35 protein-coding genes (1 of these 35 running past the window's edge) are annotated in these 42,072 nt (G+C 60.7%); 15 read left to right on the forward strand and 20 right to left on the reverse strand.

What is annotated here, in order from left to right; translation table 11 throughout:
* The 4 genes in view from ACIPIZ_RS16495 to ACIPIZ_RS16510 are tightly spaced (at most 11 nt apart) and all read left to right on the forward strand, a layout consistent with a single transcriptional unit that may run on beyond the window.
* Positions 1 to 487, forward strand: the 3' portion of a protein-coding gene (locus ACIPIZ_RS16495) for a metal ABC transporter permease (protein ID WP_064389643.1). Its footprint begins 380 nt before the window's first position; the window shows 487 of its 867 coding nt (coding positions 381–867); its start codon lies off the left edge, out of view; it ends in the stop codon at positions 485 to 487.
* Between the two features lie 11 nt (positions 488 to 498).
* Positions 499 to 1,374, forward strand: coding sequence for a metal ABC transporter substrate-binding protein (locus tag ACIPIZ_RS16500; RefSeq protein WP_064389644.1), 876 nt, complete (start codon positions 499 to 501; stop codon positions 1,372 to 1,374).
* Positions 1,371 to 1,931 (forward strand): DapH/DapD/GlmU-related protein, encoded by a 561-nt coding sequence (locus ACIPIZ_RS16505; RefSeq protein ID WP_105704718.1) that lies wholly within the window; start codon positions 1,371 to 1,373, stop codon positions 1,929 to 1,931. Before ACIPIZ_RS16500 ends, ACIPIZ_RS16505 begins: the two co-directional genes overlap by 4 nt.
* Before the next feature lie 3 nt (positions 1,932 to 1,934).
* A complete protein-coding gene (locus ACIPIZ_RS16510) occupies positions 1,935 to 3,266 on the forward strand; it encodes a dihydroorotase (protein WP_401166113.1) in 1,332 nt (443 codons plus the stop codon).
* 112 nt (positions 3,267 to 3,378) lie between these two features.
* On the opposite strand, the gene ACIPIZ_RS16515 is transcribed toward ACIPIZ_RS16510, so the two are convergent.
* Positions 3,379 to 3,897, reverse strand: a complete 519-nt coding sequence (locus tag ACIPIZ_RS16515; protein ID WP_034152149.1) for a DUF3617 domain-containing protein — start codon at positions 3,895 to 3,897, stop codon at positions 3,379 to 3,381.
* 132 nt (positions 3,898 to 4,029) lie between these two features.
* Here ACIPIZ_RS16515 and cls point away from each other — a divergent pair, with 132 nt between their 5' ends.
* Positions 4,030 to 5,469, forward strand: coding sequence for a cardiolipin synthase (gene cls / locus ACIPIZ_RS16520; RefSeq protein WP_401166115.1), 1,440 nt, complete (start codon positions 4,030 to 4,032; stop codon positions 5,467 to 5,469).
* A 31-nt stretch (positions 5,470 to 5,500) separates the two neighbouring features.
* On the opposite strand, the gene cfaB is transcribed toward cls, so the two are convergent.
* The 5 genes from cfaB to hflK (ACIPIZ_RS16545) form a co-directional block, all read right to left on the reverse strand.
* Positions 5,501 to 6,688, reverse strand: coding sequence for a C17 cyclopropane fatty acid synthase CfaB (gene cfaB / locus ACIPIZ_RS16525; protein WP_253481255.1), 1,188 nt, complete (start codon positions 6,686 to 6,688; stop codon positions 5,501 to 5,503).
* 224 nt (positions 6,689 to 6,912) lie between these two features.
* Positions 6,913 to 8,823 (reverse strand): heavy metal translocating P-type ATPase, encoded by a 1,911-nt coding sequence (locus ACIPIZ_RS16530; protein WP_401166118.1) that lies wholly within the window; start codon positions 8,821 to 8,823, stop codon positions 6,913 to 6,915.
* Complete coding sequence (gene hflK / locus ACIPIZ_RS16535; RefSeq protein ID WP_122855340.1) at positions 8,820 to 9,869, reverse strand: protease modulator HflK; 1,050 nt, start codon at positions 9,867 to 9,869, stop codon at positions 8,820 to 8,822. Before hflK (ACIPIZ_RS16535) ends, ACIPIZ_RS16530 begins: the two co-directional genes overlap by 4 nt.
* The gene (gene hflC, locus ACIPIZ_RS16540) at positions 9,866 to 10,906 is read right to left on the reverse strand and encodes a protease modulator HflC (RefSeq protein WP_122660294.1); all 1,041 of its coding nucleotides are present in this window, start codon (positions 10,904 to 10,906) and stop codon (positions 9,866 to 9,868) included. Before hflC ends, hflK (ACIPIZ_RS16535) begins: the two co-directional genes overlap by 4 nt.
* The gene (gene hflK, locus ACIPIZ_RS16545; RefSeq protein WP_122855341.1) at positions 10,903 to 12,864 is read right to left on the reverse strand and encodes a protease modulator HflK; all 1,962 of its coding nucleotides are present in this window, start codon (positions 12,862 to 12,864) and stop codon (positions 10,903 to 10,905) included. The genes hflC and hflK (ACIPIZ_RS16545) overlap by 4 nt, the downstream gene beginning before the upstream one ends.
* A 211-nt stretch (positions 12,865 to 13,075) precedes the next feature.
* On the opposite strand from hflK (ACIPIZ_RS16545), the gene lpdA reads away from it, so the two are divergent.
* The gene (gene lpdA, locus ACIPIZ_RS16550; protein ID WP_401166121.1) at positions 13,076 to 14,476 is read left to right on the forward strand and encodes a dihydrolipoyl dehydrogenase; all 1,401 of its coding nucleotides are present in this window, start codon (positions 13,076 to 13,078) and stop codon (positions 14,474 to 14,476) included.
* An 85-nt stretch (positions 14,477 to 14,561) separates the two neighbouring features.
* On the opposite strand, the gene ACIPIZ_RS16555 is transcribed toward lpdA, so the two are convergent.
* The gene (locus ACIPIZ_RS16555) at positions 14,562 to 15,035 is read right to left on the reverse strand and encodes an Lrp/AsnC family transcriptional regulator (RefSeq protein WP_053125245.1); all 474 of its coding nucleotides are present in this window, start codon (positions 15,033 to 15,035) and stop codon (positions 14,562 to 14,564) included.
* Between the two features lie 143 nt (positions 15,036 to 15,178).
* On the opposite strand from ACIPIZ_RS16555, the gene ACIPIZ_RS16560 reads away from it, so the two are divergent.
* Positions 15,179 to 15,808, forward strand: a complete 630-nt coding sequence (locus tag ACIPIZ_RS16560) for a LysE family translocator (RefSeq protein ID WP_401166123.1) — start codon at positions 15,179 to 15,181, stop codon at positions 15,806 to 15,808.
* Here ACIPIZ_RS16560 and ACIPIZ_RS16565 read toward each other — a convergent pair.
* The 6 genes from ACIPIZ_RS16565 to ACIPIZ_RS16590 form a co-directional block, all read right to left on the reverse strand.
* Positions 15,805 to 17,943 (reverse strand): hypothetical protein, encoded by a 2,139-nt coding sequence (locus ACIPIZ_RS16565; RefSeq protein WP_401166125.1) that lies wholly within the window; start codon positions 17,941 to 17,943, stop codon positions 15,805 to 15,807. The two genes, ACIPIZ_RS16560 and ACIPIZ_RS16565, sit on opposite strands and share 4 nt — an antisense overlap.
* The gene (locus ACIPIZ_RS16570; protein ID WP_122660298.1) at positions 17,930 to 19,114 is read right to left on the reverse strand and encodes a DUF3142 domain-containing protein; all 1,185 of its coding nucleotides are present in this window, start codon (positions 19,112 to 19,114) and stop codon (positions 17,930 to 17,932) included. The genes ACIPIZ_RS16565 and ACIPIZ_RS16570 overlap by 14 nt, the downstream gene beginning before the upstream one ends.
* 135 nt (positions 19,115 to 19,249) lie before the next feature.
* On the reverse strand, positions 19,250 to 20,086 hold the full coding sequence (locus ACIPIZ_RS16575; protein WP_253481236.1) for a class I SAM-dependent methyltransferase: 837 nt from the start codon (positions 20,084 to 20,086) through the stop codon (positions 19,250 to 19,252).
* Positions 20,080 to 21,234, reverse strand: a complete 1,155-nt coding sequence (locus ACIPIZ_RS16580; protein WP_401166127.1) for an acyltransferase family protein — start codon at positions 21,232 to 21,234, stop codon at positions 20,080 to 20,082. The genes ACIPIZ_RS16575 and ACIPIZ_RS16580 overlap by 7 nt, the downstream gene beginning before the upstream one ends.
* Positions 21,231 to 22,532, reverse strand: coding sequence for a glycosyltransferase (locus ACIPIZ_RS16585; RefSeq protein WP_401166129.1), 1,302 nt, complete (start codon positions 22,530 to 22,532; stop codon positions 21,231 to 21,233). The genes ACIPIZ_RS16580 and ACIPIZ_RS16585 overlap by 4 nt, the downstream gene beginning before the upstream one ends.
* Positions 22,526 to 24,103: a glycosyltransferase gene (locus ACIPIZ_RS16590; RefSeq protein ID WP_401166131.1), complete on the reverse strand. Its 1,578-nt coding sequence runs from the start codon at positions 24,101 to 24,103 to the stop codon at positions 22,526 to 22,528. Before ACIPIZ_RS16590 ends, ACIPIZ_RS16585 begins: the two co-directional genes overlap by 7 nt.
* Before the next feature lie 426 nt (positions 24,104 to 24,529).
* Here ACIPIZ_RS16590 and ACIPIZ_RS16595 point away from each other — a divergent pair, with 426 nt between their 5' ends.
* From ACIPIZ_RS16595 to ACIPIZ_RS16630, 8 genes are read left to right on the forward strand one after another with little or no spacing between them, the layout of a single operon-like run.
* The gene (locus ACIPIZ_RS16595; RefSeq protein WP_064389660.1) at positions 24,530 to 25,444 is read left to right on the forward strand and encodes a GDP-mannose 4,6-dehydratase; all 915 of its coding nucleotides are present in this window, start codon (positions 24,530 to 24,532) and stop codon (positions 25,442 to 25,444) included.
* Complete coding sequence (gene gmd, locus ACIPIZ_RS16600; RefSeq protein ID WP_105704732.1) at positions 25,441 to 26,412, forward strand: GDP-mannose 4,6-dehydratase; 972 nt, start codon at positions 25,441 to 25,443, stop codon at positions 26,410 to 26,412. Before ACIPIZ_RS16595 ends, gmd begins: the two co-directional genes overlap by 4 nt.
* A gap of 3 nt (positions 26,413 to 26,415) precedes the next feature.
* Entirely contained in the window at positions 26,416 to 27,858 is a 1,443-nt protein-coding gene (locus ACIPIZ_RS16605; protein ID WP_064389662.1) for a mannose-1-phosphate guanylyltransferase/mannose-6-phosphate isomerase, read from the forward strand.
* Positions 27,859 to 28,656 (forward strand): ABC transporter permease, encoded by a 798-nt coding sequence (locus tag ACIPIZ_RS16610; protein ID WP_401166133.1) that lies wholly within the window; start codon positions 27,859 to 27,861, stop codon positions 28,654 to 28,656. It abuts the gene before it with no gap.
* Positions 28,656 to 29,909, forward strand: a complete 1,254-nt coding sequence (locus ACIPIZ_RS16615; RefSeq protein ID WP_401166135.1) for an ABC transporter ATP-binding protein — start codon at positions 28,656 to 28,658, stop codon at positions 29,907 to 29,909. Before ACIPIZ_RS16610 ends, ACIPIZ_RS16615 begins: the two co-directional genes overlap by 1 nt.
* Positions 29,906 to 31,273, forward strand: coding sequence for a glycosyltransferase family 1 protein (locus tag ACIPIZ_RS16620; RefSeq protein WP_105704735.1), 1,368 nt, complete (start codon positions 29,906 to 29,908; stop codon positions 31,271 to 31,273). The genes ACIPIZ_RS16615 and ACIPIZ_RS16620 overlap by 4 nt, the downstream gene beginning before the upstream one ends.
* Complete coding sequence (locus ACIPIZ_RS16625; RefSeq protein WP_122660304.1) at positions 31,257 to 32,387, forward strand: glycosyltransferase family 1 protein; 1,131 nt, start codon at positions 31,257 to 31,259, stop codon at positions 32,385 to 32,387. Before ACIPIZ_RS16620 ends, ACIPIZ_RS16625 begins: the two co-directional genes overlap by 17 nt.
* Positions 32,388 to 33,518 carry a glycosyltransferase family 4 protein gene (locus tag ACIPIZ_RS16630; protein ID WP_064389667.1) on the forward strand — a complete coding sequence of 377 codons (1,131 nt, stop codon included), beginning with the start codon at positions 32,388 to 32,390 and terminating at the stop codon, positions 33,516 to 33,518.
* 126 nt (positions 33,519 to 33,644) lie between these two features.
* On the opposite strand, the gene ACIPIZ_RS16635 is transcribed toward ACIPIZ_RS16630, so the two are convergent.
* The 7 genes from ACIPIZ_RS16635 to ACIPIZ_RS16665 all read right to left on the reverse strand — a co-directional run.
* Positions 33,645 to 35,675, reverse strand: coding sequence for a pyridoxamine 5'-phosphate oxidase family protein (locus tag ACIPIZ_RS16635; RefSeq protein ID WP_401166138.1), 2,031 nt, complete (start codon positions 35,673 to 35,675; stop codon positions 33,645 to 33,647).
* Positions 35,676 to 35,720: 45 nt separating this feature from the next.
* Entirely contained in the window at positions 35,721 to 36,347 is a 627-nt protein-coding gene (locus tag ACIPIZ_RS16640; protein ID WP_401166139.1) for a glutathione S-transferase family protein, read from the reverse strand.
* A 105-nt stretch (positions 36,348 to 36,452) separates the two neighbouring features.
* Entirely contained in the window at positions 36,453 to 37,379 is a 927-nt protein-coding gene (locus ACIPIZ_RS16645; RefSeq protein WP_401166141.1) for a LysR family transcriptional regulator, read from the reverse strand.
* Positions 37,380 to 37,506: 127 nt separating this feature from the next.
* Positions 37,507 to 39,339: a glutamine--fructose-6-phosphate transaminase (isomerizing) gene (gene glmS, locus ACIPIZ_RS16650; protein ID WP_150647483.1), complete on the reverse strand. Its 1,833-nt coding sequence runs from the start codon at positions 39,337 to 39,339 to the stop codon at positions 37,507 to 37,509.
* A 2-nt stretch (positions 39,340 to 39,341) separates the two neighbouring features.
* Positions 39,342 to 40,118: a DeoR/GlpR family DNA-binding transcription regulator gene (locus ACIPIZ_RS16655; RefSeq protein ID WP_064389672.1), complete on the reverse strand. Its 777-nt coding sequence runs from the start codon at positions 40,116 to 40,118 to the stop codon at positions 39,342 to 39,344.
* 228 nt (positions 40,119 to 40,346) lie between these two features.
* On the reverse strand, positions 40,347 to 41,714 hold the full coding sequence (glmU, locus tag ACIPIZ_RS16660) for a bifunctional UDP-N-acetylglucosamine diphosphorylase/glucosamine-1-phosphate N-acetyltransferase GlmU (RefSeq protein WP_122660308.1): 1,368 nt from the start codon (positions 41,712 to 41,714) through the stop codon (positions 40,347 to 40,349).
* A gap of 118 nt (positions 41,715 to 41,832) precedes the next feature.
* Positions 41,833 to 42,072 (reverse strand): ATP synthase delta/epsilon chain alpha-helix domain-containing protein (locus ACIPIZ_RS16665; protein WP_401166144.1); only part of this gene is annotated, 240 nt, incomplete at its 5' end.

Below are 42,072 nucleotides of genomic sequence, written 5' to 3' on the forward strand. Positions count from 1 at the left end.
CCATCTGCTATTTGGCTCGGCATTGGCCGTCGACGGCCCGACGCTCACCGGCATGTTGTGGGTTTCGGGATTCAGTCTGATCGCCATGACGCTGATCTACAAACCACTGTTACTGGACACTCTCGACCCGCTGTTCCTGCGAACCGTCAGCCGCCTCGGCCCAATTGCCCACGGCGTATTCCTGACTTTGGTGGTGCTCAATCTGGTGATCGGTTTCCAGGCCATCGGCGCGCTGATGGTAGTTGGACTGATGATGCTCCCCGCTGCCGCTTCGCGATTCTGGAGCCGTCGTCTGCCGATGCTGATCGCTATTTCCACGGTCATCGGTTCTCTCTCGGTCTGGTTCGGCTTGCTGCTGTCGTTCTATTACTCGCTGCCAAGCGGTCCGGCCATCGTGCTGGTCGCGGGCGTGGGTTATCTGCTGTCGGTGGTGTTCGGGCCGGTTCACGGTTTGTTACGCCGCCCGCCTTTGCTCACATCCCAATGAGGTGTTTCCCGATGCGCGCTCTACTCGTGTTGTTCAGCTTGATGCTGTCGATGTCATTGTCGGCGGCGGAAAAATTACCGGTGGTGACCAGCTTCAGCATCCTCGCCGACATGGTGCATCAAGTCGGCGGTGAGCATATTCAGATCACCAACATGGTCGGCCCGGACGCTGACGCTCACACCTACGAGCCGACACCGGACGATGCCAAAGCGTTGCTTGGCGCAAAATTGATCATCAAGAACGGTCTCGGTTTCGAGCCCTGGCTGGATCGACTGGTGACCAGCACCGAGACCAAAGCCACCGTCATCAGTGCCAGCCATGGCGTGATTCCCCGATCACTGGATGAGGACGGCGAAACCGTTCCCGACCCGCACGCCTGGCACAACCTGGCGAATGCCGAGTTGTACGTCGCCAACATCACCAAGGCACTGACCGCTGCCGACCCGGCGAACAAGGCCGACTACGAACGTAACAGCAAAGCCTATCTGAAGCAGATCTACGCCTTGCTCGCCGAAGCCAAAACCAAACTCGGTTCGTTGCCACCGGGCAACCGCAAGATCGTCACCAGCCATGATGCGTTTGGTTACCTCGGTCAGGCCTATGGCATTGACTTCATGGCGCCCCAAGGTTTGTCCACCGAGCGCGAACCCTCGGCCGCCGAAGTCGCTGCGCTGATCACGCAGATTCGCCAGGCCAAGGTCAAAGCGGTGTTCATGGAAAACATCAAGGATGCGCGTCTGCTCAAACAGATTGCCGATGAAAGCGGAGCACACATCGGCGGTACGCTGTACTCGGATGCCCTCGCCACGAATGGTCCGGCCAGTACTTTCACTGGCCTGTTCGAATACAACCTCGACACCCTATACGACGCGCTGAGCCGACCATGATCCGCAAGAATCCTTCAGGCGATTTACCGCAAATTGCCGAGTCGGCCTACGTCGATAAAACCGCAATCATCTGCGGCAAAGTGGTGATTGGCGAGAACGTCTTCGTCGGCCCCTACGCAGTCATTCGCGCAGACGAAGTGGACGCCACGGGTGAAATGGAGCCGATCACCATTGGCGCCAATTCGAACATCCAGGACGGCGTGGTGATTCACTCCAAATCCGGCGCGGCAGTCACCATCGGCGAATTCACATCCATCGCGCACCGCTCGATCGTGCATGGCCCGTGCGTGGTCGGCGATCGCGTGTTCATCGGTTTCAACAGCGTGTTGTTCAACTGCGTGGTCGGTGACGGCTGTGTAGTGCGGCACAACTCGGTGGTCGACGGCCGGGATTTGCCCGACGCGTTTTACGTGCCCTCCACCACCCGCATCGGCCCGAACACCGACCTCTCGCAATTCCCGCCAGTGAGCGTCAGCGCCTCGGAGTTTTCCGAAGACGTGGCGCGCACCAATGTCGATCTGGTGCGTGGCTACAAAGCCTTGCAGAACGAGTTCTGAACCATGAGCAGCGTACTGATTCGCAACGCCAGGCTGATCAACGAAGGGTGCGAATTCGACGCTGATCTATTGGTCAGCAACGGGCGCGTCGTCAAGATCGCGCGCAGTATCGAAGGCGAAAACGCCACGGTGGAAATCGACGCGAAAGGCCAATGGCTGCTGCCGGGGATGATTGATGACCAGGTGCATTTTCGTGAGCCGGGTGCCCCGGCCAAGGGCAGCATTCACACCGAGTCGCGCGCGGCAGTTGCCGGCGGCATTACCAGTTTCATGGACATGCCCAACACCAACCCGGCCACTCTCACCCTCGAAGCATTGGCCGATAAAAAGCGCCGGGCGGCGATCAACTCAGTGGCCAATTACGGCTTTCACTTTGGCGTAAGTCGAGACAACCTCGACACGGTAGCCGCACTCAATCCGTGCGAAGTGGCCGGCGTGAAAGTGTTCATGGGCGCCTCGACCGGCAACATGCTGGTAGATGATCCGCAGATCCTTGAGCGACTGTTTGCCGGGGTGCCGACCATTCTGTTGGCTCACTGCGAACACACACCGAGCATCGACGCCAACGCCGCCAATCTGCGCGAGCTGTTCGGTGAGCGTATCCCGCCCGCCGCTCACCCGATGATCCGCAATGCCGAGGCGTGTTATCGCTCCTCTTCATTGGCGGTGGAACTCGCCAAACGTCACGGCACGCGCCTGCATGTATTGCACCTCACCACCGAGCGCGAATTGGCATTGTTCGAGGACAAACCGTTGGCGCAAAAACGCATTACCGCTGAAGTCTGCCTGCACCATTTGCTGTTCGATGATCGTGACTATCCAAGCCTCGGCAACCTGATCAAATGCAATCCGGCGATCAAGAGCCAAGCTGATCGCGATGCCCTGCGTGAAGCATTGAACAGCAACCGGCTGGATGTCATCGGCAGCGATCACGCGCCGCATACCCGGGAAGAAAAGCAGCGCCCTTATTCGCAGGCGCCTTCTGGGTTGCCACTGGTGCAGCATGCTTTGCCGGCATTAATGGAGCTGGTCGCAGACGGTGTTCTGCCAATCACGACGCTGGTGGCAAAGACCAGCCATCGCGTCGCGGATCTGTTTGCAATTCCGGATCGGGGTTATTTGCGCGAAGGGTATTGGGCGGATCTGGTGTTGGTCGAGCCGCAGACAATGAAAGTTGATCGGCAACCGATTCTGTCGCAGTGCGGATGGACGCCGTTTGCCGGGCGCAGCTTTCGGCATCGGGTGAGTGTGACAATTGTGTCGGGGCAGATTGCCTGGCGGGAGGGTCGGGTGAACGAGGGGTGTCGCGGGCTGGCGCTAAGATTTATGCGCTGATTCAAAAACCCTGTAGGAGCTGACGAGTGCAACGAGGCTGCGATCTTTTGATCTTGTTTTTACCATCAAGATCAAAGGATCGCAGCGTGCCGCAGCTCCTACAGGGGATGTTTTAGGCGCGGGGTTTAACGGCGCCGCAATCCTGGCCCAGCCAGACAGCACGGGTTTCCAGGCTGCCCTTCTGATTGATCCCGATCGCGTTGAACGTGCCGTTGGCCACGGTGGTGAACTCGCGATCACTGAGGAACGTCGCCACCCCGGTGCCCTGCGCTTTCGGGCAACTGAAGCGGAATTTCCACTGGTTGCCGGTGCGGTCGGTGATCTGCTGTTTGCAGCCCGATTGCGGATCGGCCAGCGGGATATCGTTGGTCGCCACCTGTTCAGGCGTCAGGCAGGCACGGATGCCCTTACCGCCGATATTGATCCCGTTCTTCTCCAGCGCTGCGCGCTGTTGCGGGGTCATCTGCCCTTGCAACTGACCGAGGATCGATTGCACATCCATCGGCTGGTCATCGACCTTGACGTTGCTCGATGTCATTTCCCACAGCCCCGGCTGCAGCATCTGCGCCTGCGCAACCACCGGTAATGCCAAACCCAGGCCCAGCGCCAAACCCAGCAGACGAACGTTCATCGAAAAAACTCCTGATCAGTAGTGGCCGTTAGACGTCGGCCGGTTGCTTCGGTTCATGCACCAATTAAATAGCGACATTCGCGACAGAACATGGTCTGTTAAGCATTGAATCTTCCGGAGCAAGGCTGCCCCATGGATTATTTTGGACCGCACATTTTCGGTTATCTGATCGCCCTGATACACACCCTCGGCTTGATCGCCGCCGTTCATGCGGTGCTCACCGTGCGCACAGCTCAAGGCTCGATCGCCTGGGCATTGTCGCTGATCTTCATTCCCTACCTCACGCTAATTCCGTACCTGGTGTTCGGTCGCAGCACCTTCGATGGCTACATCAAGGCACGGCGCCAGGCCAACGAACAAATGCGTCAGGCGATCTCAGAACTGAACTGGCGCCCATGGGTGGAAGAAGCCCTCACCGCGCGCGCCTCCAGTGCCTACGCCTCGTTACGCGCAATGCCCAAACTGGGGCGTATGCCGTGCCTGGCCAACAATGAAGTGCAGCTATTGGTGAACGGCACCGCCACGTTCGATGCGATTTTTCAGGCGATCGATCAGTCGAAAGAAGCCGTGCTGATCCAGTTTTTCATCATCCACGACGATCGACTTGGCCAACGCCTGCGCGATTTGCTGCTGAAGAAGGCCGCCGCAGGCGTCTCGATTCACTTGCTCTACGACGGCATCGGCAGCCACGCCCTGCCCCATAGTTATGTGCAGACACTGCGCGATGGCGGCGTCGAAGTGAAAGCCTTCGCTACACGCAGCGGCTGGCTCAATCGCTTTCAGGTCAATTTCCGTAATCACCGCAAAATCGTCGTGGTCGATGGCGTGGTGGGATTTGTCGGCGGGCATAACGTCGGCGACGAATACCTGGGCGAGAAACCACCGCTGGCACCGTGGCGCGATACCCACGTCAAAGTCCGTGGCCCGGTGGTGGCGTGCATGCAGGAGTCGTTCGCCGAAGACTGGTTCTGGGCCGCACGCACCCTGCCGCCGCTGATCCTGCCTGATGAATACCCTGACGACGGCGTGCTCTGCCAACTGCTTGCCAGCGGCCCGGCAGACGCCTACGAAACCTGCTCGCTGTTCTTCGTCGAGGCGATCCATGCGGCGACCGAACGGGTGTGGATCACCAGCCCGTATTTCATCCCCGATGAAGCGGTGTTCGCCGCGCTGAGACTGGCGGTACTGCGCGGCGTCGATGTGCGGTTGCTGCTGCCGTCGCGCCCCGATCACCGCATCGTTTATGCCGCCTCCAGCCTTTATGCCTTTGAAGCGGTGCGTGCAGGCGTGCGCGTGTTCCGCTATGAACCCGGGTTCCTGCATCAGAAAGTGGTGTTGATCGACAGCGAAATCAGCGCCATCGGCAGTGCCAATCTGGACAACCGCTCGTTCCGCCTGAACTTCGAAGTGATGCTGCTGACGGTCGACAGCGACTTCGCTGCCAGCGTGGAACAGATGCTCAATCAGGATTTCGAGCAAGCCTATGAAGTCGCCAAAGAAGAAAGCCGGGAGATCCACCGCCTGCAACAACTCGGCATGCGGATCGCCCGGCTGATTTCACCGATTCTCTGAACCCCCTCTCCCACACGGAGAGGGAAGCCGCTTATGGGTTATAGATGTCGTCCCGCGTCCATGGCAGTTCATGGCTGCCATCCGCGTGCGCCTTCACCGCGAGGATCTGGTGCAGATTGATCCAGCCGCGCGCAAACGCGTAGGCGCAACCAGCCAGGTACAAACGCCAGATGCGCAGGGCCTGATCCGGCACCAGTTTGCCCGCGGCTTCAAGGTTGTCCTCCAGCCGCTCGCTCCAGTGATCCAGCGTGCGCGCGTAGTGCACGCGCAGACTTTCGACGTCGACAATCTCCAGCCCCGCTTCGCTGATCTCCGCTGAAATCATCGACAGGTGCGGCAACTCGCCGTTGGGGAACACATACTTCTCGATGAATTCCCCGGCACCGCGTCCCACCGGACGGCCATCGGTGTGCTTGGCGGTGATGCCGTGGTTCATCACCAGCCCGCCCTCCTTCACCGCGCCGAACAGGGTCTTGCAGTACTCGGCCAGATTGGCGTGACCGACGTGTTCGAACATGCCGACGCTAACCACCTTGTCGAAGCGCCCGTCTTGGGGCAGATCACGATAGTCGAGCAGTTGCAGTTCGATCTGGTCTTCCAGGCCCTCGGCTTTGACTCGCTCGCGCGCCAGTTCCAGTTGTTCCTTGCTCAGGGTGATGCCGAAGACTTTCGCCCCGAACTCTCGCGCGGCATACCGCGCCAGCCCGCCCCAACCGCAACCGACATCCAACAGGTATTCGCCCGGCTGCAAACGCAGCTTGCGGCATAAATGGCGGAATTTGGCTTGTTGCGCCTGCTCGAGGGATTCGCTGCCCGTTTCGAAATACGCGCAGGAATACGCCATGTCGCTGTCCAGCCAGAGCTGGTAGAACGCGTTGGACAGGTCGTAGTGGTAGGAAATGGCTTTGGCGTCGGTTTCCTTGTCGTGCAAGGCCCGTACCGGCTGATTGTCGTCATCGTCGCCGAGCAACGCATTACTCAATTCGTCGCAGACCCGGATGACTTCGCTGATCGAGCCCTCCAGTTCAAGCTTGCCTTCGACGAATGCCGCTCCCAGCGCATCAAGGCTTGGGTGGGTGAACTGGGTGACCATCTGCGGGTCCTTGACCACGATGGTGACGCTGGGCGTCGGCCCCAGATTGAACTCATGGCCGTCCCAGAGTCGCAGGCGAAGCGGCAGCTGCAGATTCTGTAAGGCCGGTGGAAGTTGCGCGAGCATGGAAAATCCCCCTTGTTTCAGACCGTCAGATCTGAGGGTAGACCATCCTGGAAAAATAGCAGGCTATCGATTTGATTAGCCAAAACTATCGTTGCAGACGCTCCAGCAAGCCTTCCTGAAACTACTGTTTCAACCCGCTAACAGCTTGCAGCGGCGCGCCCTCACCCTAAATGACTGCTAACGCGGCGCACAGTTCAGCCAATGCAGCGTGGGGGTCGAAGAGTTCAAACGATTTCCTCCTTGAGCTTGAGCACCGGCTCCTGAAAACGCAGCAATCGCCCGGCGTTGCCGAGTACCAGCAACGTACTGAGGTTATGCAACAACGCAGCGATCATCGCCCCGGCAGCACCGAGCCAGCCAAATGCCGCAAACACGACGATCACCAGCGTCCAGCCCAGACCGATGATGACGTTGACCTGCAGCGTCCTCCGGCATTGACGGCTGAGGCGTACGCAGGTGCCGAGGCGGCGCAGGTCGCTGCCGATCAGCACAATGTCCGCCGAGGCCAGTGCGATGTCCGCCCCGCCCGCGCCCATTGCCACGCCGACCACGCCTGCCTTTAACGCCAGCGAGTCATTGATGCCGTCACCGACCACCATCGGCCGGAAGCCGTTGTCGATTTCCTTGAGCACCCGATTGAGTTTGTCTTCCGGCAAGGCTTGCGCTTCGACCTCGTGCAAACCGACGTCCCGTGCCAGCGACTGAGCCACGCTGTGCCGATCCCCCGTCAGCAACAGTTGTCGACCCAGCCCCAGTTCACGCAACTCAGCAAGGGCAAAGCGGGCTTCCGGTTTGACGCTATCGGCCAGCAGCAGCCAGGCCAGAAACTCACCGTTCAGGGCCAGTCCGGCAATCGGCCCGTCGTGTTCGGGCACCGTTGTGGTGGTGACGCCAAGTTGCGCGAACAGTTCCGGTCGCCCGAGCGCCGCTTCGCCCTGCCCGGTCATGGCAACGACACCGAGGCCCTGGCGCTCGTGAATGTCGGCTAAAGGCACACAGTGCTCCGGGCTGACCAACCCGACCAATGCGCGACTGACCGGATGACTGCTGGCCGCGCCGAGGCTGGCGGCCAGCGCCATCACGGTAGCGTTGTCCGCTTGAGCACTGTTGATCGATTGCAGGCGCAAAGTGCCGTAAGTCAGCGTGCCAGTCTTGTCGACCACCAGCGACGTGAGGTCAGCCAGTTCCTCAAGAAACGCCGAGCTGCGGATCAGAATCCCATGCCGCGCCGCGACCGCCACACCGGCAATCGCCGTGGCCGGTGCCGACAACACCAGCGCACACGGGCACGCCGCGACCAACACCGCGAGCATCGCTTGTGCGTCGTTGGTGACGAACCAGGTCACCGCAGCGAGCAGCAACACCAGCACCATGTAGCTACCGGCATAACGTTCGAGCAAACGGGTGATCGGCGGTTTCGAGCGTTCGGCGTTTTGCATCAGCGCGATGACTTTGCCCAGGGTCGATTCATCACCCGTGCGGGTCACTTCGATGCGCAGCAGGCCATCAAGGTTGATCGCACCGCCGAACACCGTCATGCCGACGCTCGCCTCGACGGGCACTGATTCGCCGGTAATCGAAGCCGTGTCGAGACTCGCCTGACCGGACAACACCCGCCCATCTGCCGGCACCCGATCACCTGCGCGCACCTCGACGCAATCGCCGGACTTCAGTGTGCCGTTGTCTACTTCGATGATCGAACCATCCGCCTGAACTCTGCGCGCGTGGCTGCGCGTCAGTTGGCCGAGCGCATGAATCGCCTCCTGCGAACCGATGACGCTGCGCTCTTCCAGCACGTGGCCGAAGATCATGATGATCGGCAACAGCGCCGCCGTCAGCAGATCGCCGGTCGCCCAGGCACCAAGCATGGCCAAAGCGATCAGTTGATCGGTGATGCCGTGCAGACTTGGATAGCGCAGGCTGTACCACGCCGAGCGCATTACCGGCACGGCGACTAATAAAGAAGCAAAACCCAGCAGCAATTGGCTGACACCGGTTTGCTCCGGCACCAGCCAACGCCAGATCAAACCCAGACCCAACAGGCCCAACGCAAGCATGGCGAGTGTCAGTTGCCGAGCGGCGCGGCGTTGTTCAGCCGAGGACAACAGGCTCGGTGCGGCGGTGGTCGCAGTCATTGACTGGCTCCCTGAATGATCAAACGGGAATCGTCTTTCGGATCGACCGTGGTCACAGATCCGGCCTGGCCGAGAATCTTCGGCATGCGCTCGCGATAAAGGCGCAGGAGCATTTGCGCATCGGTGCTGCTGGCCAGACTCGACACCGTGGCCGTATCAGCCGAGGCTTTGGCCAAGCGTTCACCGGCTTGCGCGTGAGCCACCTGCAGCGTGCGGTCGGCTTGTTCATTCGCCGCCTGAGTGAGTTTCTCGGCGTCGGTGCGCGCGTTGGCCACGGCTTTGTCGGCTTGCTGGCTGGCGGTCAACACTGCGTTGAACGCGCTTACGGCAGGGTCAGGCAGACTCGATTGCACATCGACCCGCGCCACTTCGATGCCGATGCCCTGCCCGCTCGCCTTCAACTCGGCGAGGCGTTTGTTGATGCCTTGCACCAGATCACCGCGCAACCTTTCACGGCGTTCCGCCGCTTGATTATCTGCGCCGATCAATTCCGGGCGAGCGACCAGAATGGTGTCCAGATCCCGTGCCGCCGTCAGTGCCACGGCGCTGCGGGTGACCAATCGATCCAGTGCTGGCAGCACATGATCGGCCTGCAGGACGAAGTCGTAAGGGTCGGTGACTTTGTAAAAGACCCGCACATCCAGTTGCACCACGCCGGCATCACCGGTCAATAAATAACCAGATCCGGCCAGCGCATCGCTCAACGGTGTGGCGAACGAAGCGACGCGATCAGCCTTCAGCGCCTCATCGCTGCGCAACAGGTTTTCCACTCGGCGTTCTATCACTCGATCCGCTGCTGGGAGCAAAACCACCTGTTCAAAGGGCTGCGGCCACGCCAACAGCAGACCGGCGTTTTGTACGCGATCGAGCGCGCCAAAATGCAAAACCACGGCGCGATTTTGCGGGTCGATTTGCCGCACATTAGAGAACGCCCAAGCCAGCGCGGCCAACACCGTTACTGCGTACAGGGCAAAAAATGCCAAACGACCAGCCTGAATCCAAGGGCGGTTCAGCGAATGTGTTCCACGTGGAACTTCTTCACTCATGGCTGCGATCCGGGTTTGCTGTCGAGTGTCGGCGGGCCGTCGACCAGCACGCGGAATGGCGCGGCGTCGGTGCGCAGAATTAGTTTGGTGTCTGGCGTGACAATGGTGCCGAGGGTGTCCAGCGAGCGCAGCAAGTTGTACAGCTGCGGAGAACTGGCGTAGGCACGGCCGTAAATCTGCGCGGCTTCAACGCGAGATTGCGCTTCGATTTCGGCAGCTTTCACCGTGGCATCGGCTTGCACAATTCGCGCATCGCGTTCGGCAGCGGAACGGATTTGTGCCGCCTCACGTTTGCCGATCGCCGTGCGTTCGGTGGCGATGGTTTCACGCTCGGCGCGCATGCGATCGACCGTGGCTGTGAGCGTCACTGACGGCAAGGTCAACCGTTCGATACCGACTTGCACAACACGTACGCCATAGGTCGCGAGCAATTGCTGATCGATCTGTTGGCGCAACTGCGCTTCGAAATCAGCGATGCGCACCTGGCTGGCATCGGTATTGACCAGGTTCGCCAAATCGAAACTGCTCGCCGTGGTTTCCAGTGCCGAGCCGACAAAGGTGCGAATCTGCCGTGCCGCTTCGTCAGGCTGGTTCTGCACCGCGCGCATAAAACGCTGCACGTTGTCCGGATCCCCCTGCACCTGCCACGCCACGTAAGCTTGAACGATGATGCGCAAACCGTCGCGGGTGCCGACATCCTGCAAGCCGCTGGACGTCGTACGCAGACGCAAATCGACCGGGATCGCCGCCTCGAACGGCGCCGGCCAGCGCCAGCTCAAACCCGGATCAAGCAGTACCCGCGACGGATTACCGAAGCGGGTAATGACCGTGGCCTCGCCGGAACGCACTTGCACCAGGCTCGCCGCTGCGATGGCGAACGCCACCAGCAACACCGCCCAGCCCATGCGCCGCCACGGGAAAGGCCCCGCCTCTTCCGGCGCGCCGTGGTGATGGTGCCCATGATGGTGATGATGTCCGCCGTGGCCATGATCGTGGCCGCTGTGATCATGCGATTCGTGTGTATGCGACTGGCTCAATGGGCGACTCCTGGTTGAGCGGTGGTGCGCGCGGGCGTCGGGTCAGCCGGCAGCGTGAAGGTCCGCAGGTCGATGGTTGGCGCATTGCTGCTGCCGCCGAGACGATGATCGAGTACCAGCAATTTGGCTTTGCTCAGGCCTTGGCTGAGCTGACCGAGGTATTGCTCCAGCACGAAGGCCTGACCGGCACTGGCGTAGGCTTTTTGTTCGGCGCTGAATTTCAGATCCGCCGCCTGCGCCGTGGCACTGGTTTCGCGGGCATTGGCGCTGGCCTGATCGCGAGCGAGGCTGGCCTGCAATTGCGCCTGATTACTGGCTTCGGCCGCTGCGCCACGCTCGCGGGAGATCAACGCCTGCGCGCCGATCTGCGCCGCCTGCACCGCGTGATAAGCATTGGCGGCACCGGCCGGCGGGTGAATGGCTTCGACGACCGTGGCGAGAATTTCCACGCCACTGTTGAGTTGCTGCAGATCACGTTGCACCGCACGACCAATCTCCTCGCCCAACCCTACCCGGTCTTCACCGAGCAAACCGTCGAGCGTGCGCGAAGCAAAGTCGTGCACCAGAATCCGGCTGGCGGTGCTGCGGATTAGTGTTGGTACATCGGCACTGTTGTAGGTTGCGGCCAGCGCCGCCTGATCAGTCAGGCCGATGCGATAGACGAAGCGCACGTCCATGTTGACGATCTGAAAGCTCTGCTGATCGCCACGGCTGCTGGCGATGACTTGCGACTTGTCATTGACGTGGCTGGCATCCCACAAGCGATTAGCGGTGAACGGCGCCGGGCCTTCAGCAGGATCGACTTGTGGCGGTACCGGATTTTCGCCGACGCTGGTTGCCAGTTCATGCACCACGCCGTTTTCGACGATCAACACGCGGCCCAGCGGCCACGGCAAACCCGTGTGCAACCCGGGGCCGAACACCTGCACCGGTTTGCCGAATCGCTCATAAATGCCGCGACCCTGCAGGGGGATTTCATGGATGCCGGTGAGCAACCAGCCCACTGCTGCGACAAACGCCAGTACCGGCAAAAATGCTCGGCGCATGTAACTGAACGCCCAGATCTGCCGCAAATCGATGCCAAAGCGGTTGTGCAATTCATGCTGCAACGCGAGCAAAGGTTGTGGCGGCCAGCGCAGCATATCGGCAACAAAACTGCGCGCCAGCAGGGTCGGTTCAAGCTGTTCGCGGCGCGGACTGAAGATAGAAAGAACGGCGCGCAATAGCAGCTCGATCGCTACCAGTCCCGGCAAGATACCCATCAAAACAGCGACACGAACCGGCCACACGGCGTTCTCACCGGCGAACAACAAACACAACGCACCGAGCACCAGACTGATGATCGCAACGCGCGTCAGTTGCGCCAATGCACCCGCTTCCGGCCATTGCGCAGGATTTTCCTGAGCGAGTTGGCGCTCCAGCACCAGCAAGCCGAACGCCAGCAGTAATGCCAGCGCCGCCCCCACCGTGGCGGACAATCCAACCGCAGCGGCAGGCAATGACAGGTTCCACACCTGTTCAATACTCAGCGACACCAGTACGGCCCAACCGCCCAACCACAGCGTCGCAGCACCGATCTGGCCGAGCACGTGCAAACTGCGCTGACTGAGACGATCCAAGAGCCGCTCGTACCAACCTTCAGGCGCAGACTGTTGATCTTCGCCAATCGGTGTCAGCCCGACAGGATTTATCACCCGCGCACGCCACTGCGTCACCCACCACGCCGATTGCAGCCCGGCGACCAGCACCAGCACCGCCGCGCTCTGATTGACCAACAGCGGCAGCCACAATGATTGCGGCGCAAACAACCCGACAAAAAACGCCAACATCCAGCCCGCCCCGGCCAATCCGCCAAGGGCAAACGCCCAGCGCCGCAGTCGTCTGCCCTGCGTGGCCGCCTGCTGAAAGCGCGGCAGTCCGGTCACTTGCGTGCCTTCTACCTCCAGATCAACTTGCATATCACCCCAATGTCTTTAGCTCGCTGTGCATAGCGTTACGATATAACGAAAAGCGTGAAATATTCGTACACAATTACGCGTATTCAAAGACGCTCAACCTGTCGCTTGCCTGAAGCCTTGACCGAAATGTCCGGGAGCGCACATATTACGTTCGTAATTTTTATCGACAGCTACTTTTAGCGATCCGCATCCATCAATCAGGAGCAAGCGCATGAGCAACTATGACGTAGTGATTCTGGGCGGCGGTCCCGGTGGTTATAACGCGGCGATTCGCGCCGGCCAGTTGGGCCTCAAGGCCGCCTGCGTGGAAGGCCGGGCGACCCTCGGCGGCACCTGCCTGAACGTCGGTTGCATGCCGTCCAAAGCCCTGTTGCATGCGTCAGAGCTGTACGACGCGGCCATGGGTGCAGAGTTCGCCAACCTCGGCATCGAGGTCAAACCGACGCTGAACCTCGCGCAAATGATGAAACAGAAAGACGAGAGCGTGAGCGGCCTGACCAAAGGCATCGAGTTTCTCTTTCGCAAGAACAAGGTCGACTGGATCAAGGGCTGGGGCCACATCGATGGGCCGGGCAAAGTCACGGTCACTGACGCTCAAGGCAGCAAAGTCGAGCTGACCGCCAAAGACATCATCATCGCCACTGGCTCCGAGCCCACTCCTCTGCCCGGCGTCGAGATCGACAACCAACGCATCCTCGACTCCACCGGCGCGCTGTCGCTGAGTGAGGTGCCCAAGCATCTGGTGGTGATCGGTGCCGGCGTGATCGGCCTGGAGTTGGGTTCGGTATGGCGCCGCCTCGGCGCGCAGGTGACCGTGGTCGAATACCTTGACCGCATCTGCCCCGGCGTCGATGGCGAGGCAGGCAAAACCCTGCAACGCTCGCTGAGCAAACAGGGCATCGCCTTCAGGTTGAGTTCGAAAGTCACCAGCGCAACAGCTTCGGCCAACGGCGTGCAGCTCAGCGTCGAGCCCGCAGCAGGCGGAACGGCTGAACTGATCGAAGCGGATTACGTGCTGGTGGCCATCGGTCGTCGCCCGTACACCCAAGGCTTGGGCCTGGAGAACGTCGGCTTGAGCACCGACAAGCGCGGGATGCTTGCCAACAAACAGCATCGCACCGAAACCGCTGGCGTCTGGGTGATCGGCGATGTGACGTCCGGGCCAATGCTTGCGCACAAGGCGGAAGATGAAGCGATGGCCTGCGTCGAGCAGATCCACGGCAAGGCCGGCGAGGTCAACTACGACCTGATCCCCAACGTCATCTATACCAAACCGGAGTTGGCCAGCGTCGGTAAAACCGAAGAGCAGCTCAAGGCCGAGGGCCGCGCGTATAAGGTCGGCAAGTTTCCGTTCACCGCCAACAGCCGGGCGAAGATCAACCATGAAACCGAGGGCTTTGCCAAAGTCCTCGCCGACGAGCGCACGGATGAAGTACTCGGCGTGCATCTTGTGGGACCGAGCGTGAGTGAAATGATTGGCGAATATTGTGTGGCGATGGAGTTCAGTGCGTCGGCGGAGGACATTGCGCTGACGTGCCACCCGCATCCGACACGCTCGGAAGCGTTGCGCCAGGCGGCGATGAATGTCGAGGGGATGGCGACGCAGATGTAGAAAATCAAAAGATTGCAGCCTTCGGCGGCTCCTACATGAAATGCGCCCCCCTGTAGGAGCTGCCGAAGGCTGCGATCTTTGCTTGTCAGGCCGGAAGATGTCCGAGCGGCAACGCCCCCGGCGTCTTCACCGTATGAATCGCAAAGTTGCTGCGAATGTCGCTCACCCCCGGCAACTTCAACAGGCAGCCACTGAGAAAGCGGTCATACGCGCGCAAATCCGGCACCACCACTTGCAGCAGAAAATCCGATTCACCCGACACCAGAAACGCTGAAATCACCTCCGGCAATGCCGTCACCGCTGCGTAAAAAGCCTCGGCCTGTTCATCGTTGTGGCGCTCGACCTTGACCCCGACAAACACCGTCAGCCCCAAACCGACTTCGTCACGATCCAGATTGGCCTGATAGCCGCGAATCACCCCCGCCTCTTCCAGCATCCGCACCCGGCGCAAACACGGTGAAGCCGACAAGCCGATTTCATCCGCCAGTTCGACGTTGCTCAGGCGCCCGTCCCGTTGCAGGGCGGCGAGGATTTTGCGGTCGAAGGCGTCCAGTTTCATGGTTGGCAGATCTCGATAGTATCGTGCGGAAAACCAGCAGGTTATGCCAAATCCAACGGCTTTTGAAGCCGACTACGCAAGCACCTGCCCTACCCTTCAGCCCTAGACTGGCCCTACCGAATCGACAACGAAAGGACTGAACCATGGCGAGTCTCTGGCTGTTTTTCCTGGCATTGGCGGTGGTTTTTCTGCTGCCCGGCCCAGACATGATCCTGCTCCTGCAAACCGGCGCGCGTCAGGGGCGCGGTGCGGCATTGGCCACCGCGATAGGGCTGGCGGTTGCCCGGGGCTGTCATGTGGCGTTAGCGGCGTTGGGGTTGGCGGCGTTGTTCAAAGCAGCGCCGTGGACGTTCGAAGTGGTGCGGCTGGCGGGGGCGGCGTATCTACTGTGGGTCGGCATTCAATGCCTGCGCAGCACACTGCTGCCGAACCTGACCACAGCCGATGTCGCCGATACCCATGACCAATGGCGCGAAGCGATCCGTCGCGGTTTGCTGACCAACCTTCTCAACCCCAAAGCCCTGCTGTTCTGCTCGGTGCTGCTGCCGCAGTTCATCGTCGCCAACGGCGCACCGGTGCTGAGCCAGTTTGCCCTGCTCGGCGCACTGCTGGTCGGCATCGGTCTGTTGTTCGATTGCGCTTACGCCTTGACCGGTGCCGCGCTGGGCCGTTGGCTGCAACACAGTCCAACGGCGCAACGGGTTCAACAATGGCTGTTCGGCAGCCTGTTGATCGGCTTTGCGGTGCGCCTGACCTTCGTCCAGCAGGCTTAGCCTTTACGGGCCTTGCGCTGGCGACGCGTGATCAATAGCAACGTAGCAGCGCTGACCAACACCATCGCGCCGATCTGCACTGGCCACTTGTACGGCCGTAGCGAGGAGCGCGCGGCATCGGTGACCTGGGTGACGTAGCGCTTATCGGCGTTTTCGAAATCCGGATACGGGCATTGATTACCGAAATCCACCGCCCACGGCACGAACGGGCCTTCCTTGACGTAACGCTGATACAGCGCACTTTGATCTTCCAGGCTGCTGTTCCAGCCCGCTGCGTTGCACAGCACGGCGGCAAACGCCTGACTGGTGTGCGGCAGGTTGTCGGCGGCGCGACTGGCGAGTTCGGTGGCGACAAAACGATAGTGATAACGCTGATCCGGTTTCGCTTCGCTGGCCTGCTGACGTTTTACTTCGGACTCAGAAACCAGCGGACCGACTTTCAGCTCGGCGCCTTCCAGTGAATAGTTGCCACCAAACGTGGCGTAGTCCGGCGCCATCTCGTAACCGAGAATGTCCATGCCCCACTCCCGCGCCGTCCACGCCGCGTTATACAGCGCACCGGCGCGTTTGGTCGGCCACCACGCCGAGTCGGCTTTCAAGCGTTGCTGACCGTAAAGCCGAGCCTTGTTTTGCAGGTCTGGATTATCGAAATAGCCGACCGCATCGGCGTAATGCCCTTCGCGCAGCAAGCGCCGACCGAGCAAATTGCGCAAGCTGGCAGCGACGGGCAACGGCACGTAGTTATCGCGCTCCTGCTGAGTCAGCGCAGGTGGCGCCGGCACGTTATCGTCGACGTATTTTTTCAGCTCATCGACGGTCAACACGCGCTCGGCCACCGTCGCTGCATCGAACCAGTAAGTGCTGTTGCTGCGATACAGCTGCACGAACGCTTGCAGGTATTCGCCGCGCTGCAGGGCGAGAATCGCGCTTTCACCTTCGACCCGGCATTTCGGCTGCAGGCTCTCGTAGGCCCAGTCCGGAGTGCGGCGATAACCCCAATCTTCTTTCTGCGGGAAAGCTTGCGCGGCTTTCGAGTAGGCAGCAGCAGCGCCATTTTTATCGCCGTCACGCACCGCCAGTTTCGCTCGCAGCCACCACGCGAGTCCGCCGTCGCCGGCGTTTTCGAGGAAGGCCTTGGCGCCCACGTAATCGCCCTGTTGATAACTCATCGCCGCCAGACGATCAGCATTTTCCAGGCTGCCACGGGTGCTGTTTTGCAGCAGCTTCACCAGTTTCTTTTCGTTCGGCGGTTCGTCGCCAAACGACCAGCCTTGGCGACTGACCAAGGACGCCGTGACCAGTTGCTGCACCGATTTGTGCTGAAGCAATTCGGCCAGTTCGGCCTCGGGCAATTCCGCCAGTTCATTCATCAATTGCTTGAGCGAGGTGTAACCCACGGCGGAACCGTGCAGATTCTGCGCTTCATACAATTCGATGGCGCCGTTCCAGTCGCCCGCAGCGCGCACCACCCGCGCTTCTTCGCCGAGACTGGCGACGCCCAATTCCAGCGGATCGCTGAAACCGTCGATGCTCAGTTGCCGGGCCTGACGGAACGCATCACGCGATCGCTCCAGCGCAACCACCTTATCTCCGGCCTCGCTGCTCATGGCGAACAACGTACGCCCGAGAGAATACGCAGCCCAAGTGCTGCGCAACGGACGCTGATCAGCAGGCAGCGCCAGCAGCTTGTTGAAATATTCGACGGCGAGTTGATGATTGCCCGTGGCAAACGCGACTGCGCCGGCCACGTACAAACGGACTTCCGCCGGCAGGCTCGCGCCCTGCACCTCGACCTGATGCGCATCGGTCAGCCCGCGCAGTTGCTTGACCAGCACTTGCTGCTCGGTGCTCAAACCCAGCTGTTCAGCTTTCTCCCGCGCCTCGGCAGCTTCGTTTTCTTCGCCGTACATATCGTTGGGATTGTGCGTCGCAGCCGTAACGTTCTTCAGCCCGGCAATGGCTTTGCCGAGGCGACTGAGTTCGAAATTGAAGTTGCCCTCCGGCAGATCGGCCAGGGTTTGCCCGCGATTGTCGAGCAGGCGCATCGGGAAGTCGGGGCCGCAGGCCAGCGCCGACCCCAGCGGCACGCAGAGGCTCAGACAGAGCAGATGGCGGGGCCAGTTACGGGTCAACATGCGAACCTCCTTGATCAATATGTGCACAGCGCGCCCAACCGATGGCGCGTTGCCCGCCCGCCGGCAAGCGGCCGTCGCGCAGGCGGGTGAAGGTAAGCAGATCCGGGCCTTGTTGCAATGCATAACCGGCGAGCGCATCGGCGCCTTCACAGCTTTTCGCCTTCAACGTTATTTTCGCCGGCCAGGCACTGTCGAGGTTACCGGGGTTGTCGAGTTTGATGTCGTAGAGACCGTTGTGTTCGCTGAATGTCACGCCGAGCCGGCTGACCAATTGTTCGCCCCGTGCCACGGCGCGCAACGTGGTCAGGCTCCAGGCGCGACGATCATTGGCCAGCGGCAGGCGAAACCAGATCAACCCGGCCAGATGCGCTGGCGGCTCGTTTCGCAAGGTCTTGCCCAGTTGCCGCAATTGCAGGGGATCGGCGAGCAGCTCCCGACGCTCGCCACCGCGCTCGAGCTGCACTTCGCTTTCCACCAGCGGCGCCCCCCCGTCATCCGGCAACAGCGCCACACCGTAGGCCGGCAGCGCGAGATAAAACGGTTTATCGGTGATTCGCGCCCAGGCCTTGGCCCACTTCAACGCCTGATCAGGATCAAACAGGCCCCGGCGCGGATCGCTGACGGCGTGGACTTGCAGCACGCTGCTGTCGACGGTTTGCAGAAGTGCAGGCAGTTGCGCACTGTCGAGCCAGGCCGGCAGTGCAGTGATGCTCAGTGGCAGGGTCGTCGGCAATGCCGAGCGCAGATGTTTGAGGAATTCGGCGTAATCCGGCAAACGGGCGTTACCGGCATCGTGATCGATTTCGACGCCACTCAGCGTCAGACCCTGGGCCTGCCAATCGGCGAGCAGTTGAAGGATGTGCGTGGTGAGTTGATCCTGATCCAGCGACTTGAGCTGGCCGTCGAGACGGATCACCGCAATCAGCGGACGGCCATCGGCTTTCAATAGCGGTGCGTCTATCAGCGCCCTGCTCCATCCGGCATTCGGGAAGGCTTGCAGCGCGAGCACGCGCAGTGTCGAGAAGTCAGCATGGCTGTCGCGCAATGCGGCCTCATGGGCCGGCATCCATTGGCGTTGCCAGATGTAGAGTTGTTGGTCGAGGGGTGGCGCGTCGTGCTGCTCGCAACCCGAAAGCAACAATCCCAAAAGCAGCCCGACAATAAAGCGCATACCTTCCAAACCCCTGACACCACCAGGCTGCAAGGTTACACAAAAACCCCGTAGGAGCTGTTGAGTGAAACGAGGCTGCGATCGTTTGATCTTGTTTATAGAATCAAGCCAAAAGATCGCAGCGTGCCGCAGCTCCTACAGAGCTGTCGCAGGTTTACGCGCGATGATCACCTGGCTTTTCGCAACCACCGCATCCAGCGCCTGCTTGATCTGCGCGCCACGCGGCGAGTTCAGCACCGCTTGCCAGGTGTCGGCCCAGTGATTGAGCAAAGGATGATCCGGGTTGCTGAAATCGACCTTGGCTTCCCAGAACAGCAACATCCACATCGACCAGTAAAAACCGTATTGGCTGTGGCTGATGATCTCCAGCCCCGCCTCGCTGACCATCGCCTTGAACTGCTCTTCGCTGATGATGCGAATGTGGTTGGGTTTCTGGAAATACTCGGCGGCGGCGATGTCTTTCTGCAGGTCTTCGGAACTTGGGTGCGGCACGCTCAGTAAATACAGCGCGCCGGGTTTGCCCACGCGCACCAGCTCCGCGAGAAACTGCGCCGGATCGTCGACGTGCTCGATGACCTCGGTGGAGACCACACGCGTGGCTGTGGCATCGGCAATCGGCAGCGGATTACAGTCGGTGACATGGCATTCGACATCCCGCGCCGGCGTGTCACTGAGCCGCTGGCGGGTCGCTTCGACCTTGGCTTCATCGATGTCAGCGATGATGATCTTCGCCCCGCGCATGCCGCAGAAATGCACGTTGCCGCCGTCGCCACAGCCGACGTCGAGCAGCGTGTCATCGGCAGTCACCGGGAAGCCTTTGAACAGCTCGCCGGTTTCCTGATTGAACCAGCCGCTGAGCATCGCATCGTGCAGGCCGAGCATGTACGGATCGGTCTTCTCGGCAGTCGCGACAGGCTGCGCGGGGGCCGGTGCAGGCGTGCCCGCCGTGAGTTTCTTCAAAAGGCTCAGCATGAGGTGGCTCCAGAGGATGGGACGGCGGTTCGCGAAGTACCGAGGCGTTTGACCAGCGCGGCGCCGCGATTGCGCATGGGCATTTCGATGAAGCGGTAATTCAGTTCACTGAGCAGCACGATCAGACCGAACGCCAGCAACAGCGTGATGATCGGGTGCCCGGCCGGGCTCGGCAGACCGGCGGTTTGCAGGCGGAAGATCAGTTCGCGTACCAGTTGATAGGCCGGAATATGGATCAGGTAGATGCCGTAGGAACGGCTGCCAATCCAGGCCAGTACACGCTGAACGCCAGCGACGGGCATCAGATAATCGCGGTTGTATGACGCGATCCATACCAACAGCGCGCTGAGGACAGCGATCGAACCGATGCGGTAGTTAGCGAAGGTGAAACGGTCAGTGGCCATGAAGCTCAACAACGCTGCGATCACGATCAACGCCGAAATCCCGGCCCACGGTCGACGCAAGAACGTCGGTTGCCAGCGCTGATAGCTCGGCTGTGCGCTCCACATGGCAAGCAAGACGCCAAGCGCCAGTGCATCGGTGCGCACCACCATCAACAGCGGCGTGCGCACGGTGAACAACTGCACCGCGACCAGCGCCAGCAACGCCCAGACCAGATGCTTGCGGCACAGCACGATCAGCAGCGGGAACAGCAGGTAAAACTGCTCCTCCAGCGACAGACTCCAATAGACGAAACTGCTGCCATATTCGTAGCGAAAGAAGCTGTCGGCAAAGCGGAAGTTGGCGTACTGAAAGACCCCCGCCAGTGTCGCTTGCAGGTTGGCGGACAGCGTACCGAACGCCTCGGAACGATTGACGAACAGGCACGCCAGCAACATCAGCGCCAGCCATAACCAGGCGGACGGCAACAGACGAAAGGCCCGGCGCAGCCAGAAATTGCGCGTCTGTTGCCAATACTCCTGGCGCGTAGTGCAACCTTGCAGCGCCGGAATCAGGCTGCGGGCAATGACAAACCCGGAGATGGCGAAAAACAGATCGACGCCCCACCACGGCTGCGCCCAGCCGTGGATTTTTTCCAGCAAGGGCACCGGATCGGTGAACAGGCTGCCCTGCAGGTGATGGAACAGCACGCCCAGCACCGCAATGGCGCGCAGGACTTCGATGTCCATGATCCGCTTGCTGTTCATGCTCGCGGGGTTTCCACGAGGGTCGCGTTGAGTTCGAACATCTGCGCGAAGAACGCCTGCAAACGCTGCTCGGCCACCGCCTGACTGCAGAATCCTTGCAGGCTGCTGACCGCTTGCGCCGACATCTGTGCATAACGCGCCGGGTGATTTTTCGCCACCTCGTAACTGGCCTGATAGGCCTGGCACAACGACGCCCAGTTGGTCACATAACGCAAGGTACGGAAGGCTTTGCGCGGGTCGTGCGGCCAGGCTGTGAGTTCGTCGGTGGATTCGATCAGAAACGCATTATCGGCGCTCAGGTAATCGATCATCGCCGTAGTACGTGGCGCCACCGCCGGTTTGCCGCAGGACATGAACTCCATCAACGGCAGGCACTGGCCTTCGCCATAGGAGGTGTTCACCACGTAGCGGGTCGCTTGCACCAGGCGCTCGTAATCGGGGTCGGCGAGATAGCCGTAGATCAGCACGATGCGGCAGCGATAGGACTGGTTCTTGTACAAGTGATGGAGGATGTCGCCGAGGGCTTCTTCGGCATCGTGATGGGTGAGCTTGAGCACCAGCGTGGCGTCTTCGACATCGCGAAAACTCACGCAGAAAGCACTGAGCATGTCTTCCCAGTTCTTGCGCCCATCGCCGGGGTTGAACACCGAGGTGTACACCACGCCGTCGAGCAGCAGCTCCTGTTCGGTGATCGGCGCGGCGAAATCGATACCTTTGCCACGGCGTAAATGCTTGGGTCCGAATGCATTCAGGTCGAGGGTCCGACTGTCAGCAACCAGCCCCTTGATCTTCAGGCGAAACGACTCGCTCGGCACTTGCCCCTGCAACTGCGCCCCCCGTGCGGCGAAGCGATCCCACACCGGCGCAGGTACGGCGACGATCGGGTAGTCGGCGTCCATCGCCTCACGCACCGCATTGACCGTGTAGCTGGAATGGGTGATCGCCGCGCCACAGGCGCGCAGCACGGTACGCCAGTCATTGCGCGGTTCACCGGCAAACGCTTCGTTAGGGATGGTGCTGAATTCCCAGGCAAACACCGGCAACGTCGGACACGCCAGATGCACCGGAGTGCGATGCGGCGGTGAGAACGACAGGAACACACAAGGCTCGCCCCGGCTCAGGCATTCCAGGTACAACGCATCGACCTCGCGCTGTGGATCAACGACCTCCACCACCCGCCCGAGGCGTTCGAGCACCGGCCGGTATTCCTTGAGCACGAAGTAATAGCTGTACTCTGAACGCCCGAGATTCTGCACGATGGTGTGCTGGTTGGTTTCCGAATGAATGATGATCAGCATGAGGCGTTGTCCGTCACTGGCGCGGCGTCTGTAGTGTTCGGTGCCAGCCCGAAAAAATCCGCCATGCGCTTTTGCACCGGAGCAAAGGCGCAGTAATCGTGCATTCGCTGTACGGCGGCGGCCGACATCCGCTGGTAATCCTGCGGCTGTGCCTTGGCCACCCGGTAGCTCTGCTCGTAGGCGTTTTTCAGCGAACCCCAGTCCGGGCGGTAACGCAGGGTGCGGTAAATGATCCGCGTGTCCTGCGGCCAGATGGTCAGCTCCTCGCTGGAGCCGACCACGAACGCCACCGCATCATCGATGTAATCTTCCATCGCCGTGTGATCTGGTGCGATCACCGGTTTGCCGCTGGACATGAATTCCATCAACGGCAGACACAACCCTTCACAGCGCGAAGCATTCACGTAGAAACTCGCGGCCTGGTAGAGCCCGGCGTACTGCGCATCGTCGAGGTAACCGTGCATGACCACCACACGGCAGGCGAACGGCGTGAGTTGCGCGAGCAAGGTCATCAATTCGCTGTAGTAGGACGCCAGATCGTTCTGGGTGATTTTCAGCACCAGTGTCGCATCGGGCGTTTCACGAAACGCCCAGCAGAACGCGGTGATCAGTTGGTGCCAGTTCTTGCGGCCATCCTTGGGATTGAACACGGTGACGTAGACAACACCGTCGACCCGGGTTTCGACCACCGACGTGGTGTCCGGCAGATCCAGCGGTGACGGCTCGATGATTGGCAGCGGTTGTGGACCGCAAATGGCCGGCAGACATTGTTCGAGCCAGCCGTGAAGATTGTCTGGAAACAGATCGCGAAGGCCTTCCCAGTACCAGTTTTGCAGAAACTTTACTCGCGGTACCGGCTCTGCCTGCTCACGGCCCAGGTCCAGCGCCCACAGGCGCAGGTAATGCCGGGCAATCACCAGACGTCGCTTGAACGTCAGCGGTGGCGGGCGCGCGGCTTCGAGTTCGGCGGCCAGCGCGGCCTCTTCTTCAGCGGTCAGCGGCGTCGGGATCAGCGCATCGGCTGACAGGCCCAGCGTGCGTGTATCGAAAATGCAGCCCTTGATGGCCAGCGTGGCGCCCGGATTGACCGGCACAGGCACATGCTGCCGACGGATTGCCGCGAAGTTTTCCCACAGCGGCGTCGGTAGCACCAACACCGGAAAGTCTTCGCCCATGGCCCGGCGAATGGCGCGCGCGGTGTGGCTGGACAGGGTGATCACCCGGCCTTGGCGCGCAAGCATCTGCGTCCAGTCCTGACGCGGATCGTTGTCCCACTGCTCATCGGGGATCGAATCGAACTCCCACGCCACCACGCAAATCGTCGGGCACTGCAGATCGACCGGGGTTTTCTGCGGCGGGGTGAACGACAGGAAGACACTGTCTTCGCCGGCGGCGAGCAGTTGTTGATAGAGCGTATCGACTTCGGCGGTGGACGCCACCACATGCACGCGCCCAAGGCTTTCCAGTACCGGACGATACGCCTTGAGCACGAAGTAATAGCTGTATTCCGGACGCCCCAGGCTTTGGCTGATGGAGCTGTCGTTAATGTCCGAGTAGAGAATGAAATTCATGGCATCCCACGATGAAACTGCCGTCCTGGCACCTTCATGCTATGACGGCCAAGCCTCGGATCAAGTCGGCAGTGCCGCTCTCGCCCTAGGTCATGGAGCACGTCTTCGTTCTTGTTTTAGTGGTCGGTTTCACCCTGCATCACGCCCCCGGAATCAACCCCGGGATTGTAGCGACGAGGGGCATTCTAAACACATCCGTTGAGGATTCGTGAACCATCCGGCGAGAATAAATCGGGCTACGCTGACGAGAACTGACCGGTCACGGTTGGACCTGTTGAAATTGCCGCGCAATTGGCACAGATTGGCAACCAAACAACTACAACAATGACTTCGCCCGTCGTCCCATCGGTTTTTCTACCGGTCTGACAGACATCCCCTTAAAGCCTGTGGGAAAGTGGCGCAAGTTCAAGACCAAGGGGTCGCTGTTTGAAAAAGCGTCTGTTCGTCACGGGTCTCAGTGGATTCGTGGGACAACATATTCAGTCTCGTCTGGCATTGCCTGATTCGTCGTGGGAGCTGCTGCCTGCCGCTGCGCCCTACGACCTGACGGATCCGGACAGCCTCATCGACCTGTGGCCGCAACTGCCCGACGCCGTCATTCATCTGGCCGGGCAAACATTTGTCCCGCAAGCCTTTCGTGACCCGGCGGGCACCCTCGAAATCAATCTGCTCGGCACCCTCAATCTGCTGCAGGCGCTCAAGGCTCGCGGCTTTCAGGGCACCTTCCTGTACGTCAGCTCCGGCGATGTCTACGGTCAGGTCGGCGAAAACGCCTTGCCGATCACCGAACAACAACCGCCCTGCCCGCGCAACCCTTACGCGGTGAGCAAACTGTCCGCGGAGTTTCTCAGCCTGCAATGGGGCCTGAGCGAAGGCTGGCCAGTGCTGGTCGCGCGGCCGTTCAATCACATCGGTACCGGGCAGAAAGACAGTTTTGTCATTGCCAGCGCTGCCCGCCAGATCAGCCGGATCAAGCAAGGTCTGCAAGCGCCGCAACTGGAAGTCGGCGACATCGACGTGACACGCGACTTCCTCGATGTTGGCGATGTCGTGTCGGCGTACTTCGCGCTGCTGGAAAAAGGCACGCCGGGGCAGGTCTACAACATTTGCTCGGGGCGCGAGCAAAGCATCCGCAGCCTGATCGAACAGCTGGGCGATCTGGCCGAGGTCGAGATGCAACTGGTTCAGGATCCAGCGCGCATGCGTCGCGCCGATCAGCGCCGCGTTTGCGGCAGCCACGCAAGACTGGCGAAAACCACAGGATGGGCGCCAGAAATCACCACACAACAATCCCTGCGGGCGATCCTGTCCGACTGGGAGATGCGAGTACGACAAGAATGACAAAAAGTGCACTGATCACAGGGATCACCGGCCAGGACGGCGCGTATCTGGCCAAGTTGCTGCTCGACAAGGGCTACAAGGTTCATGGTCTGGTCGCACGGCGCAGCAGCGATTCGCGCTGGCGCCTGCGCGAGATGGGCGTCGAAGCCGACATCGTCTACCTCGACGGTGACATGGCCGATGCCTGCTCGGTGCAGCGCGCGGTCATCAAGTCGGCGCCGGACGAGGTGTATAACCTCGCCGCGCAAAGTTTCGTCGCAGCTTCCTGGGATCAACCGGTGACCACCGGCATCGTCGACGGTCTGGGGGTTACCCATCTGCTCGAAGCGATCCGTCAGTTCAGCCCGCACACACGCTTCTATCAGGCCTCGACCAGCGAAATGTTTGGCCTGATCCAGGCCGAGCAACAGGACGAGAACACGCCGTTCTATCCGCGCAGCCCCTATGGCGTGGCCAAGCTGTACGGCCACTGGATCACCGTCAACTACCGCGAAAGCTTCAACCTGCACGCCAGCAGCGGCATTCTTTTCAACCACGAATCGCCACTGCGCGGCATCGAATTCGTCACCCGCAAGGTCACCGACGCCGCCGCCCGCATCAAGCAGGGCAAACAGCACGAACTGGCCTTGGGCAACATCGACGCCAAGCGCGACTGGGGCTTTGCCGGCGATTACGTCGAGGCCATGTGGCTGATGCTGCAGCAGGACAAGCCTGACGATTTTGTCGTCGCTACCGGTGTCACCACCACGGTGCGCGAAATGTGCCGCATCGCCTTTGATCACGTCGGCCTGAACTACCGCGACTACGTGAAGATCGACCCGGCGTTTTTCCGCCCGGCCGAAGTCGAAGTGCTGCTCGGCAATCCGGCCAAGGCACAACGCGTGCTGGGCTGGAAGCCGAAAACCGACCTGGATACCTTGATCCGCATGATGATGGATGCGGACATGAAACGCGTCGCCAAGGAGTAGGCCATGCTGATCCCCGTGATTCTGTCCGGCGGTGCCGGCACCCGTTTGTGGCCGGTGTCCCGCGAGGGCCATCCCAAGCCGTTCATGACCCTGCCCGACGGTGAGTCGCTGCTCGGCAAGACCTACCAGCGTGCCGCCGCGTTGCTGGACGGCCGGGGCGACATTGTCACGGTGACCAACCGCGAATATTACTTCCAGAGCAAGGATCACTATTGCGCCGCCCACGTGTCGCGCCACCGCGGACACTTCCTGCTGGAGCCGACCGGGCGCAACACCGCCCCGGCCATCGCCGCCGCGGCGCTTTCGTTGCAAGCGCTGCACGGTGATGACGCGATCATGGTGGTGATGCCCGCCGACCATTTGATCGTCAATCAGGACGCACTGAAAACCGCGGTCGAGCACGCGGTCAACCTGGCCAAGGACGGTTATCTGGTGACCTTCGGCGTGATCCCGACCGCACCGGAAACCGGCTTCGGCTACATCGAGACCGGCGCACCGCTGGACGCCAAAGGCGCAGCGAAAGTACAGCGCTTCGTCGAGAAACCCGATCTGCAGACCGCCACGCATTATCTGGAGAGCGGCAACTTTCTGTGGAATTCGGGCATGTTCTGCTTCACCACCGCGACCGTGATTGCCGAACTGCAATTACACGCGCCCGAACTGCTGGAGCAGACCCGCGCCTGTATGCAAGCCAGCGCTGCGGTGGAAACCGTCGGCTGCCTGCAACAGGAACTGTCGCCGGCGCTGTTCGCTGAAATCACCGACATCTCCATCGATTACGCCTTGATGGAGCGCTCGGAAAAAGTCGTCGTGGTGCCCGCCGGTTTCGACTGGAGCGACATCGGTTCGTGGGGCGCCGTCGCGGCGCTGGTGCCGGCCGATGCCGACAACAACCGCGCCAGCGGCGAAGCGATCTTCATCGACAGTCACAACAACTTCGTCCAGAGCGAAGGTCGTCTGGTGGCCACGGTGGGAGTGGATAACCTGATCGTGGTCGACACCGCCGACGCCGTGCTGGTGGCCCACGCCGACCGCGCCCAGGATGTGCGCCGGGTGGCCAAGCAACTCAAGGACAAATCCCACGAAGCCTATCGCCTGCATCGCACAGTCAGCCGCCCGTGGGGTACTTACACTGTTCTCGAAGAAGGCCCGCGCTTCAAGATCAAACGCATCGTGGTCAAACCCGGCGGCAAGTTGTCCCTGCAAATGCACCATCACCGCAACGAACACTGGGTGGTGGTCGAAGGCATGGCCAAGGTCACCAACAACGGCACCGGCACGCACCTGGTGGCGAAGAACGAATCGACGTTCATTGCCGCCGGCCACAAGCATCGCCTGGAAAACCCCGGCGTGATCGATCTGGTGATCATCGAAGTGCAAAGCGGCGAATACCTGGGAGAGGACGACATCGTCCGCTTCGAAGACCATTACGGCAGGACGGTTTGAATGCTGCTTTCCCTGTATCGCTCGCTGCGCAGCTACCGTGGCTTCATCCTCGGTAGCGTGCAACGAGAGTTTCAAGCGCGTTACCGCAATTCGCTGTTCGGCGCCCTGTGGCCGATCTTCAACCCGCTGTCGATGATTGTCGTGTACACGGTGATTTTCTCGCACATCATGCGCGCGCGCCTGCCGGGTGTGGACGACAGCATGGCCTACAGCGTTTACCTTTGCGCCGGCCTGCTGGCCTGGGGACTGTTCTCCGAAATCACCTTGCGCAGCCAGACGATGTTTCTCGACAACGCGAATCTGCTGAAGAAAATCAGCTTCCCGCGGATCTGTCTGCCAGTGATCGTGCTGATCAACTCAGGGATCAACTTCGCGATCATCATCGCGCTGTTTCTAGGCTTCCTGCTGGTAACGGGACGCTGGCCGGGCATGGTCTTGCTGGCGTTGCTGCCGCTGGTGGCGCTGCAAATGATGTTTTGCGCCGGATTGGGCATGATCCTCGGTGTGCTGAATGTATTCTTCCGCGATGTCGGCCAGCTCTTTGCGATCTGCCTGCAGTTCTGGTTCTGGCTGACGCCGATCGTTTACCCGATCACGATCCTGCCGGAATGGGTACAACGCCTGTTGCAACTCAATCCATTGACCAACCTGTTCAGCAGTTATCAGAACCTGTTCCTCTATGGTCAGTGGCCGGTCTGGGGTTCGCTGCTGCCGATCTTCGTCACCGGCAGCGTTTTCTGTCTGATCGGGCTGCGCCTGTTTCGTCAACGCGTCGGCGAAATGGTGGATGAACTCTGATGGGACATATTCGTGTCACCGGCCTGAGCAAGGCCTATAAACAATACCCCAACCGCTGGGCCCGCCTGGCCGAGTGGCTGATTCCCTTTTCGCCCATTCGTCATCACCAGCACTGGGTGCTGCGCGATGTCGAATTCGAGATCGCTCCCGGTGAAGCGGTGGGCATCGTCGGCGCCAACGGGGCCGGCAAAAGCACCTTGTTGAAGATGATCACCGGCACCACCCAGCCCACTGGCGGCACGATCGAACTCCAAGGTCGGGTCGCGGCGCTGCTGGAGCTGGGCATGGGTTTTCACGCCGACTTCACCGGACGCCAGAACGCAATCATGGCCGGGCAGTTGCTGGGCATGCAGCTCGAAGAAATCGAAGCGCTGATGCCCGAGATCGAACACTTCGCCGAAATCGGTGAAGCCATCGATCACCCGGTGCGCACCTATTCCAGCGGCATGCAGATGCGCCTGGCGTTCAGCGTGGCCACCGCCCGGCGCCCGGACATTCTGATCGTCGACGAAGCGTTGTCGGTGGGCGATGCCTACTTCCAGCACAAGAGCTTCGAGCGCATCCGCAGCTTCCGCAAGGCTGGCACCACCCTGTTGATCGTGTCGCACGACCGCTCGGCGATTCAGTCGATCTGCGATTCGGCGATCCTGCTCAAGGACGGACGCATGGCCATGTACGGCAAACCCGAAGCCGTGCTCGATTATTACAACGCCCTGATGGCCGAACGCGAAGGCCAGATCGTGCGCCAGGAAATGCTCGCCGGGGGTGAAGTGCAGACCGTCTCTGGCACCGGTGAGGCGGCGATCCTCGGCGTGCGCATGCTCGACGAAAACGAGCGCAGCATCGACGCCGCCGAAGTCGGGCAAGCGGTGGTGCTGGAAGTCCAGGTTGAAGTGCGCAAGGACATCGAGCGCCTGGTGCTGGGCTTTATCCTCAAGGATCGCTTGGGGCAGATGATGTATGGCATCAATACCCACCGACAGGGCAAAGCCCTCACCGATCTGCGCGCCGGCGAACGCTTTACCTATCGCTTCGCCTTCATCATGGGCCTGGGCAAAGGCAATTATTCGGTGTCGCTGAGCCTGTCGCGTCTGGACTCGCACCTGGATCGCAACTTCGAGTGGCGCGACTACGGCCTGGTGTTCCACGTGATCAACAATCGCCGCGAAGATTTCGTCGGCTGCTCCTGGCTCAACGCCCAGACCACGATCACTCGGCAAACCGAAGTCACGCCTGTCGAGCGCACGTCATGACCCGCTTGCTGGTGGAATGCACGCACGTGTTCAAGCACCCGAAGGTCAACTCGGGCATCCAGCGCGTGGTGCGCAACGTCATCAAGCAATTGCCTGCGAGTGCCGACGGCGTCGAATGCATGCCGGTGATCCTGCTCAATGGCCAGCTCTATCGCGTGCAGCGGCTGGCACCATTGAACACCCCGGTGTTCAACGCCCTGGCGACGTTCGGCGAACGCCTGCAACGCCTGGCGCATCGCTTCTGGCAATGGCACCAGCGCCTCGACAGCCAGTGCAGCGCGAAATCGGTGCGGCGTGTGTTGTATGTCGCCTATCGCCTGACGTCGTTCGGCGTATTCGGTTTACCGCTGCGCTTGATTGGCGCCATCAACCACACGCAACTGCTCAAACGCTGCTCGCCGCTGCAACATCAGCCCGGCGATCAACTGGTGCTGCTGGATTCGTCCTGGCACTCGGATTTTTTTGCCCACGCCGAACAACTCAAACGCGACGGCGTCGGCATGATCGCGGTGATCTACGACCTGATTCCGCTGACCCATCCGCAGTTCTACGACACACGGCTGGTGCAGGTTTTCAGCGAATGGTTCGACTGGATCAGCCACACCGCTGACGGTTACATGGCGATTTCCGCCACGGTGCGTGATCAGGTGCGCGAGGAACTCCAGCGCCGCATCGGTCCCGCACAGGCTGACAAGCGCTGGTTCGACTTCTTTCATCTCGGCTCCGAACTCGACCTGCGCAGCAGCGAAGAAACGGTCGAGCCCCGCCTGAGCAAAATATTCGCGACATCCGAGCCGGTGTTCCTGATGGTCAGCACCATCGAACCGCGCAAGAATCACGGTTATCTGCTCGACGCCTTTGAACGCGCCTGGGCCGCCGGCTCGAACGCCCGGTTGTGCATCGCCGGGCGCATCGGCTGGAAGTGCGACGCCTTGCTTGAGCGCGTGCGCAAGCATCCCGAGCTGAATCAACGCTTGTTCATGTTCAATGATCTGAGCGACACCAGCCTCGAACATGCCTATGCCCATGCCAGTGCGCTGGTGTTTCCGTCGTTCGTCGAGGGCTTCGGCTTGCCACTGGTCGAAGCCATGCAGCGCGGTCTGCCGGCGATGGGCAGCGACATCGCGGTGTTCCGCGAGATCGGCGGCGAGTTCATGGCGTATTTCGATCTGCAAGACCCACAAAGCCTTGCTGATCTGATCAGCGCTTTCGAAAGCAGCGACCAGTTCCCCGCCGCCCGCGATGTGGCTGACTGGGCCTGGATCGATTGGCGCGAGGCCAGCGAGCAATTGGCCGAACGCAGTGTGCGCCATGTCCTTGAAGCGCCAGCGGCGCAAGCGAGGCAGCATGCGCATTGCCCTTAACGCACGGATTCTGCAGGCACCGCGCACCGGCATCGGCCACTACGTCGCCGAACTGGTCAACGCGTTGCGCAGCGAGACCGATGTCGAGGTCATGCTGTTCCACGGCTGGGGCTGGAGTTCGGCGCTGCCGGAAGCGGCCATGCCCGGTTATTCGCGCCTGACTCCGTTGCTGCGGCAGATTCCCGGGGCTTATCAGGCACGGCGCTGGCTGGAGCAGAAACGTTTCGACCAAGGCTGTGCCCAGGACATCGATCTTTATCACGAGCCGAGTCTGTGGCCGCTGGCCTTCAATGGCCCGACCGTAATCACCCTGCACGACCTGACACATCTGCATTTCCCCGACACCCAGCCGCCGGCGCGGCTCAAGGAAATCGAGCGGCGCCTGGCCGCCGGAGTAGAGCAGGCGCGGCTGATCCTGACCGACTCGCAGGCCATTGCCGACGAGGCGCAAGCCTGGTTCGGTTTGCCCGCCGAGCGCTTTGTCGTGGCGCCGCTGGGCGTGGCGGAGCGCTTCCGTCCGCGTGAACCGCAGACCATCGACGCGGTACTCAAGGCGCATGCCGTTGAGTACCGTGAGTACTTTCTGTGTGTCGGCACCCTCGAACCGCGCAAAAACCTCGGCTTGGCCCTGCGCGCGCACGCCTTGCTGCCAGACGCCGTGCGCCAGCGCTTTCCGTTGCTGATCGTCGGCATGGCGGGCTGGGAGCGCGAACAGTTCAGCGAACCGTTGCGCCAGGCCTTGGCGAGCGGGCATGTATGCCTGCTCGGTTACCTGCCGGACGAACAGGTGGCACAACTGCTGGCCGGGGCCCGGGCGCTGATTTTCCCCTCGTTGTATGAAGGTTTTGGCCTGCCGGTACTGGAGGCGATGGCCAGCGGCACGCCAGTGGTGATCACCCGCTCTTCAGCCATGCCGGAAGTGGCGGGGCCAGCGGGCAACTATATTGAAGCTGACGATGCAGACGGCTTGCGTGACGCAATGAGCCGACTGATCGACGATCAAGCACATTGGCAGGCATGCCGAGAAGCCGGATTGCAGCAGGCACGGCTTTTTTCCTGGGAGCGTTGTGCACAGGCCACGGCCAGTGCCTACCGCCAGGCCATGGGAGGTTGAATGCGCGTACTTCATTTCTTCAAGACTTACCTGCCTGACTCGGTCGGCGGCATCGAACAAGTGATCTACCAACTGTGCGAGAGCGGCGCCAAACATGGCATCGACGGCCAGGTCCTGACCCTCAGCGCCGACCCGACCCCGCCTGTGGTGCAACTCGGTCACCACGAAGTGCACCGCGCCAAACTGGATATTCAATTCGCCTCCACCGGATTTTCCTGGAGCGTGTTCAAGCAGTTTCGCGAGATGGCCGCCGAAGCCGACGTGGTCAACTACCACTTTCCCTGGCCGTTCATGGATCTGGTGCATTTCGCCAGCGCCATGGACAAACCGAGCGTGGTCACCTACCACTCGGACATCATTCGCCAGAAGCACCTGCTCAAACTCTATCGTCCGCTGATGAACCGCTTCCTCGCCAGCGCCGACCGCATTGTCGCGGCATCGCCCAACTACCTGCACACCAGCGATGTGCTGCAGCAATTTCAAGACAAGACCCGGGTAATTCCGTATGGCTTGAACAAGGCAGGTTATCCACAGGCCGATACTGAGCGCATGAACCGTTGGCGGCAGCAGCTTGGGGATAAGTTTTTCCTGTTTGTCGGGGTGATGCGTTATTACAAGGGCCTGCATATTCTGCTCGATGCCTTGAAGGACGTGGATTACCCGGTGGTGATCGTTGGCGCCGGACCGCTCGAGCTGGAACTGCATGCCCAGGCAACAGCGCTGGGGCTGCGCAACATCCACTTCCTCGGGCGTTTGGGCGATGAAGACAAAGTCGCGCTGCTGCAACTGAGCTATGCGATTGTCTTCCCTTCGCACCTGCGTTCCGAAGCCTTCGGTATTTCGCTGCTTGAGGGCGCGATGTACGGCAAACCAATGATCTCCAGCGAAATCGGCACCGGCACCAGTTACATCAATATCCACAACGAAACCGGTCTGGTCGTGCCGCCGAGTAATCCACAGGCGTTTCGCGAGGCGATGCGCACCCTGTGGGACGATCCGGTGCGCGCTGCGGCGATGGGCGTGAAGGCTGAGGCTCGATATCGGCAGTTATTCACAGCTGACGAAATGGGCCGCAAGTGGATGGAGTTGTATCAGGAGTTGCTGGAAGAAAAATCCCTGTCCTACGCCTGATTTCAGACCCAACCACATTGCCAATGTGGGCGCGAGCCTGCTCGCGAAAGCGTCGGGTCAGCCAACATCATCGTTGCTGACAGACTGCATTCGCGAGCAGGCTCGCTCCCACAAGGTTGTTTTCGGTTACAGATCCAAAACCAATGGTTGGCTACTCTGCGCCGGCACCGCGCAACAGATCAGCACATGCCCGGCTTCCGGAATATCCGCTGGCGGCTGTGGATAATTCACCGCACCGCTGACCAGTCGGGTCTTGCAGGTGCCGCACGACCCTCCCCGGCAACTGAACTCCGGACGTAGTCCACGACTTTCCGCCAGCTCCAGCAAACTGCCGCCGTCCGGCTGCCAGCGCGCCTCTTTCGCCGAGCGCTCGAACACCACCGGCACCGACGTGGTGGCGGCGGGCGGTTGCTCGATGACGATGGCGTCCGGGTCGGCCTGACGTTTAAGCGTCGAAGGGCCAAAGGTTTCCGCATGAATCTGCGCATCACGCACATCAAGTTCGCGCAGGATGTCGTACAGCCCCTGGGTAAAACCACCAGGGCCGCAGAGAACAAAATCGAGCTGGTCGAAATCCTCGGCATCCAGCAGGTTCCTCAGCACCGTGCCGTCAATTCGGCCCGGCAGATCAAAATCCTCGCCCTCTCGTAGCTCGGCTTCCGGCTGGCTGAGCAAACGCAAGACGCGTACTGAGTCGCCAGCCGTTTCAAGCAGACGATCCAGTTCCTTGCGAAACGGCTGATCCGCCAGATTGCGCGAACTCTGCAGCAATAGCGTCGGACGAATTCCCCGCGTGCGTAAGCCTTGGTACACCACCTCGCGCAGCATCGACAGCAACGGCGTGATTCCCACACCGGCCGCCAACAGCACCAAAGGTCGGTGCTCCAGCGGTGCCACGGTGAAATGCCCTTGCGGCGCCCGCGCTTCCAGCACATCGCCAACGCGAATCTGCTCATGCAGGTGCGACGAAATCAGGCCTTCGCGCTTGACGCTGATCCGGTAGAAACCATCCGATGGCGCGCTCGACAGGCTGTAGGTGCGGATATGCACTTCACCATCGATCGTGAAGCGCAGCGGCAAATGCTGGCCGGCGAGAAAAACCGGCAAACCGGCACCATCGGTGGGCTCGAGATAGATGGAACGGATGCTGCGGCTTTCTGCTTCAATCCTCGCCACGCGCAGTGGTCGCCATTGGTTGCCCAATGCCTGCGCCTGCAACCGCGCGTCCGCCTCGGCCCAGTTGCCAGTCAACAGACTGGTCGGCGACATGCCGTCGAAGCGCCAGCGCAACGCCAACGCTGCCGGGCGCCGCACCAGTTTTTCCACCTCGAAAGTCCACAGGCGCTCAGCCCCTTGAAACGCTTCGATCTGCGGGTCTTCCAGAAGGATCTCGGTTCGCCCGCTGAGTTGCAGCACATCGCCTGTGGCAAAGTCGATAAACAACAGACCAGCCTTGGGATTGAGCAGCAGATTGCCGAGGGTGTTGAAGTGCAGATTGCCGGCGAAGTCGGGGATGGTCAGACGATTGCCGTCCACCCGTACGAAACCGGCCTGGCCGCCCCGGTGTGAAACATCCACCGCACGCTCGCCGGCGGTATCTACATAGCTGGCGACAAAGAACGTGTCGGCCCCGCTGATCAGCGCCGTGGCCGCGTCATCGAGCGCGTTCAGGTGCTCAGCCGGACGAGTCTGCGGATCCGTCAGCGGCACCCGCTGAAACTGCCGCAATTGGATATATTGCGGGCAATTGCCAAAGGCCTGATCCACGCTCACCTGAAAACCCTGCGCGCTCAGCTTGCCGACATGGCCATTGAGGCGATTGCGCCGGCGGGTGTGCAACTCAATGCCGAGCAAACCGATCGGCTCGCCATTGCGCAATTGCGCCGGGTCATCCGCCGCGACCTGACTGGCGAAGTGCAGATGTTCAGGATCCGGCGAATGGGCAAACCCCGGTGCGCCTTCGAGCACACTGGCCCAGGGCCGCCCATCGGCATCAACGGCGCCGTACAGCAGGAAGGGCAATTGCTGATAGAACTCACGGTGCTGGTCCGGCATCCAGGTGCGAATCACCTTACGCCCGAAAGCTTCCATGCGTTCGGCGACGCCGACATGGGCCTGTAACTGTTGCTCGCCAGCGTGCCACGGTGAACGTTCCATCACGACCTCTCCCCTGCACCGGCGGCGCAGTGTGGATTGCGAAAATCAGGCAGTGGTTTGCAGCCCGGCGACAGTGCGCGGCATGCCAACAAAACCGGGCAAGGCTTCGACCCGGGCCAGCCAGGCGCGAACGTTGCCGTAGTCAGCCAGCGACACGTTGCCTTCCGGCGCGTGGGCGATGTAACTGTAGGCGGAGACGTCGGCAATGGTCGGTTCGTCGCCGGCCAGAAACGCGGTTCTGCCCAATTCGACGTCCATCACCTTGAGCAGGTTGTGCGCTCGGGTGATCGCCTCTTCGGCATTCAGTTGCGCGCCGAACACCGTGACCAATCGCGCGGCAGCGGGTCCGAAGGCAATCGGCCCGGCGGCGGCGGACAACCAGCGCTGCACCCGTGCGGCGCCGACCGGGTCGGTTGGCAGCCAACGACCGTTACCGTATTTCTGCGCCAGGTACACCAGAATCGCATTGGAATCGGCCAGCACCACGCCGCCGTCATCGATTGCCGGTACCTGACCAAAACTGTTGATCGCCAGATACGCGGGCTGCTTGTGCTCACCCTTGGCCAGATCGACGAAGATCAGCTCGGTCGGCAATTGCAGCAGGGACAGCATCAACTCGACGCGATGAGCGTGGCCGGAACGCGGGAAGTTGTAGAGTTTGATCGCTTGCATAGTCGACTCCGCTGAACAGGGGCGCCGCTGCGGGGATGAGAGCGCCGATGCAGGCCATCATCTACCCACTTCGAAAAGAACAGAATCACCAGCAAACGCAATCGATTATTTCATCTCATGCAATAACGCCGCATTTTTCAACGCGGGATGTTCGCGCAGAGCCGTTACCGTGAAATCAACGAAACTGCGGATCCGCGCCGGGGCCTTGCGCCCCCCCTGATACACCACATGGATCGGCAGTGGCGGCAGTTCGAATCCAGCGAGGACGATTTCCAGTTCACCGGAGGCAATCTTGTTCGCTACTTGATAGGACAACACGCGGGTCAAACCAAGGCCCATACAAGCGGCGGTAATCGCTGCCTGATTGGCGGTCACGATCAGCCGCGGCTCAGGTCGCACGTTGAGCGGTTCGCCCGCGTCGAGAAACGGCCAACTGCGTTGCTGGCCAATCGCGGAGGTGGCCACCACCGGCGCTCCCGCCAGTTCCAGGGGATGAACCGGCCGACCGCGCTCGGCGAAATATTTCGGCGAACCGCAGATGACCCGTCGAACCTCGCCAACCCGAATCGCGTGCTGATTACTGTCCGGCAGGTCACCGATGCGCACCGCCACATCAATGCCCTCTTCAACCATGTTGACGATGCGATCAACCAGCACCGCATTGATCGTGACATCCGGGTACTGCGCCAGATAACCCGCCATCACCGGCGTCACAAATAAATCACCGAACAACACCGGCGCCGTCACCGTCAACTGTCCACGCGGCTGCGCATGACTGCCCGCAGCCGAATCCTCGGCTTCCTGTACCTCAGCGAGGATCCTGCGACAATCCTCCAGATAACGCTGCCCCGCTTCGCTCAAATGCACGCTGCGCGTGGTCCGGATCAGCAACTGCGTGCCGATGCGCAACTCTAACGCCGCCACCGCCCGGGTGACGCTGGCTGCCGACAAGCCCAAACGCCGAGCGGCGGCGGAGAAGCCTTGCTCTTGGGCTACGGTGGTGAAGATGTGCATTTCCTGGAAACGGTCCATGGGGTCGACCCTCACATCAAAAATCAAAAGATCGCAGCCTGAGGCAGCTCCTACAGGTGAAATACGATTCCCGTGTAGGAGCTGCCGCAGGCTGCGATCTTTTGCGTTTAATTCAATTGTGGATAACTTATTCCACCGTCACCGACTTCGCCAGGTTACGCGGCTGATCGACGTCCGTGCCCTTGAGCACAGCCACGTAGTACGACAGCAACTGCAGCGGAATCGTGTAAAGGATCGGCGAGAGGATGTCGTGAATGTGCGGCATCTGCACCACGTGGGTGCCTTCGCCGTTGGTCATCCCGGCTTTCTCGTCAGCAAACACGATCAGTTCGCCGCCACGGGCACGGACTTCCTGCAGGTTGGATTTGAGTTTTTCCAGCAATTCGTTGTTCGGTGCAACGGTAACCACCGGCATGTCGTTATCCACCAGTGCTAGCGGGCCGTGTTTCAGTTCGCCGGCCGGGTAGGCTTCAGCGTGGATGTAGGAGATTTCCTTGAGTTTCAAGGCGCCTTCCATCGCTACCGGGAATTGCGCACCGCGACCGAGGAACAAGGTGTGGTTCTTCTCGGCGAACAGTTCGGCGATTTTTTCCACAGTGCCGTCCATGGCCAGGGCCTCGCCGAGGCGGGTTGGCAGGCGACGCAGTTCTTCGACCAGACGCGCTTCAACACCGTCGGCCAGAGTGCCGCGCACTTGGCCCAACGACAGAGTCAGCAGCAACAGACCGACCAGTTGCGTGGTGAACGCTTTGGTCGAGGCCACACCAATTTCGCGGCCGGCCTGGGTTAACAGGGTCAGGTCCGATTCCCGTACCAGCGAGCTGATGCCGACGTTGCAGATCGCCAGACTGGCGAGGAACCCCAGCTCCTTGGCGTTGCGCAGGGCAGCGAGGGTGTCGGCGGTTTCACCGGACTGCGAAATGGTCACGAACAAGGTGTCCGGCTGCACCACGACTTTGCGGTAGCGGAATTCGCTGGCGACTTCGACCTGGCACGGAATGCCGGCCAGTTCTTCCAGCCAGTAACGGGCAACCATGCCGGCGTGATAACTGGTGCCACAGGCGACGATCTGTACGTTACGGACCTTGGCGAACAGCTCGGCGGCTTGTGGGCCGAAGGCTTGAACCAATACTTGATCGTTGCTCAGGCGACCTTCGAGGGTGCGCTGTACAACCGCCGGTTGCTCGTGGATTTCCTTGAGCATGTAGTGACGGAACTCGCCTTTATCGGCGGCTTCGGCACCGTCGGTGTACTGCACGGTCTGGCGCTCGACGGCTTTGCCATCGACATCCCAGATCTGCACGTTATCGCGGCGAATTTCGGCGATATCGCCTTCTTCCAGGTACATGAAGCGGTCGGTCACCTGACGCAGGGCCAGTTGGTCGGAAGCGAGGAAGTTCTCGCCCAGGCCCAGACCGATGACCAGCGGGCTGCCACTGCGGGCGGCGACCAGACGATCCGGCTGCTTGGCGTTGATCACGGCCAGACCGTAAGCACCGTGCAATTCCTTGACGGTCGCTTTAAGCGCAACGCTCAGATCTGGCTGATCCTTGAGTTTGTGGTTGAGCAGGTGAGCGATGACCTCGGTGTCAGTGTCCGAGGTGAACACGTAACCCAGCGTTTTCAGTTGCTCACGCAGGGCTTCGTGGTTTTCGATGATGCCGTTGTGCACCACAGCGATCTCGCCGGAGAAATGCGGATGGGCGTTACGCTCGCAGGGTGCGCCGTGGGTGGCCCAACGGGTGTGGGCAATACCGAGACGACCCACCAGCGGGTGCTCGGCCAACGCGGCTTCGAGCTCGCTGACCTTGCCCGGGCGGCGCATGCGCTCAAGGGTTTCGTCGTTGGTGTACACCGCCACACCGGCACTGTCGTAGCCGCGATATTCGAGACGCTTGAGGCCTTCGAGCAGGATGGCCGTGATGTTACGTTCTGCAACTGCGCCGACAATTCCACACATGCTTATTTCTCCTGACTGACAGCCGCGCAAATCACGTTGATACCGCGGGCTTGTATCTGATCGCGTGCGTCATCGGGCAGGCGATCATCGGTAATTAGGGTATGGACACTGCTCCATGGCAGCTCCAGGTTGGGAATCTTGCGACCGATCTTGTCGGCCTCGACCATGACAATGACTTCCCGCGCCACGTCAGCCATGACCCGGCTCAAACCGAGCAGCTCATTGAAGGTCGTGGTGCCGCGTACCAGATCGATGCCATCGGCGCCGATGAACAACTGGTCGAAGTCGTAAGAGCGTAGTACTTGCTCGGCGACCTGGCCCTGAAAGGATTCCGAATGTGGATCCCAGGTGCCGCCGGTCATCAACAGCACCGGTTCGTGCTCGAGTTCGCTCAGGGCGTTGGCGACGTGCAGGGAGTTGGTCATCACCACCAAGCCTGGCTGTTGGCCAAGTTCCGGGATCATTGCAGCGGTGGTACTGCCGCTGTCGATGATGATCCGCGCGTGTTCGCGGATGCGTTTCACCGCCGCGCGGGCAATCGCCTGTTTGTATTTGGAAACGCTCTGCGCAGTTTCCGCGACCAGTTCCTGCGGCATGGTGATCGCCCCACCGTAGCGGCGCAGTAGCAGGCCATGGCTTTCAAGCGCAGCAAGATCCTTGCGAATCGTAACTTCGGAGGTTTCGAAGCGCTTGGCCAGTTCATCCACACTGACTTCGCCCTGCTCGTTGAGCAAGGCGAGAATGTTGTGACGGCGTTGTGGCGTGTTGCGTTTCGACATGGCGACCTAAGTTTCGATTCGAAAGATAACGGAAGCAATCAAAACCTATCGGCCCAAAATCGTCAAGCGGAAGTCAGACTTTTTTGAACACGACGCAAACAAAAATGTGGGAGCGAGCTTGCTGGCGAAGGCATCGTGTCAGCCAACATCAATGTTGAATGATCTACCGCATTCGCGAGCAAGCTCGCTCCCACATGAATTTCGTCGCTAAAAGAAACTGTGGATAACTCAACTCTTCTTGATTTTCTCCGGCCGCTTCCAGCCATCGATATTCTTCTGCCGCGCGCGACCAACCGCGAGTTGGGCGTTATCCACATTCTGCGTAATGGTTGAACCCGCTGCCGTGGTTGCACCGTTGGAGATATCCACAGGAGCGACCAGCGAGTTGTTCGAGCCGATGAAAACGTCCGCACCCAGTACGGTCTTCCACTTGTTGGCGCCGTCGTAGTTACAGGTGATGGTGCCGGCGCCGATGTTGGTGCGTGCACCGATTTCGGCGTCGCCCAAGTAGGTCAAATGACCGGCCTTGGCGCCCTCGCCCATGTGCGCGTTCTTCAACTCGACAAAGTTACCCACATGCGCGCGCGCTTCGAGCACGGTGCCCGGGCGCAGACGCGCGAACGGACCGGCATCGCTGCCCTCGCCCAGAACAGCGCCTTCAATATGACTGTTGGCCTTGATCACCACGCCTTTGCGCAGGGTACTGTCCTTGATCACGCAGTTCGGGCCGATCACCACATCGTCTTCGATAACCACCTTGCCTTCGAGGATCACGTTGATGTCGATCAGCACGTCGCGACCGACGGTCACTTCACCACGCACATCGAAGCGCGCCGGATCACGCAGGGTTACGCCTTGTGCCATCAAACGGCGGCCGGCGCGCAACTGGTAATGACGCTCCAGTTCGGATAGCTGCTTGCGATCGTTGGCGCCCTGCACTTCCATCGCATCGTGCGGTTGCTCGGTAGCTACAACCAGACCATCGTTGACCGCCATTTCGATGACGTCGGTCAGGTAGTACTCGCCCTGCACATTGTTGTTCGACAGGCGGCTCATCCAGTCGGCCAGATGATTGGCCGGGACGGCGAGAATGCCGGTGTTGCCTTCGGTGATAGCGCGCTGCGCTTCGCTGGCATCTTTATGCTCAACGATGGCCGTGACCTTGCCGTCGGCATCGCGAACAATGCGGCCATAGCCGGTCGGGTCATCCAGCTCAACGGTGAGCAAGCCCATTTGCCCGGGCACCACTTGTTTGAGCAGACGTTGCAGGGTTTCGACTTCGATCAGCGGTACGTCACCGTAAAGGATCAACACCGTGTCGGCGGTAATGAACGGAACAGCCTGAGCGGTGGCGTGACCGGTGCCGAGCTGCTTGTCCTGCAGGACGAAATTCAGGTCATCAGCGGCCAGACGCTCACGCACCACATCGGCACCATGGCCGATGACGACATGAATACGTTGCGGATCCAGTTGGCGGGCACTGTGGATAACATGACCCAGCATGGAGTCGCCGGCAATCGGGTGCAGCACCTTCGGCAGGGCCGAACGCATACGAGTGCCTTGACCGGCCGCGAGGATAACGATTTCAAGAGACATGACTGGCTACCAATCCTGGGTGGTCAGCAACTGCGACCGGGTTTCGGGAATTCGGAAAAGAAAAAAGGGTAGCCGAGGCTACCCTTTTTTATCAATCGCACAACAAGCGGCTGACGGATTAACCGCCAAACTTCTTGCGGATCTGCTGGACGGTGCGCAGCTGAGCTGCAGCCTCGGCCAGACGTGCGGACGCAGCTCCGTAGTCGAAATCTGCGCTCTTCTCGTGCAGAGCAGCCTCGGCAGCCTTGAGAGCTGCTTGAGCCAGAGCTTCATCCAGGTCGGCGGCACGATGCACGGTATCGGCAAGCACCTTGACCATGTTCGGCAGAACCTCGAGGAAACCAACGGAGATGAAGAA

Source organism: Pseudomonas sp. NPDC087690 (assembly GCF_044743175.1).
In the GTDB taxonomy this organism is placed as follows: domain Bacteria; phylum Pseudomonadota; class Gammaproteobacteria; order Pseudomonadales; family Pseudomonadaceae; genus Aquipseudomonas.

Bases quoted from the DNA above. Each gene is read 5' to 3' on its own strand.
- ACIPIZ_RS16635 (WP_401166138.1), bottom strand. From the start codon at position 35,675: ATGGAACGTTCACCGTGGCACGCTGGCGAGCAACAGTTACAGGCCCAT.
- ACIPIZ_RS16590 (WP_401166131.1), bottom strand. From the start codon at position 24,103: ATGAATTTCATTCTCTACTCGGACATTAACGACAGCTCCATCAGCCAA.
- ACIPIZ_RS16610 (WP_401166133.1), top strand. From the start codon at position 27,859: ATGCTGCTTTCCCTGTATCGCTCGCTGCGCAGCTACCGTGGCTTCATC.
- ACIPIZ_RS16605 (WP_064389662.1), top strand. From the start codon at position 26,416: ATGCTGATCCCCGTGATTCTGTCCGGCGGTGCCGGCACCCGTTTGTGG.
- ACIPIZ_RS16575 (WP_253481236.1), bottom strand. From the start codon at position 20,086: ATGCTGAGCCTTTTGAAGAAACTCACGGCGGGCACGCCTGCACCGGCC.
- hflK (WP_122855341.1), bottom strand. From the start codon at position 12,864: ATGCAAGTTGATCTGGAGGTAGAAGGCACGCAAGTGACCGGACTGCCG.
- ACIPIZ_RS16585 (WP_401166129.1), bottom strand. From the start codon at position 22,532: ATGCTGATCATCATTCATTCGGAAACCAACCAGCACACCATCGTGCAG.
- ACIPIZ_RS16645 (WP_401166141.1), bottom strand. From the start codon at position 37,379: ATGGACCGTTTCCAGGAAATGCACATCTTCACCACCGTAGCCCAAGAG.
- ACIPIZ_RS16640 (WP_401166139.1), bottom strand. From the start codon at position 36,347: ATGCAAGCGATCAAACTCTACAACTTCCCGCGTTCCGGCCACGCTCAT.
- ACIPIZ_RS16570 (WP_122660298.1), bottom strand. From the start codon at position 19,114: ATGCGCTTTATTGTCGGGCTGCTTTTGGGATTGTTGCTTTCGGGTTGC.
- glmU (WP_122660308.1), bottom strand. From the start codon at position 41,714: ATGTCTCTTGAAATCGTTATCCTCGCGGCCGGTCAAGGCACTCGTATG.
- ACIPIZ_RS16630 (WP_064389667.1), top strand. From the start codon at position 32,388: ATGCGCGTACTTCATTTCTTCAAGACTTACCTGCCTGACTCGGTCGGC.
- ACIPIZ_RS16515 (WP_034152149.1), bottom strand. From the start codon at position 3,897: ATGAACGTTCGTCTGCTGGGTTTGGCGCTGGGCCTGGGTTTGGCATTA.
- ACIPIZ_RS16555 (WP_053125245.1), bottom strand. From the start codon at position 15,035: ATGAAACTGGACGCCTTCGACCGCAAAATCCTCGCCGCCCTGCAACGG.
- ACIPIZ_RS16500 (WP_064389644.1), top strand. From the start codon at position 499: ATGCGCGCTCTACTCGTGTTGTTCAGCTTGATGCTGTCGATGTCATTG.
- ACIPIZ_RS16655 (WP_064389672.1), bottom strand. From the start codon at position 40,118: ATGTCGAAACGCAACACGCCACAACGCCGTCACAACATTCTCGCCTTG.
- ACIPIZ_RS16580 (WP_401166127.1), bottom strand. From the start codon at position 21,234: ATGAACAGCAAGCGGATCATGGACATCGAAGTCCTGCGCGCCATTGCG.
- ACIPIZ_RS16505 (WP_105704718.1), top strand. From the start codon at position 1,371: ATGATCCGCAAGAATCCTTCAGGCGATTTACCGCAAATTGCCGAGTCG.
- glmS (WP_150647483.1), bottom strand. From the start codon at position 39,339: ATGTGTGGAATTGTCGGCGCAGTTGCAGAACGTAACATCACGGCCATC.
- ACIPIZ_RS16565 (WP_401166125.1), bottom strand. From the start codon at position 17,943: ATGTTGACCCGTAACTGGCCCCGCCATCTGCTCTGTCTGAGCCTCTGC.
- lpdA (WP_401166121.1), top strand. From the start codon at position 13,076: ATGAGCAACTATGACGTAGTGATTCTGGGCGGCGGTCCCGGTGGTTAT.
- hflK (WP_122855340.1), bottom strand. From the start codon at position 9,869: ATGAGTGAAGAAGTTCCACGTGGAACACATTCGCTGAACCGCCCTTGG.
- cfaB (WP_253481255.1), bottom strand. From the start codon at position 6,688: ATGCTCGCGCAACTTCCACCGGCCTTACAGAATCTGCAGCTGCCGCTT.
- ACIPIZ_RS16510 (WP_401166113.1), top strand. From the start codon at position 1,935: ATGAGCAGCGTACTGATTCGCAACGCCAGGCTGATCAACGAAGGGTGC.
- ACIPIZ_RS16530 (WP_401166118.1), bottom strand. From the start codon at position 8,823: ATGACTGCGACCACCGCCGCACCGAGCCTGTTGTCCTCGGCTGAACAA.
- ACIPIZ_RS16560 (WP_401166123.1), top strand. From the start codon at position 15,179: ATGGCGAGTCTCTGGCTGTTTTTCCTGGCATTGGCGGTGGTTTTTCTG.
- ACIPIZ_RS16625 (WP_122660304.1), top strand. From the start codon at position 31,257: ATGCGCATTGCCCTTAACGCACGGATTCTGCAGGCACCGCGCACCGGC.
- gmd (WP_105704732.1), top strand. From the start codon at position 25,441: ATGACAAAAAGTGCACTGATCACAGGGATCACCGGCCAGGACGGCGCG.
- ACIPIZ_RS16615 (WP_401166135.1), top strand. From the start codon at position 28,656: ATGGGACATATTCGTGTCACCGGCCTGAGCAAGGCCTATAAACAATAC.
- ACIPIZ_RS16620 (WP_105704735.1), top strand. From the start codon at position 29,906: ATGACCCGCTTGCTGGTGGAATGCACGCACGTGTTCAAGCACCCGAAG.
- cls (WP_401166115.1), top strand. From the start codon at position 4,030: ATGGATTATTTTGGACCGCACATTTTCGGTTATCTGATCGCCCTGATA.